At 69.4% G+C, this 57129-nt stretch carries 51 protein-coding genes and 1 riboswitch (2 of these 52 only partly in view); of the genes, 27 read left to right on the top strand and 24 right to left on the bottom strand.

Annotation, left to right across the window (positions count from 1 at the left end):
* From BKA15_RS09920 to BKA15_RS09905, 4 genes are all read left to right on the top strand, one after another.
* On the top strand, window positions 1-499 hold the final stretch of the coding sequence (locus BKA15_RS09920) for a DUF5605 domain-containing protein (protein WP_179750322.1). 767 nt of this gene lie to the left of the window's left edge; 499 of the gene's 1266 nt are visible here — the last part of the coding sequence; the start codon falls outside the window, past its left edge; it ends in the stop codon at window positions 497-499.
* The gene (locus BKA15_RS09915; protein WP_179750320.1) at window positions 493-2544 is read left to right on the top strand and encodes a hypothetical protein; all 2052 of its coding nucleotides are present in this window, start codon (window positions 493-495) and stop codon (window positions 2542-2544) included. The genes BKA15_RS09920 and BKA15_RS09915 overlap by 7 nt, the downstream gene beginning before the upstream one ends.
* A 99-nt stretch (window positions 2545-2643) precedes the next feature.
* Window positions 2644-3774 carry a winged helix-turn-helix domain-containing protein gene (locus tag BKA15_RS09910; protein ID WP_179750318.1) on the top strand — a complete coding sequence of 377 codons (1131 nt, stop codon included), beginning with the start codon at window positions 2644-2646 and terminating at the stop codon, window positions 3772-3774.
* Between the two features lie 66 nt (window positions 3775-3840).
* The gene (locus tag BKA15_RS09905; protein WP_179750316.1) at window positions 3841-4701 is read left to right on the top strand and encodes a hypothetical protein; all 861 of its coding nucleotides are present in this window, start codon (window positions 3841-3843) and stop codon (window positions 4699-4701) included.
* Window positions 4702-4716: 15 nt separating this feature from the next.
* Here BKA15_RS09905 and BKA15_RS09900 read toward each other — a convergent pair whose 3' ends face one another.
* The 10 genes from BKA15_RS09900 to BKA15_RS09855 form a co-directional block, all read right to left on the bottom strand.
* Entirely contained in the window at window positions 4717-6495 is a 1779-nt protein-coding gene (locus BKA15_RS09900; RefSeq protein WP_179750314.1) for an ABC transporter ATP-binding protein, read from the bottom strand.
* On the bottom strand, window positions 6488-8218 hold the full coding sequence (locus tag BKA15_RS09895) for an ABC transporter ATP-binding protein (protein ID WP_179750312.1): 1731 nt from the start codon (window positions 8216-8218) through the stop codon (window positions 6488-6490). The genes BKA15_RS09900 and BKA15_RS09895 overlap by 8 nt, the downstream gene beginning before the upstream one ends.
* Window positions 8219-8227: 9 nt before the next feature.
* Window positions 8228-10816 carry a hypothetical protein gene (locus tag BKA15_RS09890; RefSeq protein ID WP_246322304.1) on the bottom strand — a complete coding sequence of 863 codons (2589 nt, stop codon included), beginning with the start codon at window positions 10814-10816 and terminating at the stop codon, window positions 8228-8230.
* A 194-nt stretch (window positions 10817-11010) separates the two neighbouring features.
* Window positions 11011-12693 (bottom strand): acyltransferase, encoded by a 1683-nt coding sequence (locus BKA15_RS36330; RefSeq protein WP_179750310.1) that lies wholly within the window; start codon window positions 12691-12693, stop codon window positions 11011-11013.
* A 90-nt stretch (window positions 12694-12783) separates the two neighbouring features.
* On the bottom strand, window positions 12784-14088 hold the full coding sequence (locus BKA15_RS09880; RefSeq protein WP_179750308.1) for an ABC transporter substrate-binding protein: 1305 nt from the start codon (window positions 14086-14088) through the stop codon (window positions 12784-12786).
* Between the two features lie 16 nt (window positions 14089-14104).
* Window positions 14105-15025 carry a dihydrodipicolinate synthase family protein gene (locus BKA15_RS09875; protein ID WP_179750306.1) on the bottom strand — a complete coding sequence of 307 codons (921 nt, stop codon included), beginning with the start codon at window positions 15023-15025 and terminating at the stop codon, window positions 14105-14107.
* Window positions 15022-15795: an SDR family NAD(P)-dependent oxidoreductase gene (locus tag BKA15_RS09870; RefSeq protein ID WP_246322303.1), complete on the bottom strand. Its 774-nt coding sequence runs from the start codon at window positions 15793-15795 to the stop codon at window positions 15022-15024. Before BKA15_RS09870 ends, BKA15_RS09875 begins: the two co-directional genes overlap by 4 nt.
* A 2-nt stretch (window positions 15796-15797) precedes the next feature.
* Window positions 15798-16964 (bottom strand): mandelate racemase/muconate lactonizing enzyme family protein, encoded by a 1167-nt coding sequence (locus BKA15_RS09865; RefSeq protein ID WP_179750304.1) that lies wholly within the window; start codon window positions 16962-16964, stop codon window positions 15798-15800.
* Entirely contained in the window at window positions 16961-17653 is a 693-nt protein-coding gene (locus BKA15_RS09860) for a GntR family transcriptional regulator (protein ID WP_312878915.1), read from the bottom strand. The genes BKA15_RS09865 and BKA15_RS09860 overlap by 4 nt, the downstream gene beginning before the upstream one ends.
* A gap of 199 nt (window positions 17654-17852) precedes the next feature.
* Complete coding sequence (locus BKA15_RS09855; RefSeq protein WP_179750302.1) at window positions 17853-18938, bottom strand: hypothetical protein; 1086 nt, start codon at window positions 18936-18938, stop codon at window positions 17853-17855.
* A gap of 91 nt (window positions 18939-19029) precedes the next feature.
* On the opposite strand from BKA15_RS09855, the gene BKA15_RS09850 reads away from it, so the two are divergent.
* A complete protein-coding gene (locus tag BKA15_RS09850) occupies window positions 19030-20523 on the top strand; it encodes a mannitol dehydrogenase family protein (protein WP_246322302.1) in 1494 nt (497 codons plus the stop codon).
* 234 nt (window positions 20524-20757) lie between these two features.
* Window positions 20758-24012, top strand: a complete 3255-nt coding sequence (locus BKA15_RS09845) for a DEAD/DEAH box helicase (RefSeq protein ID WP_218871175.1) — start codon at window positions 20758-20760, stop codon at window positions 24010-24012.
* Window positions 24013-24139: 127 nt separating this feature from the next.
* Here the strand turns inward: BKA15_RS09845 and BKA15_RS09840 are convergent, their stop codons facing one another.
* A complete protein-coding gene (locus BKA15_RS09840; protein WP_179750300.1) occupies window positions 24140-25102 on the bottom strand; it encodes an FAD-dependent oxidoreductase in 963 nt (320 codons plus the stop codon).
* A complete protein-coding gene (locus BKA15_RS09835; RefSeq protein WP_179750298.1) occupies window positions 25099-26529 on the bottom strand; it encodes an NsdA family TPR-like regulatory protein in 1431 nt (476 codons plus the stop codon). Before BKA15_RS09835 ends, BKA15_RS09840 begins: the two co-directional genes overlap by 4 nt.
* A 313-nt stretch (window positions 26530-26842) precedes the next feature.
* Here BKA15_RS09835 and BKA15_RS09830 point away from each other — a divergent pair, with 313 nt between their 5' ends.
* The gene (locus BKA15_RS09830; RefSeq protein ID WP_246322301.1) at window positions 26843-27142 is read left to right on the top strand and encodes a BTB/POZ domain-containing protein; all 300 of its coding nucleotides are present in this window, start codon (window positions 26843-26845) and stop codon (window positions 27140-27142) included.
* A gap of 452 nt (window positions 27143-27594) precedes the next feature.
* Window positions 27595-29025, top strand: coding sequence for an amidase (locus BKA15_RS09825; RefSeq protein WP_179758354.1), 1431 nt, complete (start codon window positions 27595-27597; stop codon window positions 29023-29025).
* Here BKA15_RS09825 and BKA15_RS09820 read toward each other — a convergent pair.
* Both BKA15_RS09820 and BKA15_RS09815 read right to left on the bottom strand, forming a co-directional pair.
* The gene (locus BKA15_RS09820) at window positions 29011-30246 is read right to left on the bottom strand and encodes a serine hydrolase domain-containing protein (RefSeq protein ID WP_179750296.1); all 1236 of its coding nucleotides are present in this window, start codon (window positions 30244-30246) and stop codon (window positions 29011-29013) included. The two genes, BKA15_RS09825 and BKA15_RS09820, sit on opposite strands and share 15 nt — an antisense overlap.
* 55 nt (window positions 30247-30301) lie before the next feature.
* Complete coding sequence (locus BKA15_RS09815; protein ID WP_179750294.1) at window positions 30302-31309, bottom strand: TIGR03842 family LLM class F420-dependent oxidoreductase; 1008 nt, start codon at window positions 31307-31309, stop codon at window positions 30302-30304.
* 68 nt (window positions 31310-31377) lie between these two features.
* Here BKA15_RS09815 and BKA15_RS09810 point away from each other — a divergent pair, with 68 nt between their 5' ends.
* Complete coding sequence (locus BKA15_RS09810) at window positions 31378-31824, top strand: MarR family transcriptional regulator (protein ID WP_179750292.1); 447 nt, start codon at window positions 31378-31380, stop codon at window positions 31822-31824.
* Here the strand turns inward: BKA15_RS09810 and BKA15_RS09805 are convergent, their stop codons facing one another.
* The gene (locus BKA15_RS09805) at window positions 31825-32778 is read right to left on the bottom strand and encodes a hypothetical protein (RefSeq protein ID WP_179750290.1); all 954 of its coding nucleotides are present in this window, start codon (window positions 32776-32778) and stop codon (window positions 31825-31827) included.
* Window positions 32779-32858: 80 nt separating this feature from the next.
* Between BKA15_RS09805 and BKA15_RS09800 the strand changes: the two genes are divergently transcribed.
* Window positions 32859-33611, top strand: a complete 753-nt coding sequence (locus BKA15_RS09800; RefSeq protein ID WP_179750288.1) for a class I SAM-dependent methyltransferase — start codon at window positions 32859-32861, stop codon at window positions 33609-33611.
* A 7-nt stretch (window positions 33612-33618) separates the two neighbouring features.
* Here the strand turns inward: BKA15_RS09800 and BKA15_RS09795 are convergent, their stop codons facing one another.
* Window positions 33619-34122 (bottom strand): MarR family winged helix-turn-helix transcriptional regulator, encoded by a 504-nt coding sequence (locus BKA15_RS09795; protein ID WP_179750286.1) that lies wholly within the window; start codon window positions 34120-34122, stop codon window positions 33619-33621.
* 2 nt (window positions 34123-34124) lie between these two features.
* Window positions 34125-34649, bottom strand: a complete 525-nt coding sequence (locus BKA15_RS09790; RefSeq protein WP_179750284.1) for a gamma carbonic anhydrase family protein — start codon at window positions 34647-34649, stop codon at window positions 34125-34127.
* A gap of 56 nt (window positions 34650-34705) precedes the next feature.
* Between BKA15_RS09790 and BKA15_RS09785 the strand changes: the two genes are divergently transcribed.
* A complete protein-coding gene (locus tag BKA15_RS09785; RefSeq protein ID WP_179750283.1) occupies window positions 34706-35029 on the top strand; it encodes a hypothetical protein in 324 nt (107 codons plus the stop codon).
* A 66-nt stretch (window positions 35030-35095) separates the two neighbouring features.
* Here BKA15_RS09785 and BKA15_RS09780 read toward each other — a convergent pair whose 3' ends face one another.
* From BKA15_RS09780 to BKA15_RS09770, 3 genes are all read right to left on the bottom strand, one after another.
* Entirely contained in the window at window positions 35096-35920 is an 825-nt protein-coding gene (locus BKA15_RS09780; protein WP_179750281.1) for an LLM class flavin-dependent oxidoreductase, read from the bottom strand.
* A gap of 126 nt (window positions 35921-36046) precedes the next feature.
* Entirely contained in the window at window positions 36047-37045 is a 999-nt protein-coding gene (locus tag BKA15_RS09775; protein WP_179750279.1) for a Gfo/Idh/MocA family protein, read from the bottom strand.
* A gap of 22 nt (window positions 37046-37067) precedes the next feature.
* Window positions 37068-38051, bottom strand: coding sequence for a Gfo/Idh/MocA family protein (locus BKA15_RS09770; RefSeq protein WP_179750277.1), 984 nt, complete (start codon window positions 38049-38051; stop codon window positions 37068-37070).
* A 183-nt stretch (window positions 38052-38234) separates the two neighbouring features.
* Between BKA15_RS09770 and BKA15_RS09765 the strand changes: the two genes are divergently transcribed.
* The 6 genes from BKA15_RS09765 (at window position 38235) to BKA15_RS09740 (ending at window position 43137) form a co-directional block, all read left to right on the top strand.
* Window positions 38235-39200 (top strand): carbohydrate ABC transporter permease, encoded by a 966-nt coding sequence (locus BKA15_RS09765; RefSeq protein ID WP_179750275.1) that lies wholly within the window; start codon window positions 38235-38237, stop codon window positions 39198-39200.
* Window positions 39201-39211: 11 nt separating this feature from the next.
* A complete protein-coding gene (locus BKA15_RS09760; RefSeq protein WP_179750273.1) occupies window positions 39212-40132 on the top strand; it encodes a carbohydrate ABC transporter permease in 921 nt (306 codons plus the stop codon).
* Between the two features lie 14 nt (window positions 40133-40146).
* Window positions 40147-41502: an ABC transporter substrate-binding protein gene (locus BKA15_RS09755; RefSeq protein ID WP_179750271.1), complete on the top strand. Its 1356-nt coding sequence runs from the start codon at window positions 40147-40149 to the stop codon at window positions 41500-41502.
* 67 nt (window positions 41503-41569) lie between these two features.
* Window positions 41570-42490: an NADP-dependent oxidoreductase gene (locus BKA15_RS09750; protein WP_179750269.1), complete on the top strand. Its 921-nt coding sequence runs from the start codon at window positions 41570-41572 to the stop codon at window positions 42488-42490.
* A gap of 48 nt (window positions 42491-42538) precedes the next feature.
* Complete coding sequence (locus BKA15_RS09745; protein WP_179750268.1) at window positions 42539-42763, top strand: type II toxin-antitoxin system Phd/YefM family antitoxin; 225 nt, start codon at window positions 42539-42541, stop codon at window positions 42761-42763.
* A complete protein-coding gene (locus BKA15_RS09740; RefSeq protein ID WP_179750266.1) occupies window positions 42760-43137 on the top strand; it encodes a type II toxin-antitoxin system VapC family toxin in 378 nt (125 codons plus the stop codon). Before BKA15_RS09745 ends, BKA15_RS09740 begins: the two co-directional genes overlap by 4 nt.
* Before the next feature lie 16 nt (window positions 43138-43153).
* Here BKA15_RS09740 and BKA15_RS09735 read toward each other — a convergent pair whose 3' ends face one another.
* Window positions 43154-44395 (bottom strand): geranylgeranyl reductase family protein, encoded by a 1242-nt coding sequence (locus BKA15_RS09735; protein WP_179750264.1) that lies wholly within the window; start codon window positions 44393-44395, stop codon window positions 43154-43156.
* 74 nt (window positions 44396-44469) lie between these two features.
* Here BKA15_RS09735 and BKA15_RS09730 point away from each other — a divergent pair, with 74 nt between their 5' ends.
* Both BKA15_RS09730 and BKA15_RS09725 read left to right on the top strand, forming a co-directional pair.
* On the top strand, window positions 44470-45264 hold the full coding sequence (locus BKA15_RS09730; protein WP_179750261.1) for a sugar phosphate isomerase/epimerase family protein: 795 nt from the start codon (window positions 44470-44472) through the stop codon (window positions 45262-45264).
* On the top strand, window positions 45261-47309 hold the full coding sequence (locus tag BKA15_RS09725; protein ID WP_218871173.1) for a beta-galactosidase: 2049 nt from the start codon (window positions 45261-45263) through the stop codon (window positions 47307-47309). The genes BKA15_RS09730 and BKA15_RS09725 overlap by 4 nt, the downstream gene beginning before the upstream one ends.
* Window positions 47310-47399: 90 nt before the next feature.
* On the opposite strand, the gene BKA15_RS09720 is transcribed toward BKA15_RS09725, so the two are convergent.
* Window positions 47400-48203 carry an SDR family NAD(P)-dependent oxidoreductase gene (locus BKA15_RS09720; protein WP_179750257.1) on the bottom strand — a complete coding sequence of 268 codons (804 nt, stop codon included), beginning with the start codon at window positions 48201-48203 and terminating at the stop codon, window positions 47400-47402.
* A 129-nt stretch (window positions 48204-48332) separates the two neighbouring features.
* On the opposite strand from BKA15_RS09720, the gene BKA15_RS09715 reads away from it, so the two are divergent.
* Genes BKA15_RS09715 through BKA15_RS09695 form a run of 5 tightly spaced genes read left to right on the top strand, consistent with a single transcriptional unit; the run spans window position 48333 to window position 52494 of the window.
* Window positions 48333-49628: an ABC transporter substrate-binding protein gene (locus BKA15_RS09715; protein ID WP_312878911.1), complete on the top strand. Its 1296-nt coding sequence runs from the start codon at window positions 48333-48335 to the stop codon at window positions 49626-49628.
* Entirely contained in the window at window positions 49625-50503 is an 879-nt protein-coding gene (locus BKA15_RS09710) for a carbohydrate ABC transporter permease (RefSeq protein WP_179750253.1), read from the top strand. Before BKA15_RS09715 ends, BKA15_RS09710 begins: the two co-directional genes overlap by 4 nt.
* A complete protein-coding gene (locus BKA15_RS09705; RefSeq protein WP_179750251.1) occupies window positions 50500-51327 on the top strand; it encodes a carbohydrate ABC transporter permease in 828 nt (275 codons plus the stop codon). Before BKA15_RS09710 ends, BKA15_RS09705 begins: the two co-directional genes overlap by 4 nt.
* 4 nt (window positions 51328-51331) lie before the next feature.
* Window positions 51332-52030: a hypothetical protein gene (locus BKA15_RS09700; protein ID WP_179750249.1), complete on the top strand. Its 699-nt coding sequence runs from the start codon at window positions 51332-51334 to the stop codon at window positions 52028-52030.
* 35 nt (window positions 52031-52065) lie between these two features.
* Complete coding sequence (locus BKA15_RS09695) at window positions 52066-52494, top strand: CBS domain-containing protein (protein ID WP_179750247.1); 429 nt, start codon at window positions 52066-52068, stop codon at window positions 52492-52494.
* A gap of 18 nt (window positions 52495-52512) precedes the next feature.
* Here BKA15_RS09695 and BKA15_RS09690 read toward each other — a convergent pair whose 3' ends face one another.
* Together BKA15_RS09690 and ispF are read right to left on the bottom strand one after the other, a co-directional pair.
* Window positions 52513-52827: a DMT family transporter gene (locus BKA15_RS09690; RefSeq protein ID WP_179750245.1), complete on the bottom strand. Its 315-nt coding sequence runs from the start codon at window positions 52825-52827 to the stop codon at window positions 52513-52515.
* A gap of 10 nt (window positions 52828-52837) precedes the next feature.
* A riboswitch (guanidine-III (ykkC-III) riboswitch) is annotated at window positions 52838-52899 on the bottom strand.
* A 31-nt stretch (window positions 52900-52930) separates the two neighbouring features.
* Window positions 52931-53416 (bottom strand): 2-C-methyl-D-erythritol 2,4-cyclodiphosphate synthase, encoded by a 486-nt coding sequence (ispF, locus tag BKA15_RS09685; RefSeq protein WP_179750243.1) that lies wholly within the window; start codon window positions 53414-53416, stop codon window positions 52931-52933.
* A 37-nt stretch (window positions 53417-53453) separates the two neighbouring features.
* Between ispF and BKA15_RS09680 the strand changes: the two genes are divergently transcribed.
* The 3 genes from BKA15_RS09680 to BKA15_RS09670 form a co-directional block, all read left to right on the top strand.
* Window positions 53454-56180: an ATP-binding protein gene (locus BKA15_RS09680; protein ID WP_179750241.1), complete on the top strand. Its 2727-nt coding sequence runs from the start codon at window positions 53454-53456 to the stop codon at window positions 56178-56180.
* Between the two features lie 140 nt (window positions 56181-56320).
* The gene (locus BKA15_RS09675; protein ID WP_179750239.1) at window positions 56321-56686 is read left to right on the top strand and encodes a YciI family protein; all 366 of its coding nucleotides are present in this window, start codon (window positions 56321-56323) and stop codon (window positions 56684-56686) included.
* A gap of 106 nt (window positions 56687-56792) precedes the next feature.
* Window positions 56793-57129 carry the 5' end (the start) of a CPBP family intramembrane glutamic endopeptidase gene (locus tag BKA15_RS09670; protein ID WP_179750237.1) on the top strand. It continues 527 nt past the right edge of the window, so the window shows 337 of its 864 coding nt (coding positions 1-337); the start codon lies at window positions 56793-56795; its stop codon lies beyond the right edge, outside the window.

The raw sequence follows: 57129 nt of genomic DNA, 5'->3' as shown, positions 1-57129 counted from the left end.
TGCCCGGTCGAGCTCGACGCTGACCGACGACTTCGCGAAGCCCGCCGTGCTGGACGGTCTGGTGGAGGGCGACGCTCCGGACCTTGACGGGAGTCGGACCGCCGAGGCTGTGGTGCTGTACGCCTGGGAGACCGCGGTGCGCGGCGGGTTCCCGACCCACGCGGAACGATGGGTCGACGGCGGTGGGCCGCGCGGTGAAGCCCTGCCCCGGTTGAGCTTCCTGCACGAGATCCTGGCCGCGCTGCCGGGGTCGGCGAGCTATCTGCGGCTCCGTCCGGACGCGTCGACGCTCGGGGTGCCGGACGAGGTGTATCTGCAGTACCTGGGGGCGCACCGGTTCCGGAGCCGGTCGTTCGACCTGCCCGACGGACCGTACCGAGTCGAGGTGATCGACACCTGGTCGATGACCGTCGAGGAGGTGCTGCGGACCGACTCCGGTTCGTTCACGGTGCAACTGGAACCGCGGCTCTACTATGCGATCCGGGCGACGCGATGCTGAACGGCCTGATCGATGTCGATCGGGATCGTCCCGGGATCGGCCTTCGTCTGCTGAGTGGGAGCCGCCCGGTCTGGGACGGCGTGGTCGGCGACTTGTTGATCATGTCGACCGGCCGGCCGTGGCGCAGGAACCGTCCGGGGCTGGCGGCGGCCCAGGTCCGGGACGAGGGCGCGCGGGTCGTGATCACCGGGCGGCTGGACCGGCTCGCGGTCGAGGTCGTGCTTCGGCGGTCCGGCGACCGGCTGGCCATGGACCTGCGGTGGACCAACGACGATGCCGCTCCGGTGACCGATCTCGTGGTCGGGCTGCAGTGGACGGCCGGACCACCGGAGTCCAGAGTCACCATTCCGCAGGTGATCCAGCACGACAATCCGTCGGCGGACGCGGACCGCACGGTGCCCCATGTGAGCCGCGGCGGCTACGTCACCGGCGTGGACCGGCTGCCGATCCCGGCGGTCTGCGTCGAGCCGTCCGACGGCAGCTATCTGATGATCATCGACCGGCCGGAAGCGGACCGCGATGCCGGCGGACGGGTCGGCTACGGCACGCTGGGAGCGGTAGCGGGTACGGAGCCGGCGGCGATCATCGCCTTGTCCGGGGCGATCATGTTCGACGGCGTACCGGATCTGGACTACGTCCACAAGGCGACGACCGCGCCGAATCCGCGCGGCTACTTCACGCTCGCACCGGGCGGGATGATCACCAGGAACCTGCTCCTGGAATGGGGCGACCTGCCCCGCCCCGGTCGCGGCTTCGTGGCGCTGGCCCGGGCCGGCCGCTCGCTCGGTCCGGCGCCCGCAGCCGATCCGGAGGGCCGGCCGGCCATGATCGAACTGAAGGCTGCTGCGCTGGATGCCCGCAGCTTCTCCGACGGCCCGGTCGCGGGCTACCTGAAGTTCCCGGCCTGGGGCGAGCCGCGGAAGGAACGACCCGGCGGCAAACCGCGGCCGGCCCACGACTTCAGCTACGGCTGGACCGGACAGTGCCTCCGGCTCGCCTGGTGCGACGCCGCCCTCGGACTCCGCGACGGCCGCCCGGACCGGATCGACCGGGCCCGCCGCGTGATCGACTTCTACGTCGGGCATTCCGCGGCCGCGGCACCCGGACTCCGCTACACCGGCTACGTCCACGACGATCGGAGCTGGATCGGGGCCCGGCGCCACGGCACCGAGTTGATCTTCGCGCGCGCGTACGGCGAGAGCTTGGGTGACATCGCCGACACCGTACGGCTCTTCGACGATCATGGTCTGGACGTTCCCGCGTCGTGGCGGGACGCGGTGATCACCGGGGCCGAGTTCGTGGCCGGACACCTGGTCGGCGGTCTGGTGCCGCTGGGCTGGACAACGGACGGAGCGCCGGTGCCCGCGGAGCCTTGCGCGGCGGGGATTCCGGCGGCCTACGCGGTGGCCGCGGCCCAGCGGCTGAGCGGCCGAGCCGAGTTCCTGGAGCTTGCTCGTGAGCTCGGCGAGGCGTACCAGGCCTTGCCCGGGCAAGCCTTCGAGCGGCCGTACTCGCACTCGACCCTGGACGCCGCCTGCGAGGACAAGGAGGCCGGCCTCTATCTGCTCCGGTTCTGGCTGGAACTGTTCGACCTGACCGGCGACCCGGGCTACCTGGGCCGGGCCGAGGAGGTCGCGGAGTGGCTGCTCACCTGGGTCTATCACTGGTCGCCCCGGTACGACGCCGGCTCCGTGCTCGAAACGCGTGGGTTCACGGCGCTGGGCTGGCCCGGGGTGAGCGTGCAGAATCACCACCTGGACGTGTTCTTCCCGACCTACGAGCTGTGGCGGCTTGGCCGGCTCACCGGCCATGATCACTTCCGGAGCTGGGCCGAGGGGATCGACACGGCACTTCGGCAGGGCATCTGTGAACGGCCGGGTGACTGGGGCTTCGACGTGGTGGGGGAACAGGGCGAGGCGTTCTTCGTCACCGACTGGCAGCAGCGCGGTGCCAGCAACACCTGGAACCCGTCCTGGGTGATCGCGCTGCCGCTCTGGAACGCGCTGCGGCTCGAGCAGGAGCAGAGTGTCGGTGCCGACGGCTAGAGTGCGCGCATGGAGATCTCGAGCGTAGAGGCTCGTCGGATTGCCCTTGCCGCACAGGGATTCGGCCGCACTCGACCGGTCAGGCCGACGCTGGACGGCGTGCGCAAGATCGCCAACCGGGTGCTCGCGCTGCAGCTCGACTCCGTCAACGTGCTGGTGCGCTCCCACTATCTGCCGGTCTACTCCCGCCTCGGGCCGTATCCGGTCGAGTCGCTGGACCGACTCGCCTATCGGCGGCACGAGTTGTTCGAGTGCTGGAGCCACGCCGCCTGCCTGTTGCCGGTCGAGCTGTTCCCGCTGATGCGGCACCGGATGATCATCATGCAGACCGGCCGGACCTATGCGCTGGGTGCCCCGGTCGACGGTCAAGATCACGTACGGGCGGTCTACGACGAGATCGCGGAGCGAGGCCCGCTGACCGTCGGCGAGCTGACCGACGGCGGCGGCCGGACCGGGAAATGGTGGGGTTGGAGCAAGGGCAAGCAGGCCCTGGAGGCGTTGCTGGAGTGCGGACAGCTCGCCGTGGCGGGACGGCGCGGCTTCACTCGGGTGTACGACCTCGTCGAGCGGGTGATCCCGCGCGAGTTCGTCGATGCCCCGGCTCCGCCGGCCGACGAGGCCCAGAAGGAGCTGCTGTACCGGTCGGCGTTGGCCGTCGGGATCACCAACGGCCGCGGGTTGCGCGACTATCTCGGGCTGACCAGTTTCCGGATCCGGCAGCCGGACGGCAAGATCATCAAGGTGCCGCTGGCACGCCTGCTCGGCGAGCTCGTCGAGGAGGGCCGGCTCACCGAGGTGCGGGTCGAGGGCTGGCGAGATCCCGGCTACATCGTCACCAGTGTGCGAGTGCCGAAGGCGATCAACGCCCGCGCCCTGTTGTCCCCGTTCGACTCCTTCATGCGAGCGTCGTCGCAGCTGCTCTACGGCTTCACCAACCCGATCGCCAAACAGCTGTACGTTCCGGCCGAGCAACGGGTCTACGGCTACTACGTGCTCCCGTTCCTGCTCGGCGACAACCTGGTCGGCCGGTGCGACCTCAAGGCCGACCGGCAGAGCGGCACGCTGCTGGTGCAGAGCGCGTACGTCGAACCCGGCCAGGACGCGACGTGGGTCGCCGCGGAGCTTGCGGCTGAGCTGGACCTGCTCCGAACCTGGCTGAAACTGGACACGATCAAGATCGCCGCCCGCGGCAACCTCGCCGCCGGCCTCCGGAGCGCCAGCCGGAGGTGACCCGCGATGTCGCGATGTGACCGATATTCGATGGACCGGGTCCGCCGGCCGGGGGATGGTGGGCGGATGAATGACCCCGATGGTTCGGTGATCATCGCTGCGCTCCGGGACGACCCGGTGATCGGTTGCCTGGTCGGCGAGCTGAGAGCGGAGCCGCCGGGCCAGGGTCGGATCTTCCGCACCCGCCTGCGCTCCTCCGGAACCCCCTGCATTCTCAAGCTTGCCGACGAACTCGAGGCGGCATGGATGCCGGCGATCAGTGCACGCGCCACCGACATCGTGGCCGAGGTCCTGGCCCATGGCGTCCTTTCCGAGCCCGAGCGGCCCTGGCTGCTGCTGGCCGACCTGCCGCACCGGGCCCGCTCGGACAACGACGACATCGCCCGTGACGTCATGCGCGCGGCGGCCCGGTTCCAGCAGGAGGCGATCGACGTGGACCTGCCGACCTATCCGATCGACGTGGACTTCATGATCACGTACGCCCAGCAGGCGATCGACGCCGGCTGCCCCGGGCCGGCCGCCGACGTGCTGCCCCGCATCGGTGCCGACGACGCCTGGCTGCGATCACTCGGCGGCCACCTGAAGGGTCACGGCGACGTCCACTTCTGGAACGCTGTCGCGGCGGCGCGCGACGGACCCTGGCGCCTCATCGATCCGATCCCGCGGACCGCGCACTGGGCCTGGGACGCCGCCTATGCCCAACTGACCTCGGGCGTCGCGGAAACGCCGGACCTGATCATGCTGCTGGCCGAGGAACGGCGACGGCTCGGTCTCCCGATCCCGGGCGCACAGCAGTTCGACCGGCTTCGCACGATCCTTCTCGGCTGGTCGTCCCTGCTCTGGTGGGCGATCCTGCCGGCTCGGCGCGAAGAGGCCTGGTGGCGTGGCGAAGTGGAGCGGAACGTGGCCGCCCACGAGGCGCTCTGAGCGACGCCCGCCTGGTTACGGCGGCGGGTCCTCCGGTTCCGCGTGCCAGGTCCGCCAGAGCTTGCCGTACACCCCGCCGGCGCTGACGAGCTCGGCGTGGGTCCCGAGTTCGACAAGCTCGCCGGCCTCCATGACGGCGATGCGGTCGGAGTCGTGCGCCGTCTGCAGTCGGTGGGCGATCGCGATCACGGTGCGATCGTGGAGCACGGCGGCCAGTGATTGCTCGGTTCGCCTTGCTGTCTTGGGATCGAGGAGCGCGGTGGCCTCGTCCAGGATCACGGTGTGCGGGTCGGCGAGCACCACTCGGGCGAGTGACAATTGCTGGGCACCGGCGTCGTCGAGCTCGAGGTCGCGGCCGAGTTCAGTGTCCAGTCCGTTGGGCAGGTCCGTGTACCAGCCGGCTCCGACGGCCTCCAGTGCGGCGCGCAGGTCCTCGTCCGTGGCATCCGGGCTCACCATGCGCAGGTTGTCCCGGACGGTGTCGTGGAAGACATGATGATCTTGGGTGATCAACACGACATGCTCCCGCAGCTGCTCGGGCGACAGGTCGGCGACGGGCACGCCGTCGATGGTCACGGACCCGACGTGCGGACGGTCGAGGCCGGCGAGCAGGCGGGCCAGGGTGGACTTGCCGGCCCCGGACATTCCGACGATGGCCAGTCGTTCGCCGGGCCGTACGGTGAGGTCGACCCCGCGCAGCACCTCCCGTACGCCGGTGTAGCTGTAGTGGGCGTTCTCCACGCGAAGTCGATCACCGCGCGAGTCGCCGTCGATGATCTTGGCCGGCCCACCCGGCCGGGTCTCGACGCCGGTGACGCCGGTCAGTCCCTCGACCCGCGCGTACGAGGCGCCGGCACCCTGGAGCTGTTCGATCCAGAGCATCAGCGTGTCGAGCGGCCCGACGAGCTGGCGCAGGAACACCGTGGCGGTCACGACGGTGCCGAGGCTGACCAGGTCACCCAGATACAGTCCGCCGCCGACGACCAGGACGCCGACCACCGGCAGCGCCAGCGACACGTCCGACCACGGGAACAACACCGAGCGCAGCCGCAGCGCCCACAACCGGGCGGACCGGGCGCTCGTGATCGCGGCCTCGGCCGTCTCGGCCCGGCGCTGCTCCAGCCCGAGCAGTTCGACGGTACGGGAGCCCTTCGCCGTGCTGGCGACGACGTCGGCCAACTCCGCACCGGTCGCCGCGACGGCCAGATAGGCCGGCCTGGCTCGGCGCAGATACCAGCGCACGGCCGTCCCGACCCCGACCAGGCAGACCAGTCCGCACAGCCCGAGCAACGGGTTCAGGATGATCACCGCGATGATCAGGAACAGGGCGTGCACCACCGCCACGATCACCTCCGGTACTGCGAACCGCAGTGTCGAGGCGACCAGCGAGGCATCGGTGCTGCCCCGGGCGATCAGATCGCCGAGCGGCAACTGATCGGCGACGCGGGCCGGCAGCGCCAGGGCGCGCTTCAGGAAGCGCTCGCGGACCCGTGCGGCGGTCCGTTCGCCGAACCGGTAACCGACCTTGAGTGCCCACCAGGCCAGCACCGCCTGCACGATCGTGAACAGGACAGCCGCCAAGGCCAGCTGGTCGACGGTGCCGAGGACATCGCCGCCGCCGGTCTGGATCGTGTCGATGATCCGGCCGAGCAGCCACGGGCCGATCAGTCCCGCGGCCGCCGCCAGGCCGTTGACCACGATGATGATCACCACGGCCCGCCGGTCGGCCCTCAGATCGCCCAGCACGGCGGCACGAACCGCGGCCGGCGAGGCGACCGGGAGGTGTCTACTCATCGTCTCGTCCATGATCATTCTCGCCCTGAACGCGGGACACCAGGGCGCGGTAGTCGGGGTCGCTCCGCACCAGGTCCGGATGCCGGCCGATCGACGTCACCCGGCCGTCGACGAGCACGACGACTTCGTCAGACCGGTCCAGGACCAGGGGCGAGGTCGTGGTGATCATCGTGGTCGCCGTACCCCTGAATTCACGCAGCCGCTCGATCATCGCGGCTTCGGTGTTCGCGTCGACGGCCGAGGTCGGGTCGGCGGCGAGCAGGATCTCCGGCGCCGCGTAGATCGCCCGGGCCAGCCGGAGCCGCTGCCGCTGGCCGCCGGAGAGATCACTGCCGCCGGCCGCGACCACCGTGTCCAGCCCGTCCGGCAACGCCTCCACGACGTCCTCGGCGACGGCGGCCCGGAGCGCCGCCTGGATCCGCCGATCGTCAGGTTCGAGGCGGCCGGCGACAAGATCACGAACGGTGCCGGCGAACAGTTCGGCGTCGTTGTCGGCGACGGTCACCCGGCTCCGGAACTCCTCCCGGTCGACTTCGCCGATCGGTACGCCGGCCCAGAGCACCTCGCGGCCGGCATCGGTGCCCACCCGCCCGAGGCGCTCGATCACGCCGATCGCGTCGGAGGGCCTGGCCGTGACCAACGAGGTCAGCAGCCCGGGCCGAATGATCACTCCCGACGCGGCGTCGACCAGGGGACCACTGCCGGCCGGGCTCCTCCGCGCCGTACCGTCGGCGGAACGGGGCACCGGAAGGTTGAGCAGGTCGATGATGCGCCGACCGGCCACCCTGGCCCGAGCAAGATCACCGCCGCCCTCGATCAAGGACGACACCGGGATGACCAGCATGGCGACGTAGCCGTAGACGGCGACGACCTCGCCGATGCTGATCTCCCCGGCCGCGGCCATCCGCGCGGACAGCCAGACGACGGCGGCCAGGAACAGGGCCGGCAGACCGACCGACAACGCACCGACCCAGCTCGTCGGCCCGGCCACCCGGTAGCCGTGCCGGATCAGGTCCTGCGAGTGCTGTTCGTACCTGTTCGCCACGAACGGCTTACCGCCGAGGCCGTTGAGGACCCGGAGCCCGCCCAGGACGTCGACGAGGCGGGTGGTCAACCGCCCCTGGTACGTGCGGTAGTCGCCGCCGGTGCTCTCGATCCGCCGCAGCAGCGGGCCGACGGCGATCGCGAGCAGGGGCACCCCGCCGAGTACCACGGCGGCCAGCAGCGGTGAACTGCTGAACAGCACCACGGCGACCAGAGCGTACGCAACGACGGCACCGACGCCCGGCCCCGTGATCGTCAACGCCTGCGCGACGACCTGGACATCGGTGATGCCGACCGTCACGACTTCGCCGGCGCTCACCCGGCGGGCCAGGGAAGCGCCGAGCCGAGACGTGTGCCAGACCGTGGTCCGGACGCAACGGAACGACGCGTCCATCCTGATCTTGGTCATCGTGCGATGCCGGGCGATCGACAACAGGGCGATCAGCACGGTGGCGGCCAGCAGCGTCAGCGCCCACCCGATCAGCGCTGCGAGATCTCGGTCGACCAGTCCTTGATCAACCGCGCGGGACAGCACCCAGGGCGGCACCGCCAGCCCGACCATCCAGGTGATGCCGAACACCGCGGCCAGAGCGATCCGCCGTGCCTGCGAGCGGGCGAGCCAGAGGAGGAAACGGAACGGACCCGCCAGGTCGCCGGCGGCCGGCGGGACCCAGGTCATGCCAGGACCCTACGGGCCCTCGGGATCCTCGTACAACCAGTCCAGTGAGTCCGTGCTGGACTCGGCGTGCTCCACCTGCCGCGGAACGAGTTCTTGATCAGCAGCGACGATGCCGGCGACGACGTAGGCGCCGCGGCCGAGGGCCAGGGTGTGCCGGCCGGCCTGGTAGCGATAGGCGTGCACGTTGATCTTGGGCAGGAAGTCCACGCCGATTCCGTTGCGCAGCAGGGGTTCCAGCCCGCCGCGGGCGTCGGCATGGGTGTCGGTCTCCAGGTCCGGCACCTGCAGCCAGACCGGCTCCGGATCCAGGAAGTAGCCGATCAGGATCGTCGCCGGCTCCGGCAGGGTGAGTTCCACAGCGAACTCGCCGGTGTACGCTGCGCGCCGCGGGATCCTGATTCCGCTCAGCCCGTCGAGTTCCTCGGCGAGCTGCCGGACGTTGCCGTCGCTGTCCGCGAAGACCGACGTCCCCTTGGTGAGCGTGAAGACCTCGGCCGCCGGGGTGTGCAGCTCGAATTCCGCCGGCCGGTACGGATCCGGCCGCACCTCCACCGCGCGCAGGGCGGCCGGCAGCTCGCCGCGGTCCAGCAGCTCGACGTTGCGGCGCAGCTGATCAAGCTCGGTCTCGTACTCGGGCAGGCACTGCCGCCAATGCCCGTAGGTCTCCCCGTTCGGGAAGGGGATCTTCCGTTGCGGCGTCTGCATGCTGTTCGCGTAGTGGTAGGTCCGGTCGGTGAGCTGCACCAGTTCCCGGTACGCCAGCACACTGTCGGCCACCTTGTCCACGGCGATCTTGAGCCGGCCCACATCGGCATGATCACCACCGTGCGTCGCCCGGTAGCTCATGATGTCGATCGCCGCCGACACCCGCAGCGCGTAGAACCGGGCCAGCAGGGCCAACGCGGCGACGTCGCTGCCCAGCCGGCCGTATTCGTCGGCCTCCGTGATCACCGACGACGCACCACGCGCGATCGCGGCCTCGGCCTCGTCGGCCAGCCGCTGGACGTCCGCGATCACGCTCGGCGGCGTCTCGCCCACATGCGGCTCTCCGGCGACCTCCCGGGCGACGTAGAGATCGAGCCGTTCGCCCTGCGGGGCATGGGAATCCCAGAGGTCGGCCCAGGGCCGGAACCGCGCCGCGTTGGTCAGCTGGCTCATCGTCATGCCGAGGCTCAGGGTCTGCCGGTTGCCCTCGGTGATCCCGAACCGCCGCACCAGCTGGGGGGCGATCCGGCCGATCGCCTCGTACGCGTCCAGGGCGGCGGCGCCGGCCTGCCGGCTGCCGAACTGCGCGGCCAGCCGGCCGATCCAGTGGTCCCGTTCCGCCTCCGGGTCCCGATCGGCTCGCCAGGCGTAGCGGTGCCAGGCCTCGTACCAGAGCCAGTCTCGGTCCAGCTGCCGCAGCCGCGGTTCGACCCGGTCCGGCGAGTGCGGCCATTCCCAATAGAACAAGGGATACAGGTGCAGGCCGCCCGCGTCCAGCCGATGCTTCATGGCCTGCACGCAGCGCTGGATGAAGGACACGGCACCGTACCGGAACGGCTCCAGGTTGGCCAGGATGTGCACGTTGACGATGTGGATGCTGCCGAGCGAGGCCAGCTGGCGGTGCCGCTCCTGCCAGGCGCCGCGCGGGCTCCGGGTGGTCAGCGACTCCCCGTTGTACTTCGCCTCGGTGAACAGCCGCGGATAGCGCGGAAGAGCCTTCTCCAGCACGGGTTTCAGGTCGATCGCGTGGTTGCGGACGATCACCGGCGGCGGCTCGACCGTCGGTCCGTCCTCCGTTGCCTGAGCCTGTCGAAGGGCCACCGCGTCGTCGACCCCGGCCAAGATCACGTCGGTGAACCACTCGGCGCCGTAGATGTCGCCCTGCAACACCTCGCCCAGGCACACGTACAGGCCGATGCCGGCGTACTCGGAGGCGAACGCCGCGATCGCGGCCCGGGTGTAGCCGGCCACCAGCGGCGTCGGCTTCGGCTGCCGCAGCGGAATGCCGTGGTGCTCCGCGAACGGCAGCGGGATGTGGATGTTGTAGAACTTCAGCACCACCCAGATGCCGCGCCGGTCGGCCTCGGTGGTGAGCCAGTGCAGCAGCTCCCGGTTCTGGGCGAGTTCGTCGTCGGTGACCTCCTGCGCCTCCGGATAGTCCGGCAGCCGCACGAAGGACGAGAAGGGATGCCCACTCCACAGGTAGATCACGTTGGATCGCTGTCCACACAGGGTTTCCAGCACCTCGAGCCAGTGCTCGCGATCATAGAACCAGGGAAACCGGTCCGGCGTGATCGGATACTCGTAGGTTTGCCGCGGCGGCTCCAGCGTCGTCTTCTGCAACCCGATCGCCGGCCCGCGCAGCACCAGGTCCGGATTCTCGCCATGATCGAGATCATGCGGCAGCCGGCCGTCCCGCCGGATCAGCCGGGCCAGCTCCTGGCAGCCGTAGAGCACGCCGGTGTCGTTGCCGCCGGTGATCACCGTCAGGTCGTCGGGCAGCGAGGACAGGTAGAAGCCGTCGTCCCTCGGCTCCGGGGTCGTGTACAGCAGCACGTCGTCCCGCTCCAGCTCCGTGATCACGGAACTGGAGCGGTTGCCGACGAAGATCATCCGCTCGCCCCCTTGTGTCCTGAGCCTGTCGAAGGACCTCGGACCTTGCCCCCGTTCGACAGGCTCAGGACATGCTTCGACAACCTCAGGGGACGTTCCCGTCTCGCGGAGAGCCGCCACGAGCTGATCGAGCCCGAGGCGCAGTCGAGGTGACGGGTCGGGCTGGTGGGCGATGCGGATGATCACGGTGCTCCTCAGGGAATCCGGTCCAGCCGGAGGGCGGGTTCGGGGCGGTGCACGCCGCGCGGCCGGTAGCCGACCGCTTCGCTCATCCCGGACAGGTCGGCCAGCAACCAGATGATCGCCAGCCACATCTCGGTGCCCTGCAGGCCGGGCACGGCCTTGGGCAGACCCGCGTTCTCCGGGCGGGCGGCCAGGAAGGCGAAGCCTTGATCATCGACCCAGTTGCCGAGGGCGTCGCCGAGCAGGGTCCGGGCCACCGACGCCACCTCGTCGGAGCGGTGACTGGTCTGCCGGGCGGCGAGCCAGAGCGGGTGGGCGACATCGAGCACGTTGCAGGCGTTCTGCCGTACCGGGGCGAACAGGCTGCGGTCGCGAACGTGCTGCAGCACGGTGTCGATCACCCGTTCCGGGTACGGCACCGGCAGCCCGAACTGGGCGAACGTGCCGCGGGACGCGCGATAGAAGCCGTTCACCACCTGGAGCAGCCCGGCCGTCTCGGCGCGGCCCCACATCCCGGTGGCCGGGTCTGCGTTGTGCACCATCCAGCCGATCACCGTGTCCAGCAAGAGCTTCGCCTGATCATGATCGGCCCCGGGGTGTCGCAGATCCCAGAGCAGCGCGGTGCCGATCCCGTCGATCATGGATCCCGAACCCCACGCCCTTCCGGCCCAGTCCAGCCCGTCCAGCATGGCGGTCAGCCGGTCCGGCGCCAGTCCGGACACGGCCTTGATCGGATGCGGGAACGCCGCGCCGAGCACATCAAGGGCATAGCCGACGCAGAGGATCTCGTAGCTGCCGCCGGCCACCACGTCGGTCGGCGCCGGCTGCGGGGTGCCGTCGGCAGCAAGATCAGGAACCAGCCCGGAGCCGGCATCCTGCAGCCGGGACAGCCGCTCGACGGCCTGCTCGGCGTTCCACGGCAGGGGTGTGCTGCCGGTCAGGTACTGCGCGATCTCGATCGCGTCGCAGTCCGCCCGTACGGTGAGCCGGCCCGCCATCGGGTCGACATAGCGCTGCCGCTCCTCGTCCCAGTAGGACGCGAGCACGGCCGGCCCCTGCTCCTTCGCCCGCGCCACGAATGCGGTCAGGGCCGTACCAAGATCATCCCGTGGCGGCTGGGCGAGCGCCGGCACCCGCCATTTGATCACCTTGGCCGGGTTGCCGCCGACCACCGCACCGGCCGGGACGTCCCTGGTCACCACGGCGCCGGCGGCGATCATGGCCCGGTCGCCGATCGTCACGCCGTCGACGATCACGACGTGCGAGCCGATCCAGACGTCGGTGCCGATCGTGATCCCCTGGGACGTGGTCGGCTGCTTGAACACCCAGGTGTCCGGATCAGCCATCGTGTGGTTGAAGCCGAGGATCGAGGTGTGCGCGCCGATCCGTACCGCGTCGCCCATGGTGATCTTGCCGCGGACCACGGTGAACGCGTTCACGGTGCAGAAGTCGCCCAGCGTCACCTCCTGCGAGAGGTAGGCGTGGGCGGCGACGTAGCTCCGCTTGCCCATCCGCAGCGTCTCGCACTGCACGGCGGCGAGCGGGCTGAGGAACACCTCCTCGCCGAGCTGCCAGTCCGGATGCTGTTCCAGCAGCCGCTGCTGGTGCTCGAACTGGAGCTTCTTCTCCTCATCGGTCGCCCGGCGGTAGAAGCTCCAGGGCGAGTAGTCGTGGGTCAGGTCGGCCGTGGTCATGGTGATCCTCCGTCGGATGTGAGCCGGTTCATGTCAGGCCCGTCGCGATGCCTCGTACCAGATATCTTGGTCCGGCGATGAAGAAACCGGTCACCGGGGCCGCGAATCCAGGATCTCGGCGCCCTTGGTGGTGAACTCGGCGCCGGCGTCCCGGGGTGTGGTCTTGCCGAAGCTCACCTCGTCGGCCAGCGTGGACAGCAGGTCGCGCAGCTCCGTGGTGCCGAGTGGGTCCGGGACCGGGTCGACCAGTTCCTCCTGGGACAGTTCGACCACGTAGTCGTTCGCGAATTGATCATCGGGCTCCAGCACGCCGCTCACGGCGTCCGCGACGACCGTGCTGGCCGGGTTGCCGCGGGTGACGCCCATCGTCTTGTTCGCCTCGACGTCGTTGATCAGGAAATCGAGCAGCGCGACCGCCTGATCCGGAGCCTTCGACTGGGCCGTGACCGACCAGAACAGCCCCGGGATGATCGCCATGCCGCGCCGGGTCGCCTGGGATTCGCCCGGGAACCACACCATGTCCAGCGTCTGCTTCGCGGCCCGGTTGAAGGTGGCGAAGCTGTTGGACGGGATGGCCTGGGTGGCGACCAGCCCGCGCGCGATCGGTGACTGGTCCGCCGACGGGCCGAGCGATTCCGCCCAGCCGGGCGGCGGCATGGCACCGCTGGTCCGAAGATCAACGGCCTGCTGGAACCAGGCTGTCACCACGTCGGCCGACACGGCGAGTTTGCTGTCCGCCGTCCACAGGTCCTCGCCGTGCTGTCGGACGAAGATCCCGAACGTGAGCAGATCGTCCAGCGGATAGTCGGCGCCGTAGGCCTCCTTGTTGCTGGCCTTGGCGAACTCGGCGCTGAGGGCGGCGAAGTCGTTCCAGCTCCAGGACTTCCCGTCCGGCAGGTCGATGCCGTACTGGTCGAAGACGGCCTTGTTGAGCGCCCAACCCATCGAGGTCACGCCGCCCGGGACTCCGTAGAGCGCCTCGCCGACCTTGCCGGCGTTCAAGACGCCCGAGGGGATGTCGGCGGTCTTGATCAAATCCTGCTGGGTGGCGAGATCGAGCAGCGAGCCGCGGTCCGCGAAGTCACGCAGGGATTCGCGGCGGACGGCCAGCAGGTCGGGCGGGTTGCCGCCGCCGAACCGTACCGCCAGCTTGTCGTCGTAGGCGCTGCCGGACTGGAACTCGGTGGTGATCTTGAGCCCCGGATTCGCCTTGCGGTAGAGCTCGAGCGCGGCCTCGGTGACTTCGGCGCGCTGCGCGTCGCCCCACCAGACCATGTTCACCGTCGAGCCGTCGGCGGTGGCGGAGCCGCCGCCGAACCGGTTGCAGCCGGCGGCCGCGGTCAGGGTGCCGGCGCCGAGCAGCAGGGCGGTGCGCCGGGACATGGGTGCTGTCATCGTCGACCTCGTCCTTCTAGGGGGTGGGTACGGCGACGCCGAGGGCCCGGAGCCGGTCCGGGGTCCAGGCGCGCCAGGCGTCCTGCAGTCGGGTCCGGGCCGGGTCGTCCAGCGGCGCGTGCGGCGGCCGGACGCCGCCGGCCGGCAGGCCGTCGAGCCGGAGCAGTTCCTTGAGTACGGAGACGTTGCACCGGTTGTTGCCGGCGGCGCGCAGCACCTCGACCGAGCGGACCAGGTCGAGCAGCGCGTACAGCCGCGGGAGGTCGTTGTTGATCACCGCGTCGCGGACGGCGACGCAGAGCTCGGGCCGGACGTTGCCGATGCCGGTGGTGAAGCCGGTGATCCCGAGCGCGGCGAATGCCGGCACCCGCGACTCGGCCAGCCCGTTGACCCAGACGCAGTCGGCGCTGGTGGGTCCGTTCAGCAGCGTGGACAGGCCGAGCAGGTCGTCCCGGGCGTACTTCACCGCGGCGATCCCGGGATGCCCGGCCAGCCTGCCGAGATCGCCGAGGGCGAGCCGGGGCGACCGGAGATAGAGCACCGCCGGCAGCGGCGACCGGTCGGCGATCCGTTCGTAGTAGCCGGCCACGTCGGCACTGTCGCCGAACGGGTCGGCCGGCTCGTGCACCATGATCGCGTGATAGCCGAGGTCGGCCGCCTCGGCCGCGGTCATGATCACGTCGCCGACGCTGCCGCTCACGCCGGCCAGCAACTGTGCGCGCTGGCGCCCTGCCGCGACGGCCCGGAGCATGATCGTCCGTTCGGCGGCGTCCAGCTGCTGCATCTCGGCCGTGTTGCCGAGGGCGGCGATCACGTCGATGCCGGCCGCGTCGACTCGCCGGGCGAGTTCGGTCGCGATCTCGGGTGCCACCGTCCCGTCGTCGGCGTACGGGGTGATGATCATGGTCGTGATGCCGGCGAACGCTTGCGGGTTCACGGATTCGCCTCCTCGGACGGCTGTCTGGCCTGGATGCCGAGCCCGCCGTCCACGGCGAGGACGTGGCCGGTGATGTAATCGGCGTCCGGCGACGCCAGGAAACTCACGGCCGCGGCGATGTCGGCTCCGGTCGCCGCCCGGCCGAGCGGAATCTGGGCCCGGTGCCGGTCCTGCAGGTCGTCGGTCCGGTCCCGATTCCGATCGGTGATCACCGCGCCCGGCGCGACCGCGTTGACCCGGATCCCCTGCGGGGCCAGCTCCAGCGCGGCGGCCCGGGTGAACGCCTCGATGGCGCCCTTCGTGCTGTCGTACGCCAGCGCCCGCCGGTGCGCCTTGGTGGCGCCGATCGAGGACACGTTGATCACCGACGATCCGGGCCGCATGATCTTGGCGGCGGCTGCCGTGCAGAGGAACGTGCCGCGGGCGTTGACGGTGAAGGTCGCGTCCCAGTCGGCCAGACTGAGCTCGGCGAACGGGACCCGGCCCTGGTATTGCACGGCGGCGTTGTTGATCAACACGTCCAGACCGCCCAGACCGACGACCATCGAGGCGATCATGGACTCGATCGCGGCCGGGTCGGCGAGGTCGGCCGGTGCGGCGAGCACGGTGCCGCCGTCCCCGGCCAGGTTCTCGACGGCTGCCCGTACGTCGTCGGGATCGAGATCGTTGACCGCGACCGCCGCGCCCTCGGCGAGGAACCGCCGGGCGATGTCCAGGCCGATGTTGCGGGCGGCTCCGGTGATCAGGACCCGGCGTCCGGCGAATCTCATGATCAGCTTCGCTTTCCGGTGCGGTCCACCACATCGGAGACCGCCGTGTCGGTCCAGCGCAGCGGTCCGCGGGCGGCGGCGAGCAGGTCGGGGTCGAGCGCCACGCCGAGACCGGGGCCGGCCGGCGGGTGCAGTTCACCGTCGCGGTACTCGGGCCCGGCGGCGACGACGTCACGGGTGTAGAGCAGCGGACCGACCGGGTCGGCCGGCTCGTCGGCGATCTTGGTCGCGACGCCGAACTGGGCCGCGGCCGCCGTACCGATGGCGAGTTCCTGGGTGGTCCCGATCAGGGCGCGCAGCCCGGCCGCCTCGGCGATCGCGGCCATCGACCGCGCCGGTGTGATGCCGCCGAGCGTGAACAGGCCGAGATTGAACACGTCGACGGCACGGGCCGCGGCGAGCTCGATCGCCCACCGGCGATCATGGACGTGCTCGCTGACCGGCACCAGGGTGCGGCTGCGGACGAAGGCCAGCCCTTCGGTGTCGCGTTCGTACGTGGGCGCCTCGACCAACGGGTAACCGACCTCCCGGGTGCGCTCGACGAAGCGGGCGGCCGTTCGGGCGTCCAGCAGGTTGGAGAAGTCCAGCGACTTCACCGCCACCCGGTCACCGAACCGGTCCCGCAGCCGGCGCAGGAACGCCTCGTCCAGGTCCAGCCGTCGGCCCACGTACACCCGGAACAGCGTGAAACCCTGGTCCAGCTGGTCGGCCACAAGATCAAGATTGGTGTCGACGTCGTCCGGCGACTGCTGCCGGAAGATCGGGTACGCCACCGGCAGCGACTTCCGGACCGCGCCGCCGAGCAGGTCGCTGACGGACAGGCCGGCCAGCTTGCCGCGGACGTCCCAGAGCGCAAGATCGACTCCGCACCGGATCACCGACGTCTTGTCGTACAGCGAACCCGCCAAGGGGAAGGACTCGGCCAGCCTGCGCTCTGCCTCGTTCGCGCCTTCGACGCCGACCGGCAGCCCGGCCAGCAACTCGGTCAGCGTGCACTCCAGCTCGGGAACGTCGACGTGGAAGCGCGGCAGGTGCTGGAAATCCGACATCTCGCCGAGCCCGGTGATCCCGTCGGTCGTGTCCAGTTCGACGATCACGTGGCCGCAGACCAGTCCGGTCGAGCGGGCGATCGCGACCGGGGTCAGCCGGACACCCGTGATCTTGGTCATGAGGGCTCGGTCGGCTCGAGCGAGCGGAGGACGCCGGCGGCGGACCGTTCGATGTGGTCACGGAGCAGTCCGGCGGCCTGGTCGGCGTCGCCCGCCTCGAAGGCGTCCAGGATCGCCGTGTGCTCGTCCCACTCCGAGTCGGAGGGAGTGGCGTCGGCCCGCCAGCCCGCCGTCGCGATGAACGCGTTGAGCCCCTGCAGCTTGTCCAGGAAGTCGATCATGAGCTCGTTGCCGCAGGCCGCGTAGAGATCACGATGGAACCTGCGGTTGATCAAGCCGAGCTGGGCCGGCCGATCATCCGCCAGCAGGGCGCGGGCTTCGGCCAGGGCCCGCCGGGCTGCGGGATGCGGGCCGGGTTCGCGCCGTTCGACGGCCATCCGGACCGCCGCCGGCTCGACCGCCGCCCGGGCTCCCGAGACATCCCGCACGGTGGCGGCGTCGAGCGTCCGCACGCTCATTCCCTGGTACGAGTTCGCGACCACCAGGCCGCTCGACCGGAGCTGCTTGAGCGCCTCCCGGATCGGGGTCTTGGACACCCCGAGCCGGGCCGAGAGGTCGCGCTCGATCAGCGGCGAGCCCTGCTTGAGGGTGCCGTTCAGGATCGCCTCCTGCAGCGCGTCCCGGACCCGGTCCCCGCGGGAGATCGGCTGCTCCAACGACAACCGCACTCCGTCATCGGTGACTGACACAAGAGCGATCGTAGTATCGTGCGATACCAACGGGCAAGCCCTTTCCCAAATGGGGTGGTGGGCAAGGCGAATGTGCGGGCGAGCGGGGTGGTGGCGGCGCGAGCAGGGTGAGTGGCGGGCCGAGCAGGCGGGCGAGCTGTGTGGGTGGGTGAGCGGTTGTCGGGGAGGCGGTGAAGCGGCGGCGACGGCCTCAGGCCGGTCAGGAGAGTTCGTGGAGGCGGCGAGAGCCTTCCGGGCCCTCGACCAGCAGCCGGGCCCGATCGCCGCCGGCGGCGTCGATCAAGCGCCCGGCCGGGCCCTTGATCGGGTCGGTGGCCGGGCCGATCACGGTGGTCGTGGCGCCGTCGCCGACCGCGATCCGCCAGCCCTCCGCGACCCGGAACACGCGCAGTGCTGCCGTACGCGGGTCACCGGAGAGGTCGGGTAGCTCGATCCGGCTCCAGGTCGCGCCGTCGCCGAGCCAGCCGGCCACCTTGCCGTCGATGATCCCGGCGATCAGGCACTCGTCCAGGCAGGCGAGGTCGAGCGCGGTGCTGGCCGTACCGGCTGACGGAAGGTCGACCCGCCGCCAGTCCGCGCCGGGCGAGTCCTGGACCCAGGTGACGGCGCGGCTGAGCAGGCTCTCGTCGAGCCGCAGCGCGTTGCCGGCGATGATCACCCGATCGCCGAGGACGGCCGCGCCGCGCTCGGACAGCAGCTCCTTCGTCGTACTGGCCAGTGCCGAGCCGCGTGAATCGACCCTGGTCCAGGTGTTCCGGCGGGCGGTCCAGACCGTGATGTCCAGGCCCCGCGGCGATCCCCAGTTGCCGATGATCATGGGCCCGGCGGGCCGGGCCACCATGGTGGTCAGCGAGCCGGCGTCCTGGCCGCCGAAGACCCAGAAGATCTGCTCGCGTTCGCGAACCCCATCCGGAGTGCCGGACCAAACGCTCCACCGGACGTTGGCGTGCGCGCCGCCGCGGTCGCCGCCGAAGGCGTACACCTGGTCGCCGGCGACGGCTATCGACGACAGTGCCGCCGTTCGGCCGTAGGCGGATTCGGGAGTCAGCGGCACCTCGCGGACGCCGTCGGCCTGCTCGATCAGCAGCATCGGGCGGGCCGGGTCTGCGGCGCGACCGCCGATGATCAGACCGGCCGGGCTCGGCGCCAGGGTCTCCGCCGTGAATCCGGCCGGCAACGTGTCGACGGTCGTCCAGACCGGAGCCGGCGCGGTCGCCGTACAGGCTGCCGGAAGGAGCAGCAGCAGGCCGGCCAACAGGGAGCCGAGTCGTCGCCGCAGAGCCATGGCGTCCAGTCTGGCCCATGAGACGACGGCGGCGGCGGATGCAGCAAGATGGTGGGCGGCTCAGGACACCAACGGCTGAGGAGGCAGGTAGATGATGATCGAGGAACCGGCGGCCAGTTCGCTGCTGGCCGAGGCGACCGAGGCCGTGGCCCGGCCCGAGTACGACCGCTCGGGGCTGGTGGCGGGCATCGTGCACATCGGCGTCGGCGGGTTCCACCGGGCACACCAGGCGCTGGTGATCGATCGGCTGCTGCGGCAGGGCCTGGCCAGGGAGTACGCGATCTGCGGTGTCGGCCTGCTGCCGCGAGACCAGCGGATGCGTGATGTGCTGGCCGAGCAGGGCGGGCTCTACACCCTGGTGGAGAAGCATCCGGACGGTTGGCGCGATGCCCGGGTGATCGGTTCGATCATCGACTACCTGTATGCGCCGGACGATCCGGAGGCGGTGATCGAGCGGCTGGCCCATCCGGACACCAAGATCATCTCGCTGACCGTGACCGAGGGCGGCTACAACATCTCGCCGGTCACCGGCGACTTCGACCTTGCCGCGCCCGCGGTCGTTGCTGATCTTGCTCCGGAGAGCGTGCCGCAGACGACATTCGGCTTGATCACCGAGGCGTTGCGCCGGCGCCGGGACCGCGGCACGGGTGCGCTGACGATCATGTCCTGCGACAACATCCAGGGCAACGGTCACGTGGCCCGGGACGCGTACACGACTTTCGCCCGGGCCAAGGACCCGGAGCTGGCCGAGTGGATCGCCGCCGAGGTCCGGTTCCCGAACTCGATGGTGGACCGGATCACTCCGGTCACCACCGACGCCGACCGGGCCGAGATCGCCGAGCAGTTCGGGGTTCGGGACGGCTGGCCGGTGGTCGCGGAGCCCTTCTTCCAATGGGTTCTGGAAGATCATTTCGCCGCCGGCCGGCCCGAGTACGACCGCGCCGGGGTGCAGTTGGTCGAGGACGTGGAGCCGTACGAGCTGATGAAGCTGCGGCTGCTCAACGCGAGCCACCAGGGCATCGCCTACTTCGGCCACCTGGCCGGCTACACCTATGCGCACGAAGCTGCGCAGGACCCGGTGTTCGCCACGTTCCTGCTCAATTACATGAACACCGAGGCGATCCCGACCCTGCGGCCGGTGCCCGGAATCGATCTTGACGACTACACGCAGACCTTGATCGAACGGTTCTCCAACGCCGAGGTCAAGGACACCATCGCGCGGCTCGCCGCCGAGTCCTCCGACCGGATCCCGAAGTGGCTGGTCCCGGTGATCAAGGCCAACCTGGAGTCCGGCGGCGCGATCCGGCTGTCCGCCGCGATCGTGGCGAGCTGGGCCCGCTACGCCGAGGGGACCGACGAGAAGGGTGAGCCGATCACCGTCGTCGACCGCCTGGCCGACCAGCTGACCGCCACGGCCCGGACCCAGCGCGAGGACAAGACCGCGTTCATCGCCGACCGGGAACTCTTCGGGGATCTGATCGACGACGAGCGGTTCGTCGCCGCCTACACCGAGGCCCTCGACTCCTTGATCGACCACGGCGCCCACGCGACCCTGGAACGCCTGATCACTACCGGTCGCGGTTGACCGGACTCGTTCCGTACTACGGGCGGGATGTATGCCGCTGATCTTGCCGGTGTCCCCGTCTCGGTCCTGGTCCGAGGGTGGGTTCTGCAAGGGTTGGCCGCGCAACGCAACGATGATCCCGCCGCAATCGCCGAGCAGTTGGCGCACGACGTCGCTCGCCTCCGTCGCAGTCTTCCCGCCAGCGCCTGATCCGGCGGTGCCACGCCGTCAGCGGGAGGAACTACGCTCGGTGCGGTGAGCGGCTCGAACGGTTGGCAGGGGGCGTTGTCGAACGACGCCGTCATCGCCATGGCCGGCCACGAGACGTACGCACGGGGGATGGTGTACGCCCGCCGCGGCAATGTGTCCGGGGTGGAGTTCGATTCGGCGACCAAGACGCTGACGGCGTCGGTCCGGGGAAGCGGTGGGCATACGTACCGGACCGTGGTCGGCCTGAACGACGCAGACCCGCGCCGCGGCACGATCCCGTTCGGCCGCTGCTCCTGCCCGGTCGCCCGGGACTGCAAGCATGCGGTCGCCGTGTTGATCACCGCCCGCGGGCTGGACGGGCTGGTCCGCAGCCTGGACCGGCCCGAGTGGGAGCAGGTGCTGACCCGGCTGAGCACGGCACCGGATCCGACCCCGTCCGACGTCGGCACCGCACTCGGCATCGAGTTCGAGGTGCACCAGCGGACCACCTACCGCGGCCAGGGCAACATCACCGGCACCGAGACCCCCAGTCTGCGCGCCAGGCCGGTCCGGCGCACGGCCACCGGGGGCTGGGTCCGCGGCGGCATCTCCTGGGACGACCTCGACGCCCGGCACCTCGGCTATCCGCAGCAGCAACAGGATCTGCTGCTGCAGTTCAGGTTCGCCTGTGGGCCGATGGCGCGGTACGTGTACGGGCGCTCGCCGTGGATCTCGTTCGACACGGTGGCGCCACGGGTCTGGTCATTGCTGGAGGCGGCGCCCGAGCTCGGGCTCGGCCTGATCGAGGGGCGCGACCCGATCGAGGTCGGAGTTGATCATGCCGCGGTGCGGCTGGACGCGCGGCGGCTGTTGGACGGTTCGATCCTGCTCGGACCGGTGATCATGATCGGCGACCGGGCGCTGCCGCCGGAGCGGATCGGCCTGCTCGGCGAGCCCGCCCACGGACTGTTCAGTCATGACGGCGGGATCAGGCTGCATCGGCTGGCCGAACCGCTCCCGCGCGAGCTGCGCCAGTTGATCATCGAACGGCGCAGCGTCGACATCCCGGCCGCGGACGAGGCGCGGTTCACCGGGGAGTTCTATCCGCAGGTGCGGCGCAAGGCCCCGATCGTCTCCAGCGACGGCTCGGTCGAGTTGCCCGAGGTGGCGCCGCCGACGCCGGAGCTTACCGTCCGCTACGAGCCGGGTCACCGGCTCCGGTTGCAGTGGCGCTGGGTCTACCAGGTGGCCGGGGCGGCGCAGCGGTTCGACTTCGACGAGCCGGTGCGGCAGCCCACGGTCCGCGATCCCGCCGCCGAGGCGCGGGCCGTGGGTGAGCTGCCGCTGCCGTACGACCGGATCCCGGAACTCGCGCTGCGCAAGGGAAAACTCATGCCTGCTTCCACCGTGGAGCTGGCCGGGATGGCGGCGGCGATCTTCTCGGCCGAGGTGATCGACGAACTGGAGCAGGCCGGCGTCACGGTGATCATCGAGGGTGACCGGCTGGACTACCGCCCCTCCGAGTCGGATCCGTTGGTCAGCCTGGAGACGACGTCGGAGACCTCGGACTGGTTCGACCTGAGGATCGATGTGTCGATCGACGGCGAGCAGGTCCCGTTCGAGGAACTGTTCGCCGGCCTGGCCCGTGGCGACGAGTATCTGATCTTGGAGACCGGCGTCTACGTGGAGCTGAACCGGCCCGAGTTCACCCGGTTGGCCGAACTGATCGACGAGGCTCGGGCGATCATCGACACCGATGACGAGCCGGGCACGATCCGGGTCAGCCGGCTCGCGGTGAGCGTCTGGGAGGAACTGGTCGGCCTCGGTGTCGTGCTCGACCAGTCCGACCGGTGGGCGACGGCGGTGCGTGAACTGACCACCGTGGCGGAAGGGGACAGCGAGCCGCCGGCGGGACTCGAGGCCACCATGAGGCCGTACCAGTTGGAGGGTTATCGCTGGCTGACCACCTTGTGGCGCAACGGCCTCGGCGGGATCCTGGCCGACGACATGGGCCTCGGCAAGACCATGCAGGCGCTGGCCCTGATCTGCCGGGCGCGGCAGCAGGACGATGATCGTGATCATGGGCCCTGGCTGGTGATCGCGCCGACCAGCGTGGTCGGCAACTGGGCCCGCGAGGCGGCCACGTTCGCGCCTGGACTGCGGGTGGTCGCGGTGGAGAAGACCGAGGGCAAGAGCCGGACGCCGCTGACCGAGACGATCGCCGGCGCCGACCTGGTGATCACCAGCTACACCCTGCTGCGGATCGACGCCGAGGCGTATGCCGAGGCCGGCTGGTCCGGAATGATCTTGGACGAGGCGCAGTTCGTGAAGAACCATCGGGCCCGGACCTATGCGGCGGCACGGCGGGTCCGCTGCTCGGTGAAGTTGGCGATTACGGGCACTCCGCTGGAGAACAGCCTGATGGACCTGTGGTCCCTGCTGTCGATCGTCGCGCCGGGCATGTTCCCGCACCCGGACCGGTTCGCCGAGTACTACCGGCGGCCGATCGAGCGGGGCGAGGACCCGGAACGGCTGAGCCGGCTGCGCCGCCGGATCCGTCCACTGATGCTGCGCCGGACCAAGGAGTCGGTGGCGCTCGACCTGCCGCCGAAGATCGAACAGGTGCTCGACGTGGTGCTGCAGCCGAAGCAGCTGCGGATCTATCAGACCCATCTGCAGCGGGAACGGCAGAAGGTGCTCGGCCTGGTCGACGACCTCGACTCGAACCGGTTCACGATCCTGAGCTCGATCACCAAGCTGCGCCAGCTCAGCCTCGATCCGGGCCTGGTCGACCCCGAGTACGCCGACGTCGGCTCGAGCAAGATCGATCTGCTGACCGAGCAGCTGTCCGAGGTGATCGCCGAGGGACACCGGGCGCTGGTGTTCAGCCAGTTCACCGGCTTTCTGAAGTTGATCAAGGAACGGCTGGACGGCGACGGCATCGGGTACGGCTATCTGGACGGCAGCACCCGGAAGCGCGACGCCGAGATCGAGCGCTTCACCTCCGGTGAGGTGCCGGTCTTCCTGATCAGTCTGAAGGCCGGCGGCTTCGGCCTCAACCTGACCCAGGCCGACTACTGCTTCGTGCTCGACCCGTGGTGGAACCCGGCCGCCGAGGCCCAGGCCGTCGACCGCGCCCACCGGATCGGCCAGACCCGGAGCGTCATGGTCTACCGGATGGTCGCCCGGGACACCATCGAGGAGAAGGTGATGGCCCTCAAGGAGCGCAAGGCCGAGCTCTTCGACGCCGTGCTGGGCGGCGACACCATGTCCGCCGCCGGCCTGACCGCCGACGACATCCGGGATCTGTTCGCGGGATGATCGGCACGCCTTCGGCTGACTCAACCTGCCGCGACCTCATACCAGTGACCTCGCCTTCGGCACCCGTGTGACCGGGCCCGATTCCTCGGCGTATGCCTGAGGAGGCCTCGTTGTGCCCGGAACTGCGTCACAGGTTCTGGGTGAGTTCCAGAACGCGCTCGCTGCATCCCCAGGAGAGCGTCACGCCGCTCCCACCGTGGCCGTAGTTGTGGATGATCTTGGAACGGTAGTCGGCGTCGGTATCGACTTCGAGCCGCAATTTCGGTCTGGTCGGCCGCAGCCCGACACGATGTTCTCGGATGGCGGCATCCTTGAGTCTCGGCTCAACCGCTGCACAGCGGTCGAGGATGGCGTTGGCGATCGCATCATCCGGCTCTCGTGTGTCGACATCCGGGACCGCGGTACCCCCAAGGATCACGTGGGATCGCTGCGGGTAGATGTGCACAAGGTCGGGGGAGAGCCCAGTCTCCTCGCTGAAGAACTCATGGATTCGGATCGGTGGCTGGTCAACGACGATCAGGTCGCCTCGGACCGCTGTCACAGCTGGATCGGGCACTGCGGCGCCGGCTCCGTAGCCCGTGCAGTTGATCACTAGGGCGCTGGATTCCGTCGCTTCGGCCAAGGTGTTGATCTTGTGGATCTCGATCGATCCGTCGGACTGTTCGAGGCGAGTTCGGAGGTAGCTGAGGTACACCAGCATGTCGATGATGGGTGCGGTGAATCGCCAACCGGAGACGAAACCGGCAGGAAGTTCTGGTCGCGTGCACAGCTTGAAGTCTGGGAGGAGATCGGCCCAGTCGGGCGGATCCACCGGCGTCCTTCCCGCTTCGATTCCACGGACCAGGGCTACTCCGGTTGCGGGGTCTGCGGCGAGGTCGGTGAGCACGTCGAGAGAACGGAGGCTGAGTTGCTGGATGAGGCCCCTCGGCTCGGTCAGGTACGGTCCCCACATCGCCCCGGCGGCGGCGGAGGTTGTCAGCTCTGGTGGCTCGGCGGTCCACACGGTGACTTTGTATCCGGCCTCTGCCATGGTGACCGCGGTAGTCAGGCCAGATACGCCGGCGCCGACGACCAACGCCGTGTCGTTCATGCGGGAACCGCACGACGACGGCGGAGAGCAGGTTCAAGTTCGGTGAGAACTGACCGGGCGTATTCGCTGCGTCGACGGCGAGAGAGTTCCCGGCGGAGCTCCGTCAGGACGGCGACGCTTCGCGGTGAGTTGACCTGGTGGAGCCGTGGGATTGTTGTGCGCAGGACGGAGCTCGCCTGTTCGATGTCCCCGCCGTGCAAATGACCTGTCGCGAGCCAGGCACCTTCGAACAACGCTCGACGGCGCTGCCCTTTTATGTCCAGCGGGAGGTTCCAAGCGCCGACGTTGCTGAGGAGGCTGATGCCTTCCGTCATCGCCGAGCGGCCGGCCTTGGCTGATCCCTGGGCGAGGAGATCACGTCCGCCGTGGATCAAGGCATAGCCCGCCTGGGATTCGACGTGTGCCGGGGTGAAGAAGTACAGCCATTTCGGTTCGTCGCCACGCGGCCGGGAGAACCGTTCGATGCCGTTGTCACGGGCCCTGCGTGCATCGTCCAGTCGGCCGGCTCGCGCGTACGCATACGCGAGTCGGCTCTGGACAGCTGCCTGGACGAGGGGAGCGGAGCCGCCTGTGAGCGAGAGGGCTGCTTCGCCCCAGTCGACCGCGTCCTGTGGGCTGCCGAAGGTACTTGATTGGAAGGACAGATCGCCGAGGATATGGGCCACCATGTCGCGATAGCCCGCTTCCTTGGCTGCACGCACCCCGAGGAACATGAAGCGTTGCCCCCAACCGGGGTCCCCCGCATCAAACGCCATCCACCCGGCAAGCTGAGCAATGTCCGCCAGGGCGATCTGGAGTCGATGGTCTGTCGCGCTGTCATGCCCGCCCTCAAGCAGGACTGCCGCAGTGGCCATGACCTGAGCGCGGACGTAGGTGAGGTTGGCGGCACCGCCGTAGTCATCGTCGAGATATTGAAGGGATTCGACGGCCTGTTCTACCTGTGTCACAAGGGGATGCTCACCGACGAGCCGGTGCGCTTCTTGTGGCGTTTGGTCGTGGCCAGCTATGTACGCCGTGACGACGGCAGTTATAGCTGCTCCCGACATTTGCATGAAGCGCCGGCGGTTCAAGATCCCTCCCTGTAGGAACTGCTCCAGGACCTGCCGGGTGGACGACCCTCCCCACAGTCCGTCGATCCCGTCCGTAGCAGCGATGACGGGTGCAGGTCCCGCCGTACGCCCTGTCCAGATCTGGTCCGCCGAAACCCGTCGTCCGAGGCGCTTCGACAGAACGAATGCGGCCAATGACCGCACCTCTGCGCGCTGGGGGACGCGACCGGCGTTCATCCATGCATAGGGGGCCGTCCTCGAGATAGGTGTGCCGGTCGTTCCGATCAGTCGGTTCACCTCGGTCGCGAACTCGCGAGCGCCGAGGTTTGCCTCCTGCATGAGAGCGACCAGGTCGTGGTTTGGTGCTGACTCCGCCATCGTCACCCCTCCTTCCGCTGACGTTACCGTCCTCGCCTGAAAGTTGACGATCTTGACGGTTGCATCTACTCGTCGGAGGCCGGGACCTACCGCCACCATCTGATCTCATGGAGCGATCGCAGATGCCTGCGTTCTTGACAGCCGGCGCTCGTCGTACGGCGGGACATCCTTTCGCGGTCACCGGGTCAGGTGCCGACTGTGTCTGGCCCACACCCGACGCTCACCATGCGTCCGGATTCGAACCAAGATCAACGACGCCGATCTCGACTCCGGGGGATCGAGGTCTGGCGACCCCAAGTCCGGTGAAGTCAGGGTGCCGGCCGGTGACCCGCCCCTGCACCTTGACCTCACCTCCAACGATCGAACGAACTGGACATTGCGCATGACGAACGAGAATGTCAGCAATCCGGACGGCTCGGCGCCGCTTTGTGATCAACATCGCGTGACACTGTGGTTCGGCAATCGCGCGCTCGCGACCTACCGTGCCGATGAAGACGCTGCACGACGCTACGCCGAGTCGATCGGGCGGCGATTCTCAGGCCTTCGCGTCACGGTCGATCAGGATGTCTCCGAAGCGTGTCCGCAGATGCCAGCACAACGCCTGTGGACCTGAGGTCCCCGGCGGCGGGGTCGCCATCACTCGTCGTACGGGTTGAGGACGCGCAGGCCACAGTCCTCGAAGTCGCGGCTGTTGCGGGTTGCCAGGGCCGCTCCTCGGCTGAGCGTGATCGCGGCGATCTGACAGTCGTCATGGCTGATTGGGCCTCTCGCTCCGAGCTCGGTGCGCGAGCAGAGCGCCGTACTCGTCGGCGGCCCGGTCCTCGGAGGGGAACCCCTTCCCGACCGTGCCGAGAACGCCTCATAGGCACGTTCGAGCAGCCTGACCTCCCACCTGTGCGACAGCCACCGGATCACGGCGCATCAGGTACCAGACCAGGTTGGCGTCGAGGACGATCACAGGCTGATGCCTCTTGGGTCTGCGGTCCCTCCGGATCCGATGATCGTTCGCATGCAGTGCATGCACACTGGGCGGATCTCCGCCCGGGCTACGGTGTGCGGGTGATCATGACCGCCCGCGAGGTCGCCCGTGCTGTCCGTACCGGAGCACAATCGCCGACCGAACTCGTCGAGGACACCTTGGACCGCGCCGCCCGGCTGGGGCCGGAGGTCGGCGCGTTCGTGACGCTGACCCCCGAGCTCGCGCTCCGGCAGGCGGCCGAGGTCGAGCGGCAGCTCAAGGCAGGCGAGGAGTTGCCGGCGCTGGCCGGCGTTCCCTGTCCGATCAAGGACCTGACCCAGGTGGCGGGAGTGCCGATCCGGCGGGGCAGCGCCGCGCTCGCCGGCGATCCCGCGCCGGTGGACGACGGTGTCGTGACCCTGCTCCGGCAGGCGGGAACGATCATGGTCGGCAAGACCAGCACGCCGGAGTTCGGGTTGCCGCCCTATACGGAGCCGGACGTCGCGCCGCCGGCCCGTACTCCTTGGGATCTGAGCCGTTCGGCCGGCGGGTCCAGTGGCGGAGCCGCGGCCGCGGTCGCCGCTGGCATCGTGCCGATCGCGCACGCCAGCGACGGCGGCGGGTCGATCCGGATCCCCGCGAGTTGCTGTGGGCTGGTCGGGCTGAAGCCGTCCCGGGGCCGGATCAGTCCGGGACCGTACGGGGCCGAGTCGGCGGGACTGAGCACGCACGGCGTGGTGACCCGGGACGTCCGCGATACCGCCCTGGCACTCGACCTGCTGGCCCATGACTGGCCGGGCGACGCCTTCATCGCTCCGCCGGGCGGCCCGTTCCTCGACGCCTGCGCGGCCGACCCGGGGTCGTTGCGGATCGGTCTGATCCTGGAACCGTTCTACGGAACGCCGGGCGGGGTCGACCCGGTCTGTCGCGCCGCGGCCGAACAGACCGCGGAGTTGTTGACCGAACTCGGTCACCGGGTGGACGTCGGGCCCGCGCCGATGACGGCCGAGGCTCAGCAACGCGGGCTGCAGGCGTTCGAGGCGCTGTGGGCGATCAGCGCGCTCGGGGCTCCGGTGCCGGCCGATGCTGAGGACCGGGTGACGCCGCTGACCCGGCACCTGCGCGAGGTCGGCCGCGGCGTCACCGGGCTGCAGTTCGCGCAGGCGGTGCAGACGGCTCAGTTGATCACTCGCGCGGTGGCCGATCGCTGGCAGGCGTACGACCTCATCCTGACCCCGACCCTGGCGCAGCCGCCGATGCCGATCGGGGGCTTGAGGAATGATCTTGATCCGGTCGCGGAATTCGTTGCGCAGTACGCGTACACGCCGTGGACCAACCTGGCCAACGTCACCGGCCGGCCGTCGATCAGCCTGCCGCTGCACCGCGCCGAGGTCGGCGGCACCACGCTGCCGATCGGCGTCATGCTGACCGGCCGGTACGGTGCCGACGCCATGATCATCTCCGTCGCCGCCCAACTGGAGCAGGCCCGGCCGTGGCCGACGGAGCCACGGCCGGTGCACCGGTCAGAGGCTGGCTAGCACCGCCTCGGCCAGGCTCGACGCCCGCGGCTCGCCGATCCGGAATGACCACAGGTTGGGGATGTAGCAGAACCCGATCCCGGCGTCCGGGTCGGCGAACCCGACCGACCCGCCCGAACCCGGATGCCCGAACGCCTTCGGCCCGGTCAGCGGCATCGGCGGGCAGGACCGCCAGAACCCGAGCGACATGTAGAAGGACCGGTTCGCCGGAAGGTCAAGATCATCCGGCAGCCCGTGCATCCGGGTCTTGTCGGTCTGGACCTCGATGGCCCGCTCGACCGTGGACGGCTCGAGCAGCCGGAGACCGTCGACGTCGCTCACCGTCGCCGCATACATCCGGGCCACCGACCGTGCGTCGGTGTGCAGGTTCGCCGCCGGGAACTCCGCCGCACGGTAGGCCCGCGTGGTGAAGTGGGACTGATCCGCGAGCGCACCGCCGAGCACACCGGCCTTGGCCTGCACCGAGTCCTCGCCCCAGACGGCCTGGATCCACCTGTTGACCGTCTCGGCGTCGAGGCCCATGGTCGCGATCATCCCCTCGGTCATCTCCTCCAGGGTGAACGGCTTTGCGTACTCGATCGTGGCGACCTGCGGCTCCTGCGCCTCCGGCAGCCCGATCCAGGAGTTCAGCTCGAGCGGACCGGCCACCTCGTCGGCGAAGAACGTGCCGAGCGACCTGCCGGTGATCCGCCGCACCACCTCGCCGACCAGGTAGCCGAACGTGATGCTGTGGTAGACGTGCTCGGTGCCCGGCCGCCACAGCGGCCGCTGCGCCTCCAGCGCCTTGATCACCGGATCCAAGGCGCAGGCGTCCTCGAACGTCAGCGGACCGTCGATGACCGGCAGCCCGGCCTGGTGGGAGAGCAGCCAGCGCACCGGGATCTCGTCCTTGCCCGCGGCGCCGAACTCCGGCCAGTAGTTGATCACCGGGGCGTCCAGGTCCAGTTCTCCGCGCTGGGCCAGCAGGTGGGCGCAGATCGCCGTCGCGCCCTTGGTCGTCGACGCGACCAGCGCGATGGTGTCCCGCTGCCACGGCTGCTGGGTCGCGCTGTCGCGGAGCCCGCCCCACAGATCGACCACCGGGCGGCCGTCATGGTAGACGGCGCAGGCCGCGCCCACCTCGCCGGGATCGCTGCTGAAGTTGGCCCGGAACGCGTCGGCGACCTTCCCCCAGCCGTCCTCGACGTGTCCGTGCACCGTGATCTCGTTCGTTGTATTCATGGGACCACCATCCGCGGCACACCTGTCACGGCCCTGACACGCACCTGACAGCGCGTCAGCTGAGCCGGGGAATGATCTCCTCGCCGTAGCGGCGCAGCGTCTCGTCGTTGTCGTCGTGCTGCAGATAGATCGCGAACTGATCCACGCCGAGCTCGGCCAGCCCCTGCAGCCGGCGGACATGATCATCGACCGGGCCGATCAGGCAGAACCGGTCCAGCACCTCGTCGGAGACGAAGCCGACATGATCGTTCTCGGCCCGGCCGTGGGTGCTGTAGTCGTAACCCACCCGGCCGGCGATGAACTCGGTCAGCTCCCGCGGCACCGGCGCCGACTCGCCGTAGCGCTCGACGATGTCGGCCGCGTGGTTGCCTACCATGCCGCCGAACCAGCGAAGTTGATCACGGGCATGGGCCCGGGCGGCCGGGTCGTCCTCGGTGACGTACGCGGGCGCCGCGACGCAGATCGCGATCGACTCCGGATCGCGGCCGGCCGCCGCCGCTGCGGCGCGGACCTCGGCGACCGTCCAGGCGGCGATGCTGGGGTCCGCGAGCTGCAGGATGAAACCGTCCGCGACCTCGCCGGTCAGGGCCAGCGCCCGCGGGCCGTACGCGGCAATCCAGACGTCGACGCGGCTGTCACCGGCCCAGGGGAAGTGGATCCTCGACCCGCGGTAGTCGATCTCCTCGCCGGCGGCCAGGCTGCGGATCACCTCGACCGAGTCGCGCAGGGTGGCCAGCGTGCTGGGCCGACCGTTGGTGACCCGGACCGCGGAATCACCGCGGCCGATGCCGCAGATCGTCCGATTGCCGTACATCTCGTTGAGGGTGGCGAACAGGCTGGCCGTCACCGTCCAGTCCCGGGTCTCCGGGTTCGTCACCATCGGACCGACGACGACCCGCTCGGTGCGGTCCAGGATCTGGCTCAGGATCGGGTACGGTTCCGGCCACAGGATGTGGCTGTCGAAGGTCCAGACGTGGCTGAACCCGTAGCCGTCCGCCCGCACGGCAAGATCAACAACGCGGGACGACGGGGGAGTGGTCTGCAGGACGATGCCCAGGTCCATCGTGTACTCCTTCCGGAGCCACCGGACTCTAGCAGTCCATCGCGGGTCTGGACACTAGGATCGCAAGCATGGTTGACGATCCGGGCGACGAGGTGGCGATCGGGATCCTGTTCGACGTACTGGTCGCGCACGAGCGGGTCGGGGCACTGCTCCGGGTGATCCTGCAACCGCTCGGGCTGACGCCGAGCGAGTATGCCGTGACCAGCCTGTTGATCACCGCCGGTCCCCGGACCCACGGCGCCATCGGTCAGCGACTCGGGATCACCCGCTCGACCCTGTCCGGACTGCTGACCTCCCTGGAGCGCAAGGAACTGATCGAGCGGCGTCCGGTCGAGGACGGACGGAGCGCGTTGATCATGATGACCATGAGCGGCCGGCGGCTGCACCGGCGGGCCGAGCGGGCCGTGTCGCGGCACTGGACCGAGCGACAGGATCCGAAGTCGATCAAGGAAACCCAGCGCCGGTTGACCTGGTTGATCTCCCGGTTGGAGCAGGCCGCGGACGACGTCCGCTGATCAACGCGGATCCGGGAAAGCCGTCACCGTGTACGGCGGCGTGCCCGGAGCATGATCGAGCTGACTGTTGACGACCAGGATCCGGTCCCGGTCCAGTTCGAGCGTCGTCGGCGAGTCCAGGCCGGCGTCCAGGACCTGCGGGAGCTGCCGGCCGGCGGTCAGCTCCCGGTTCAGGTCGACGAAGTAGACCCCCTGCCGGCCGGCTGGGGCCCGGTAGTTGAGCACCGCGGCGAGCCGGCGGCCGGACAGCCGCATCCCGTCCGGCCCGAAGAACCCGTCCGCCGCGCCCTCGACGTCGACGAACGCCGCGGAGCCGGTGGCCGGATCGAGCCTGATCAAGCTGCCCAGTCCCTGGCTGGACACCAGCAGCAGTTCGGGATCGCGGGTCGACACGATTCCGTTCAGGAACCACCAGCCGGTCTGGAACTCCGGATGCCAGTCGGTCGCGACGAACCACGGCCGGAGTTCGCCGCAACCGGCGGCGCGCAGCGGGGCGCGGTGGACGACGGCGTTGGCGTCGTCGGTGACGTAGACCGCCTCGCGGGTGAATGCCAGGTCGTTGAGCGAGGGCGTGCCGTCCGGCACCTGCACCTGCTGGACCAGGCGACCGCGGAGGTCGTACAGGTCGAGACCGTCGGGGCGGGTCACCCAGAGCCGGCCGCGATGCCAGGACAGCCCGAGCGCTCGGTCGCGGCCGGCCGCGGCGCCGGCGGCGAACGGCCGCATCGTCCGCAGCCGGCGGTCGCCGACGACGACGTCGCCGGTGGTCAGGCTGCCCACCCAGAACCTGCCGCCGGGCCCACCGGTGATCCCCTCGGGTTGGAAGGCGGGCGCCCCGCTGATCACGTACTCGTCCGGCAGCCGTGGCGACCGGGCCTGGGCCGGCTCCGCGCCGAGCGCCACCGCTGTTGCGGCACCGAGGCCGCCGGTGATCAAGGTCCGTCGTGTCAGCATGATCAACTCCCCGAGATCGTACGGATCCGAACTATCTCCGGATCCTACGGGAAAAGGGAGCGGCCGGGTAGGTTGGCGCCATGACGACCGAGAGCGCCCGCTACTTCGACTCCTGGTACGCCAACATGGCGGAATCGCCGCTGGTGGACCAGATCCAGCGCCGGCACCTGGGGCTGCCGCCGGAGCTGCCGTCGACCAGCCTGCTCACCTGGGACGGACTGGCGGAGGTGACCGAGGAGTTGCGGCTGGCGCCCGGCCGGACCCTGCTCGACCTGGCCTGCGGTCGCGGCGGGTACGGACTGGAGATCGCGTCACGCACCGGCGCGAAGCACATCGGTGTCGATCACTCGGCAGTCGCGATCGATCAGGCCCGCCGGCTCGCCGATGATCTTGGGCGGGAGGCCGAATTCCGGGTCGGCGAGTTCACCGCGACCGGGCTGGGCGACGGCTCGGTGGACCGCATCCTCTGCATCGACTCGATCCAGTTCGCGGATCCGCCGGCGGACGCCTTCGCCGAACTGCGGCGGATCCTTGTCCCCGGCGGCCGAGTCGTGCTGACCTGCTGGGAGCCACGCAACGAACCGTCGACGGAGCGGCATGCGCGCCTCGCGCGGGTGAATCTCGCCGCGGAGCTGGACCAGGCCGGCTTCGCCGAGGTCAGCGTGCTCGAACGGACCGAGTGGCAGGCCGCCGAGCGGGCCATGTGGGAGGAGGCCGCCGCGCTGGACCCGGGCGACGACCCGGCCCTGCGGTCCTTCCACGACGAGGGCATGGAGGCCATCCAGCGCTGGGGCAGCCTGCGCCGCGTCCTGGCCACCGCCACCGCGCCCTGAGTGCCGCTCAGGCCGGCTCGGCCGCCTGGGAGTCCGCCACCGAACGGCGGGCCAGGGGCGGCGTGACCCGCTCGGCGATCTTGGACAACCCGGCGGTCAGCGGCTCCAGGTCCTCCGGGGCGAGCGCGTCGAAGACCAGCCGGCGGACGTGCCGGACATGATCGGGCGCCGCCGCCTTGATCGTCTCCAGACCGCTGTCGGTGAGGCTGGCCAGGGTGCCGCGGCCGTCCACCTCGGACGGCGACCGGCGCACCCAGCCGCGCGCCTCCAGCCGCTTCACCACGTGCGACATCCGGGACGGCGAGGAGTTGCTGCGGGCGGCGAGCTCGCCCATCGTCAGCGTCAGGTCGCGGCTCTCGGAGAGCATGGCGAGCACGTAGTAGTCGACCATCCGCAGGCCGGAATCCTTGCTGAGCTGGGTATCCAGCGTGCTCTCCAGCCGCATCGCGATGTTGACCAGGGCCACCCAGCAGTCCCGTTCGCGCTGGTCGAGCCAGGGTACGTCGTCCATGATCACGATCCCGACGCGCGGTGGCCGGCGGACAGGTCGAGGTAGTGCTTGGCGTTCTCGATCACCTTGCTCACCTCGGCATCGGTCAGTTCGCGGCGCACCTTGCCCGGCACGCCGGCGACCAACGACCGGGGCGGGACGACCGTGCCCTCCAGGATCACCGTGCCCGCCGCCACCAGCGAGTTCCGGCCGACCACGGCACCGTTGAGCACGGTGGCGTGCATCCCGATCAAGGTCTCGTCCTCGATCGTGCAGCCGTGCACGACCGCGGCATGGCCGACGCTGACGCCGGCCCCGATGATCGACGGATAGCCCGTGTCCGTGTGCACCACCACGTTGTCCTGCAGGTTGCTCCCCGCGCCGAGCCGGATCTCGGCCATGTCACCACGCACCACGGCACCGTAGAAGACGCTGGCCATGGCCGCGATCGTCACCTCGCCGACGATCGTCGCGTTCGGCGCGATCCAGCCTTGCGGATCGATGACCGGCGCCGTGTCGCCGTACGGAAGAATGAGCGGATTCGCCATGGAGGTCACCCTACTTCGACCGCTGGGTTTCGGTTCGGGCCCTGGTCAACCTCGTCATGACTGTCGAAACATTGGCACAACTGCTCCGCGGGACGTGGACCTTCAGCGGGGAGGCCTCGGGCACGGTCAGCATCGACTGGCTGCGGCCGGGCCATCCGTTCCTGGTTCAGGAGGGCACGCTGACGGTGATGGGCCAGACCCACAGTTCGTACGAGGTGATCGGCCACAGCAAACCCTTCGGCGCAACGGAAGCCGACGAACTGATCACCTCGCCGGCCTACGCCGAGGGCCGGATCTCACCCGACCGGAACCGGATCCACGGCGCCTGGACCTGGCCCGGCGGCGGCTACACCTACGAGATGACCCGCACCACAGGCTGAACCAGGAGCCAAGATCGCCGAGTGTGACGGTTCCTACCGTGAAAACGAAGATCGCGGTCGGAACCGTCACACTCGGCGAGGACCCGCCGTGATCACCTGCCGCAAGGTGGCCGAGTCGGTGGGGTCGACCCAGACGCCGGCCCAGGTGGCGCCCGCTCGCTCGAACTCGGCCAGGAGCTCCGCGTCGTCGACGGCGGTGATCTTGATGTCGAACCGCGCTGCGGCACCTCGGCTCCTCGCGACGCACGCCCTCAGGTCGGCCACGTCCTCGGGAGTGACGGGGCCGAGCCCGGAACCGATCGGTCCCTTGTACGCGCAGGAACCGTCCCAGCGTGCGATGCGCCGCCGCACCGCCGGAGCGAGCAGATTGCCGCCGATCCAGAGCGGGACGCGACGGCGCCGTCCGGCTGCGGCCTCGAGGCGCAAACCGGTGACCTGGAAATGACGACCTGCGTGGTGCACACGGCGGCCCGCGAGCAGCCCGCCGATGATCTCCAGTCCTTCGTCCAGTCGTTCGGCAAGCTCTCGTTGCTCGCTCGGCTCGCCCGTGGTCGCGAAGTCGACGTCGCCGGCATTGCCGCTTCCGACGCCGAGGACGAATCGGCCGCCGCTGAGGCTATCTAAGGTGATCGCCTGCGCCGCGACCTGCCACGGTCGGCGCCGCGAGACCGGCGTCACCGTCGTGCCCAGGGTCAGTCGCGTCGTGGCACAGGCCATGGCGGCCAGCGCGATCCACGGATCGTAAGTCGGGACATCCTCGCGCCCCTGGTAGACGAGGTAATCCTCGAGAAAGAAGCCGTCCCAGCCGGACCGCTCGGCCTGGGCGGCCAGTTCGGCCAAGGCCGCGGGATCACAGCCGCCCGCTGCGGCACTGGTGATGGAGTGGCGCATCCCGGCAAGGTATCCGCGATCACTGACAGACCGCAGCGTTGTCGCGAAACCACTTGAGGTGAAGCACTGGAGCCCGAAATCGGCCTCCAGCGCTCCACCTCAAGAGCTATGACGACAGCACGTTGCTCAGACTTGGATCACCGGGGCGATCGTCTTGGTCTTGGCGCCCTCGTAGGCGGCCAGGATGATGCCGAGCGCCTCGATGCCCTCCTTCTCGGTGTGCAGCGGGCGGGTCTTGTTGATCAAGGAGTCGGCGAAGTGGCCGATCTCCGCGGTGAAGGTGTCGACCTCCTCGAACTCCTCGGTCTTCGACTCACCCGAACGCAGCGTGTACGACAGCTCCGACTTGGTCCCGTACAGGGAGCCGAGCTCGCCGACGACGGAGAACCGCTCGGTGCAGGCGGCCGGGGTGTAGGCCCAGCTGGTCACCAGCTGGCCGACCACGCCGTTGTCGAACCTGATCAACACCTGGGCCGAGTCCTCGCCCTCGGCGAAGGTGAGCCGGTGCGTGGACAGCATCGCGGTCGCCTCGACCGGTACGCCGCCGGCCAGGTGCAGCATCAGGTAGGTCGGGTGGTAGCCGGTGTCGATCAGCTCGCCGCCGCCGCTGGTCTTGCTGCTGGCCCGCCAGCCCATGTTGGCCGGGTCGAAGTTGTTGTAGAAGCTGTCGGTGGTCCGGACCTCGTACACCTTGCCGAGGGCGCCGGACTCGATCAGTTCCTTTGCCTTCGCTACGGCCGGCATGAAGAGCTGGTTGTGGCCGCTCATCAGGGTCACCCCGGCCGACGAGACGGCGTCCAGGACCTGGCGCGCTTCCTCCGCGTTCAGGCAGAGCGGCTTCTCGCACAGGATGTGCTTGCCGGCCTTCGCCGCGGTGAGGATCGCGTCGGCGTGCAGGTGGTGCGGCAGGCAGATGTCCACCGCGTCGATGTCGGCAGAGTTGATCATGTCGTGGTAGTCGGCGTACGACTCCGCGGACAGCTCCTCGGCCCGCTTGGCCAACGTCTCCGGTACGGCGTCGGCGACCGCCGTGATTGTGATCTTGTCGCTGTGCGTCGCGTAACCGCGGATGTGGGCGGAGGCGATGCCGCCGGCCCCGATCAGGCCGACCTTGATCTTGCTCATGCTGGAAGGCTCCTCAGTGAGATCAATGAGAGTAGGAAACGGACGTGCCGGTGCCGGCCGCCTCGTTGGCCGCGACGACCAGGCGGGTCAACTCGACGGCGCGGGCCAGGTTGTCGTCCGCGCGAGTGTCGTTGCGGATGTGGTCGACCCATTGCCCGTAGGCGTCCTGGCCGTGTTCGGGCACTTCGTGGCTGGTCCAGTCCCGGCCGGCGCCGGAGACCCGGACCACGTTCTCGACGTCGTTGTAGAACAGGGCTCCCTCGGTGCCGAACAGCTCGATGCTGAACGGGTTCCGGCTGGCGAAGCCGGCCTCGATCACGCCGATCCGCTGGTTCGGGTAGCCGATGGTGACCACGGCATGATCATCGACGGGCCGCTTGGTGATCGACCGGTAGGTGGCGCTGACCGTGTCCGGATCGTCGCCGAGGAACAGCTGGGTCAGGTAGACCGGGTGGCAGCCGAGGTCGGTCAGCGCACCGCCGATCGCGGTCTCCGGATCGTAGAACCGCTCCGGCAGCCAGTTCTTGACCGCGCCGTCGTGGGACAGCCGGACCCGGCCGTAGGTGAGTTCGCCGAGCGCGCCGGAGGCCAGGATCTCGTTGATCTTGGCCGTGTAGCCGTGGTAGAGCCGGGGCAGCGAGACGATCAACTTCACGCCGTTCTCGTCGGCGGCGGCGATGATCTCCTCGGCCTCGGCGACGGTCGGCGCCAGCAACTTCTCGGTGAAGATGTGCTTGCCGGCGCGCGCCGCGGCGACCATCACGTCACGGTGCCGGCTGGTCTCGGTGGTGACGGTCACGGCGTCGATGTCGTCCCGGGCCAGCAGGGAGTCCAGGTCTTCGGTGAATTCGACACCGAAGTCCTTCGCGCCGGCCGCGCCGCGCTCGGCGTCGTCGTCGTAGACCGCGACGAGCTCGGTGTCGGGGTGAGCCTGGGTGGATCGGGAGTAGTCGCCGGCGTGCACGTGCCAGAAGCTCAGCACCGCGACTCTGAGGGGGTTGGACACGATCGGTTGACCTCGTCTCTGTCGGTCTTGTCAGGACACTGTGTCGACAAACTCCAAGCGATGGAGTAATTTCACGCTATCGGTCGTTGCTGCGGAACGCACGCCCGTGATCAGGAAGTGGACTCTCTTCGGCCACACCCGCCCCAGGAGAGGAATTCGATGTCGAATCCGACAGATGTTGTCATGCCCACGGCCTCGCCCGAGGCCGGGGGTGAAGCGCCACGGGCCCGCCCGGCGGCGCGGTCTCGAAGACCGTGGAGCGCGCGGGACAAGCGCAACCTGCGGCTGGGCCTGCTGTTCATCTCGCCTTGGCTGATCGGGGTGACCGTCTTCGTCGCGTACCCACTCGTCTATTCGATCATCATCAGCCTGACCCGCTACTCGGGGATGCTGGCGCCGATCTTCGTCGGGTTCGGCAACTATGTGACCCTGTTCACCGATCCCTTGATCAAGACGTCGTCGTTCAACACGCTCTTCTACGCCGGGCTGGCGGTGCCGATCGGCCTCGTCGTGGCGATCTTGCTCGCGTTGGCGATGAACCGGAACGTCCGCGAGGTGGCCGTCTACCGGACCGCGCTCTACATTCCGTCGCTGGTGCCGGCGTTCGCACTGAGCTTCATCTTCGTGGTCTTCGTCAATCCGCAGTTCGGCCTGTTCAGCCTGCTGAACAACGCTTTGGGCCGGGAGAGCGTGAACCTCCTCGGCGAGCCGATCTCGGCCAAGATCGTGATCGTGCTGATGTTGCAGCTCGGTGCGGGCAACGCGGCGTTGATCTTCCTGGCCGGGTTGAACAACATCCCGAAGACCTTGTACGAGGCGGCCCGGGTGGACGGCGCCGGACCGCTGCGGCAGTTCTGGTCGATCACGCTGCCGCTGCTCAGCCCGGCGATCTTGTTCAACTTGATCACCGGGATCTCCGGAGCGCTGCAGGTGTTCACCGAGGCGTACGTGCTCACCAACGGCACCGGAGCGCCGGACAACGGGACCCTGTTCTACATGATGTACCTGTACCAGAACGCTTTCCGGTACGCCTCGCTCGGCTATGCGTCGGCGATGGCCGTGGTGCTCTTCATCGTCGGGATGCTGCTGGCCGGCCTGGTCTACTGGCTGTCCCGGCGTTTCGTGAACTACGACACGGCCTCGGGCTGAGGAGGGCGATCATGACTCTGACGACTCAGACCGGCCCGGGTTACGACGAGGGCCGCGAGATCACGAAGGACCGCCGGCAGACCGGACTGGCCAAGGACGGCAGCCGGCAACGCTGGTACAGCTCGCTGATCGCGCGGGTTCTGATGATCGCGTTGAGCTGCCTGTTCCTGCTGCCGCTCTACTGGATGATCATCTCGGCGCTGAAGGGCGAGGCCGAGTTGGCCCAGTATCCGCCGACGTTCTTCCCGGCCGAGCTGCGCCGGCAGAACTTCGTGGACGCGGTGAACGCGATGCCGTTCGCGCGGTTCTTCGTCAACACGGCGGCGATCACGATCATGTCGGTCGTCTTCTCGGTGGTGTCCAGCTTCGTCGTCGCGTACGGTTTCGGCTGCCTGGAGTGGCGTGGCCGGGACAAGGTTTTCTACATCGTGATCGCGACGATGTTCCTGCCGTTCCCGGTGACGCTGATCCCGATGTTCGACCTGTACGCCAACCTCGGCTGGGTCAACACCTGGGCGCCGCTGGTCGTACCGCATCTTTTCGCGGGCGCCTTCTACACGTTCCTGCTGCGGCAGTTCCTGCTGCAGATCCCGCGGGACATGCTCAACGCGGCCCGGGTGGACGGGGCGGGGGAGTGGAAGATCGCCTGGCGGCTGGTCTTCCCGAACGCACTGCCGGCGCTGACCGCGGTCGCAATCTTCGCCGCCGTCGGTGCCTGGAACGACTTCATGGGCCCGCTGATCTACCTGCAGGACGAGAACGTACAGACGCTGTCGATCGGCATGCAGAGCTTCCGGCAGACCGAGTCCGAGGACATCCAGTTCAACCAGCTGATGGCCGCCTCGGTCCTGGTGATCTTGCCGTTGGTGATCTTGTTCTTCGTGTTCCAGCGGTACTTCATCCGCGGGATCTCCCTCGGTGGCTTCAAATGATCGAGAGGCTTCACATGATGAATCGGCGAGGATTTCTGACCAGTGCCGGTGCGGCCGGGCTCGCGGTAGCCGGCGGAAGTGTCCTGTCCGGCTGCACTCGGCCGGAGCGCGGAGAGAACGAGATCCTGGTCTGGGGCGTCGGCGGCAGCACCCGGCAGTACGAGACACAGGTCGTCGACGCGTTCCGGCAGGAGCGCCCGGACGTCAAGATCACGGTGAACAATGTGCCGTCGTCCGGGACCGGCGACGCGACCCAGGTGATCACCGCGGTCCGGGCCGGCACTGCGCCCGACCTGTGGTGGATGGACCGCTTCAGTGGTGCGCAGTACGCGGCGCTCGGCCTGCTGGAGCCGATCGACGACCTGATCGAGAAGTACGAGGACGACGATCTTCGCGACCAGTATCTGCCGTTCGCGATGAACGAGCTGAAGCTGAACGGGAAGACGTACGGGCTGCCGACCTCCACCGACACCCGCGTCCTCTACTTCAACAAGAAGGTCCTCCGCGAGTCCGGCATCGACCTGGACGAACTGGACCCAGCCAACGGTGCGCCCACGGTCGCCCGGCTGGACGAGCTGAGTGATCAGTTGATCAAGACCGACGGTCGGGGCAACTACGCCCAGCTGGGCCTCATCCCATGGGCCGACCAGGGTTCCGGCTATCTCTTCGCGCTGGGCAACGGAGCAAGCTTCTTCGACGACGAGACCTGCGGCATCGACCTGACCGCGCAGCCGATCCTGGACGCGTACGTCTATCTTGATCAATGGACCCGGGAGAAGGACTACAACCGGGTGGACGCGTTCAAGGCGACCTACGAGCCGCCGAACCATCCGCCGGCGCAGACCTCGTTCCTCGGTCAGCAGCAGGGTTTCGTGATCCAGACCAACAACTACCGCACCTCGGTGAAGAAGTATGCGCCTGATCTTGAACTCGGCTACACCAACCTGCCCGTGTTCGACCCGAACGACCCGATCTACACCTGGTCGGGCGGCTTCTCGCTGGTGATGCCCAAGGGATCCTCGAAGTCGAAGGCGGCCTGGGACTTCATGAAATTCTACGCCGGCCGGCAAGGTCAGTCGATCATGATCCCCCAGACCGGCGAGCTGCCGACCTATCGGGACCTGCTCGGTGATCAAGCGTTCGCCGACGCGAAGTTCTTCATCGATCAGCTGTCCTACTCGACGTCGCGGCCGCCGTTCCCGGTCAGCCAGGTCTGGTGGGAGGCGATGTTCGCCGCGCAGGAGAGCATCAAGCTCGGTTCGGCGTCCCCGATCGAGGCGCTCCGGGTGGCGCAGGCCCGGGTGGCGCCGCAGATGCAGCTCTACTGTCCGTTCCGGATGCCGGAGGGGTACGGCAAGACCGGAATCTGAATCTCCGGGAATACCGGCGGGCCTGCCGGTGTCTCTTCCTGAGTCACGTCGATCAGGAAGGAAACCCATGCGAGCCGTCACGTACTCGGCCTACAGTCTGGACAACTCGACCCTCGAGGTCCGCGAGGTGGATCCGCCGAAGGTTGCGCCGAGTTCGGTGTTGATCAAGGTGCGCGCCGCGAGCGTGAACCCGGTCGACTGGAAGTTGCTCGCCGGCTGGCTGGATCCCATGCTGGACACGGTCTTCCCGGTCATCCCCGGCTGGGACGTGGCCGGTACGGTGCTCGCGGTCGGGCCCGACACACCGGAGTTCGCGCCGGGTGACGAGGTGCTGGCGTACGCGCGGAAGGACACCGTGCAGGCCGGGACGTTCGCCGAGCAGGTCGCCGTGCCGGCCGCGTACGTGGCTCGGAAGCCGGCCTCCGTGTCCTGGGAGCAGGCCGCCGGGCTGCCCCTCGCGGGCGGTACGGCGCTGCGGTCGCTGGACCGGCTCGAACTCGCCGGCGGCGAGACCGTACTGATCCACGGTGCGGCCGGCGGCGTCGGCAGCCTCGGGGTGCAGATCGCTGTCGCGCGCGGGGCCCGGGTGATCGGCACCGCCTCGAGCCGCAATCACGACTTCCTGAAGGCCCTCGGCGCGGAACCGGTGGAGTACGGCGACGGGCTGGCCGATCGGGTGCGCGCGCTGGCACCGGATGGCGTTGATGCCGTGGCCGACTTCGTCGGCGGTCAACTCGAGACGACCCTCGCTGTGCTGCGGAAGGGTGGCCGGCACGCCTCGATCGCGGACGCTTCGGTGGCGGAGCACGGCGGTTCGGTGGTCTGGGTCCGGCCCGACGGTGCCGAGACCGCCCGGCTGGCCGCGCTGGCTGAGGCCGGTCAGCTGACCGTGGAGATCGCCGGGACGTTCGGCCTCGATCAGGTCGGCGAGGCGTTCGACCTGAGCCGGTCCGGCCACACCCGCGGGAAGTTGATCATCGTCCCCTGAGGCCGCACGTACGTGTTATCCTAGCGGTACGTACGTGAGGAGGTCATCATGGCCGTCAGTGCATCGGAACTCCGGCAGAACGTCTACCGGCTGCTCGATGAGGTCCTGGACACCGGAATGCCGCTCGAGATCGAGCGAGGTGGCCGGCGACTGCGGATCGTCGTCGCCGATGATGTGAGCAAGCTGTCGCGACTCGTGCCCCATCCTGGCACCATCAACGGCGATCCCGAGGAGCTGGTGCATGTCGACTGGTCGGCGGAGTGGCGACCGTGACGCTGCTCGACACGCATGTCGTGGTGTGGCTCTACGAAGATCCCGAACGGCTGCTTCCGGCCAAGGTCCGGCGCCGGCTCGAATCCGACGTGCTCGTCCTCTCGCCGTTTGTCGGGCTGGAACTCCAGTATCTCCACGAGGTCGGGAGGATCGAGGTCCCGGGGAAGACCGTGATCGGTCAGCTCGTGCCCAAGCTGGAGATGATCGTCAGCGATCCGCCGGCCGCCCTCATCTGTGATGTCGCGGCGACGCTTAACTGGACCCGGGATCCGTTCGATCGGCTGATCTCCGCGCACGCTGCCGCAACGGCTATGCCGTTGATCACTAAGGACCGAACGATCAGGAAGCAACTCCCTCAGGCCTGGTGGCCCTGAGTTGACGAGCGCCGGCTCAGGCCGGCGCGAAGGGAGGCCGCGGGTCGAGCCGGGAGGACAGCCGGCCGGCCTGCCGCCAGAGCCGGGCGACCAGGTCGTGATCTTCGTCGGTGATCAGATTCCCCATCACCCGGAGTGCAATCGTCATCAGGAATCGGGACCGCATCCCGATCGGGCCGAGCCGGGCCAGCAGGCCGGGTACGGTGATCAGGCCGGCCAGCCGGCGGGCGATCGAGAACGGCTTCCCGTAATGATCACGGAGCAACGCCGGCCAGGCCTCGGCAAGATCAGTTTCGGCGGCCAGCAGGTCGGCGACCAGGCGTCCGGTCTCGAGCCCGTAGTCGATGCCCTCACCGTTCAGCGGGTTGACGCAGGCGGCGGCGTCGCCGATCAGGGCCCAGTTCGCGCCCGCGACGCCGGACACCGCGCCGCCCATCGGGAGCATCGCCGACCTCGGCTCGGCCAGCCGGTTGCCCAGCTGCCACTCGTCGCGCCGCTGCCGCGCGTAGAACTCCATCAGCGGCCGGAGCTGGAGGTTGGCCGGGTGCTTCGCGGTGGCCAGGGTGCCGACGCCGAGGTTCACCCGGCCGCCGCCGAGCGGGAAGATCCAGCCGTAGCCGGAGAGCAGTTCGCCGCGTTCGCCGCGGAGCTCGAGGTGCGAGGAGATCCAGTCGTCGTCGCGGCCGCTGTCCACGTAGCTGCGACCGGCGACACCGTACGCGGTCTCGCGGTGCCAGGTCCGGCCGAGCACCCGGCCCAACGGCGACCGGACGCCGTCCGCGACGACCAGCCGGCGGCAGCGGATCGTCCAGGTCGTCTGGTCGGCCCTGGTGAAGATCACGTCCGATACCCGGTCGCCGTTCCGGCTGACGTCGACCGCGCGGGCACCGTCGACGGGGACCGCGCCGGCCTCCAGGGCGGTCTGCCGGATCCGTGCGTCCAGCTCGGTCCGGGCCACCGCCGACCCGAAGCCGGGCAGCGAACCGCCGGGCCACGGCAGCTCCAGCACCTGTCCGAAACCGTGTGCCCGCAGCCCCCGGTTGGTCACGTGGCCGCGGGCCCAGTCGCCCAGGCCCAGCTTGTCCAGTTCGGCCATCGCGCGCGGCGTCAGACCGTCGCCGCAGGCCTTGTCACGTGGGAAAACCGCCGCATCGGCGAGCACCACCTCGAGCCCCTGACGGGCCGCCCAGGCGGCTGCCGCCGAGCCGGCCGGACCGGCGCCGACGACGAGGACGTCGGTTTCGCTCGGCTCGGTCACGTACCGATTGTGCCAGCCGTGGCGAACCGGCCCGAATCCAGACCGGAACACTCGGCAGTTTAGGATCACCGATCATGGCGATGCGTGCGTTCTCGACGCTTGGGTGTTCCGGAGCGACCCTGCCGGAGGTGATCACGCTGGCGACGGAGTCGGGGTGTACCGGGGTCGAGTTGCGGTCCGCGATCGACGAAGTCGTCCATACCGGGCTCGACGATGATCACCGTGCAGCGATGCGGAGCGAGCTGGCGGCGGCCGGGCTGCACGTGCTGTGCGTGGCCTCCTACGTCCGGATCTGCGGGCAGGAGGACGTCGAGGATGATCTTGCGGCGCACCTCCGGCTGGCCGCCGATCTCGGTGCCGACGGGGTACGGGTGTTCCCCGGCGACCCGGACCGGGAGGGCGGTGCGGATCTGACCGAGGGAGAGCTGGCCGCGCTGGACCGGCTCGAGCCGGCGGCCGCGCTGGCCCGGGAGCTCGGTGTGTCGATCTTCGTCGAACTGCACGACTCGCACTCGGCGGGCGCCCGGCTGGCCCGGCTGTTGCGGGCGGTCGACGACCGGCTCGGTGATCATCCGGTACGGGTGATCTGGGACGCCGCACACTCCTGGCGGGCCGGCGAGACCCCGGCCGAGACGATCGAGCTGCTGCGGCCCTGGATCGCTTACGTACAAGTGAAGGACACGGATTCGCGGCAGGAGTTCCGGCCCGTGTTCCCGGGCACCGGGGACTACCCGATGGCCGACCTGATGGCCGTGATCGACCCGGCCTGGGCGCAGTCGCTGGAATGGGAACGGAAGTGGCATCCGGACCTGGCTCCGCTGGCCGAGGCGCTGCCCGCCACCTGGCAGTGGATCGACGGGGCCCGGTGACCGTCCCGCCGGAGTTCAGCAGCCGGGCGGCGGACCTGGCCGCGCCGCGGACGTTCCGCTGGCTGGCTGACGGGATCGGCTACGGCGGCGACTACAACCCGGAACAGTGGCCCGAGGACGTGTGGGCCGAGGACCTGCGGCTGATGGCCGAGGCCGGCGTCTCCGTGGTCAGCGTCGGCATCTTCGCCTGGAGCCTGATCGAGGTCGACCAGGACAGCTTCGAGTTCGGCTGGCTGGACCGGGTGCTGGACGGCCTGGCCGGAGCCGGCATCGGCGCGGCGCTGGCGACGCCCACTGCCGGACCGCCGCCGTGGCTGCTGCGCCGGCACCCGGAGATCCTCACGGTGGACGCGAACGGGCGCCGCAACGGACCCGGCGCGCGCCTCGGCTGGTGCCCGAGTTCGGTGATCTTCCGGGAGCGGGCCGGCAAGATCGTCGAGGCGCTGGCGCACCGGTACGGTGATCATCCGGCGCTGCGGTTGTGGCACGTCAGCAACGAGATCGGCAACGAGAACGGTCGCTGCTACTGCGATGCCTGCGCGGCCGCGTTCGGACACTGGCTGGAGCAGCGCTACGGCAACATCGACGCTCTCAACCAGGCCTGGGGCACGGCGTTCTGGGGCCACCACTACCTGCAGTTCGCCGACGTACCGCCGCCGCGGGCGATCAGCGGCAACCACAACCCCGCTCTCGTGCTGGACTACCACCGCTTCTCCTCGGACGTCCTCCTTGATCATTTCCGATTCGAGCGCGGACTGTTGCGCCGGCTGACGCCGGACGTCCCGATCACGACGAACTTCATGGTGAAGCCGACGTTGGCGCCGGTCGACTACGCGGCGTGGGCGGACGAGGTGGACCTGGTCGCGAACGACCACTACACGACGGCCGACGATCCGCACCGGCACTGGTCGCTGGCGCTGTCGGCCGACCAGGCCCGCGGGGTCAGCCGGGGCCGGCCGTGGCTGCTGATGGAGCATTCCACCAGCGCGGTGAACTGGCAGCCGCGGAACCGGGCCAAGGCGCCGGGCGAGCTGATCCGGGACAGCCTGACCCATGTCGCCCGCGGCGCGGACGGCGCGATGTTCTTCCAGTGGCGGCAGTCGACGGCCGGCGCCGAGCAATACCACTCGGCGATGCTGCCGCACGCCGGCACGGACACCAAGGTGTGGCGCGAGGTGGTCCGGCTCGGTGATCACCTGCGATCGCTGGGCGAGCTGCGCGGCAGCACGGTGGAACCGGCCGGGATCGCGATGATCATGGACTACGCATCGCAGTGGGCGCTGAAGTCCTGGGGCAAGCCGACCGTCGAGCTCGATCCGCTCGACCTGCCGTCGGTGCTGCACCGGGCCTGCACCCGCCGGCACCGGGTGGTCGACGTGCTCCGGCCGGACGCCTCGCTGGACGGCTACCGCTTGATCATCCTGCCGATGCTGCACCTCGCCTACGACGGCCTGGCGGAGCGGCTCACCGCCGCCGTCGAGTCCGGCGCGGAGGTCCTGATCACGTACTTCTCCGGCGTCGCGGATCAGACCGGCCGGGTGATCACCGGTGGCTACCCGGGCGCCTACCGGGACCTGCTCGGCATCCGCGGCGAGGAGTTCTTTCCCTTGCTGGAAGGCGAAACGCACGTCCTGGACAACGGCTGGACGGCCGGATCGTGGACCGAGCTGCTGCAGCCGACCACGGCGACCGGGGTCGCGCACTACACCGACGGCCCGTTGTCCGGTACGGCCGCGTACACCCGACGGGAGCTCGGCGCCGGCGCCGCGAACTATCTGGCCGCCCGCCCGACCGACGATGATCTTCAGGCCCTCGTCGACGACCTGCTCGCCCGGGCCGACGTTCCGGTGGTCGCCCGCGCCGACGACGGACTCCAACTGGTCCGCCGCCGGCAGGGCGAGCAGGGCTACCTGTTCGGGATCAACCACGACGACGCGCCGCGCACCCTCACCGCGACCGGCACCGACCTGCTCACCGGCCAGGCGCACACCGGCACCGTCAACGTCCCGGCCGGCGGTGTCGTGGTGATCAGGGAAAGCGCCTGACTTCACCACATTTCCTGGCGCTTTACCAGAGAAGTTTCTGTGGCAAAGCGCCAGTTTTTCACGGGACGTGAAAAACCGACGGGCCCCGGGTCAGACGGTCTTCACCAGGCCGCCGTCGATCACCAGTTCGGCACCGATCGTGCTGCCGGAGCGGGGCGAGGCGAGCAGGGCGATCGCGTCGGCGATCTCCTCGGGGTGAGCCAGCCGGCCGGTGGTGAGCGACATCAGTTCCGGCGCCAGCTCGGTGATCACGGCATCGCGGGTTTTCCCGGTCTGCTCCGCCAGGACGTCGGCGGCGCCACCCGGATCGGTCCACCACGGGGTCAGCACCGGACCCGGCGTCACCGTGTTGACCCGGATGCCCTGCGGCCCGAACTCCTCGGCCAAGGCCTGGGTCAGGTTGCGCAGCGCGGCCTTGGCGGCGCCGTAGTCGACGTTGACCGCCGACGGAACGACGGCGTGCGTCGAGCTCACGTTGACGATCGCGCCGCCGCCGTTGTCGATCATGACCGGGATCGCGGCGCGGCAGAGCCGGACCACGGACAGCAGGTTGAAGTCGATCATGGACTGCCAGTCCCGGTCGGTCCGGCCCAGGAAGCCGAACACCGGCATCCGGGTGCCGGGCGGCGGCCCACCGGCGTTGTTGATCACCGCGTCGATCCGGCCGTGCTCCCGGACGACGGCCTCGACCAGCTCGGCGGGCCCGTCCGCCGACGCCAGGTCGACGGCCACGTGCTGGACCCGCGGGCCCAGCTCCGCCAGTTCGGAGTTCGGGTTCCGGGAGACGGCCACCACCCGGGCGCCCTCGGCGGCGAAGCGGCGTGCGGTGGCCAGACCGATGCCCTTCGAGGCGCCGGTGACGATGATGATCTTGTCGTTCAGTTGGAGATCCATACCCGGTAGACGCCGGCGTACCCCGAAATGTGAGCCGAGCCGGAAGGAACCTTGACGAAATCGATTTCAGCTGCTTCGATGGCTGAAGTTGATCAAGGACCAGCGAGTGTTCCGAAGGGGTGGTCTGCGGTGTCCTCGCCGGGCGCGAGTCGCACGACCCTGACTCGCCGTCGGGCCCTGGGCCTGCTCGGGGGCACGGCGGCCGGTGCCGGACTGGCCGGCTGCTCGCCCGGCGGCCCGGGCGGCGACGAGGTCAAGTTCATGTATTACGGCGACGCGCAGTCGCTGCCGCGCTACCAGAAGCTGTTCGCGGACTTCAATCAGCTGCATCCGGAGATCAAGCTCAAGGCGTCCAACGTGCCGGCCGACAACTGGGCCGGATTCGCCAACGCAATCACCACCCGGATCGCGGGCGGCCTGTCGCCGGACATCGTCGACATCGCCACCGAGGGCCAGCGGATCTTCTCCAGCAAGGGCCTGCTCGAGCCGCTCGATCCCTACCTCCAACGGGACAAGGCGGAACTGGACGACTTCTTCGCCGACCTCAACCCGACCTTGCGCGACTACAACCTGCGGTACGGCTCCGCGGCCGGTACGACGACGTACTTCCTGCCGGGCGGGTTCAACACGATGGCCCTGTACGTCAACGTCGACACGTTCCGCAAGGCCGGCGTCGAACCGCCGGAGGAGGACTGGACCTGGGCCGAGTTCCGGGCGGCCGGGCAGGCGCTGCGGGACAAGGCCGGTGCGTTCCTGGTGCCGGTCGACGAGGCCTACTTCGTCTGCGTGATGCCCTGGCTGACCACCAACGGCGGCTCGACCTTCAACGCGGACTGGACCGAGCCGACGTTCGACAGCGAGCCCGCGATCGAGGCGGCCCGGTTCGCCAAGAGCCTGGTCGACGAGGGCCTGAGTCCCAAGCCAGGTGGGGAATTCGACGCGCCGACGCAGCTGGCCCGGGGCAAGCTGGGCTGCCTGCCGGCGGGTCGGTGGGTGCTCGGGCAGCTGCAGGACCTGAAGTTGATCGACCGGCTCCGGGTGGTGCCCTGGCCGATCAAGGTCGGCCGCGGGACGCCGGTCGGCTGGAACGCCTTTCCGATCTTGAAGGAGTCGCGGAAGAAGGAGGAGGCCTGGACGTTCCTCAAGTTCCTCGTCTCCCGGCAGAACAACTCGTTCTTCGCCACCGGTACCAGCGTGCCGCCGCGCCGGTCCGGAGCCACCAGCGCCGAGTTCCTGGACAACGCCCCGGAGGGGAGCCGGCTGTTCTTCGACTCGATGGAGTACGCGACGCCGATCCCGTCGCCGGACCGCGGGCCGGAGGCGCAGACGATCATCGAGGAGGCCTGGCTCAGCGTGATCACCGGCAATCGCGAGGTCGTCGACGGCCTGCGCAACGCCAACGAGCGGTTGCGAGGCCTGCTGTGACCGGGCATCGCCAGCGCTGGCTCGGCTGGGTCTTCGTCAGCCCGGCGCTGCTCTGGTTCCTGATCTTCGTCGCCGGTCCGTTCCTGGTCGCGATCGGCTACAGCTTCCTGCACTGGGATCTGATCACCCCGGCCCGGTTCGCCGGCGTCGACAACTACGCCCAGCTGGTCGCGGATCCCATGATCGGCAAGGTGTTCGGGACCACGTTCGCGTTCGCGTTCGCGTCGGTCGTGACCCATGTGGTCGGCGGTTTGCTGCTGGCCCTGCTGGCGAACCGGCAGATGAACCGGATCGTCTCCGGCTTCTTCCGGACCGCGATCTTCTTCCCGTTCCTGATCTCCTGGGCCGCGGTCTCCCTGCTCTGGCGGTACGTGCTCGACCCGGAGTTCGGCTTCGTCTCGTACTACCTGAAGCAGGTGGGCATCACGCCGCCCCTGTGGTTCGTCGATCCGGCCTGGGCGCTGCCGGGGATCATCGGGATCGACTTCTGGCACACCATCGGCTACACGTTCGTGATCATGCTGGCCGGCCTGCAGACCGTACCGCCGCAGTTGACCGAGGCGGCCCGGGTGGACGGCGCCACCCGCTGGCAGGTGTTCTGGAACGTCACCGTACCGATGATGTCACCGACCCTGTTCTTCGCGACCGTGATCACGTTCATCGGCGCGTTCCAGATCTTCGACCCGATGAAGATCATCACCAACGGCGGCCCGGACAACTCGACCAAGTCGATCGTGATGTACCTCTACGAGCAGGGCTTCCAGGCGTTCCAGGTCGGCTACGCCTCGGCGATCGCCCTGGTCGTCTTCGTGGTGATCATGGTGGTCACCGCGCTCCAGTTCTGGCTCTCCCGGCGATGGGTGTATGAATCATGAGCCGCCGCAAGTTCGCCCGGGCCGTCGGCAGCGCGGTCCTGGTCGTGATCGGGCTGATCATGATCGCACCGCTGATCTGGCTCGTCGTGACCAGTCTGACCGAACCGTCGTACGCGTTCACGGTGCCGCCGAACTGGCTGCCGGTCCCGTTCTCCACCGCCAACTACGCGGCGATCGACGACCTGGTGCCGCTCGGCCGGATGGCGCTGAACTCGATCCTGGTCGCGGCGGCCAGCATTTCCCTGTCCCTGCTGTTCTCGGTGCTCGCCGCGTACGGCTTCTCCCGGCTCCCGTTCCGCGGCAGCCGGGGGCTGATGATCGTCCTGCTCAGTGCCCTGATGGTGCCGGTTCAGCTGACGATCATCCCGGTGTTCGTGCTGATGCGCGGGCTGGCGCTGGTGGACGACATCGCCGCTCTCTGGCTGCCGACCTTGATCAACGTGTTCCAGATCTTCTTCCTGCGGCAGTACTTCAACTCGATCCCGCGGGAACTGGACGAGGCGGCCCGGGTGGACGGCGCCGGGCACCTGTGGATCCTGTTCCGGATGATCGTCCCGCTGTCCGCGCCGGCGATCGCGGCACTCGCGATCCTGGCGTTCGAGGCGTCCTGGAACAACTTCTTCGGCGCGCTGATCTTCCTCTCCTCGCCCGAGAACATGACGCTGCCGGTCGGCCTGGTGCTGCTCTCCGACGTCCGCGGCGGCGTCTCGGCGGCGGTGGTCTTCGCCGCGATCACACTGGTCACACTGCCGGTGCTGATCTTCTTCGTGATCTTCCAGAACAAGTTCGTCTCCTCGATCGCCACGGTCGGGCTGCGCGGCTGAGTTCATGATCGACCGGGACGCGCGGGCGCTCGTGCTGCTGCGGCGAGCCGTGTTCCAGGGCTGGCGGAACCTGCCCGCGCTCGCGGTCGGCACGGCCCTGGTCGGGACCGGGTTGGCGCTGCTGGCGGTCCTGACGCCGGGGCTGACACCGCTCACCCTGGCCGGGATCCTGCTGCTGGTCGCGCCGCCGGCGAGCCTGCTGACCCATACGGCGGTCCGGACCGTCGCCGGCCGCGACGTCACGATCGTCGGTTCGTTCCGGCCGACGCTGGCCACGGCCCGCCGCGGGGTCGCCGTGACCGCCGTCCCGGTCGGCTTCCTGGGCCTGTTGATGGCGGCCGGGGAGGTCTGGCGGGTGACCGAGCAGCCGCTGGTCGTCATCCCGTACGGACTCTGCGGCGCGGCTGTCCTGATCAGTGCGCTGACCCTGATCACCGCACTGCCGTTGAGCCTCCGCCACCCGGAGGCGCGGTTGCGGCGGATCTGGCCGGCGGCGCTCGCCGCCACGGCCCGGCAGCCGCTGCCGCCGCTCGGCACCCTGGCCGTCGCTGTGGTGGGGCAATGGCTCTCGGCCACCCTCTACGGCCCGCTGCTGTGGCTGGTCCCGCTGCCGTTGTGCCTGGTCGCGGCCGTCTCGGCGGCTCTGCTCGGGGAGGCCGAGGAGTCGCCGGAAGGGGTTTCGCCGGCGGGCCGGACGCCGTAACCTGTGTGTGACACGGCTCACATCGAGGAGTTGACATGCGCGTATCCGACATCCTGCGCGGCAAGGGATCCGCGGTCGCCACGATCGGTCCGTCCGCGACCGTGGCCGAACTGCTCGCTCGGCTGGCCGAGCACAACATCGGGGCCATGGTGGTGCTGGCACCGGACGGCATCGCCGGCATCGTGTCCGAGCGGGATGTGGTCCGGCGGTTGCACGACGTCGGCGGCGGGCTGCTGGAGCGCCCGGTCGCCGAGATCATGTCGACCGATGTCGCCACCTGCGCGCCGGACGACGCGGTGGACCGGCTGAACGCCGTGATGACCGACCGCCGGATCCGCCACCTGCCGGTGGTCCAGGACGGCCGGCTGGTGGGGATCGTCAGCATCGGCGACGTGGTGAAGGTACGGATGCGGGAGCTGCAGGACAGCACCGAGCAACTGGAGGCCTACATCACCCACGGCTGACGCCGCGCGTTCCGAGGCTCAGTGCAGCAGCTTGAGCCCGATCACGCAGCCCACGATGCCCAGGATGAAGATCAACTTCAGCACCGAGAACGGCTCGGCACCGGTGATCATGGCGTAGGCGACGGTGAGCGAGGCGCCGATGCCGACCCAGACCGCGTAGGCGGTGCCGGTCGGCAGGTCCCGCATCGCATAGGCGAGGCCGGCCATCGACAGCAGCAGGCCGATCACGAACGTGATCGTCGGGCCGGGCTTGGTGAAGCCCTCCGACTTACCGAGGGCGGTCGCCCAGACGGCTTCGAGAACTCCCGATATGATCAAGATGATCCATGACATGACAGGCTTTCTTGCGTCGTCTTGTCGCTGGCCGGGTACGACGCACCTCGTCCGGTGCCAGTCAGGCAATCCCAGATTTTCACATCCCTTGCAGGTGGGCAAATCAGCCGGGATCGGCCGGTTCCCGGAGCAGCACCACGGCTGACGCGCCGACTGCCGTACCCTCGCCTTCCGGACCGATCCCGTCGTTGGACCGCGCCTTCACCGAGACCCGGTCCGGGTCCAGCCTCAGCGCGCCGGCGATGTTGATCTTCATCCGATCCAGGTACGGTCGGAGCCGGATCGTACCCAGCACAACGAAACTGTCCACCGACTCGACACGGTAGCCGGCGGCGGCCACCCGCTCGGCGAACTCGATCACGAAGTCCAGACTGCGCGCGTCGTCGGCGGCCGGATCGTCCTCCGGGTAGTGGGTGCCGAGGTCGCCGTCGGCGAGCGCCCCGGCCAGCGCGTCCACCAGGGCATGGCACAGCACATCGCCGTCGGAATGGGTGTCGAAGCCCACCTCCGCCTCGATCGGTACGCCGCCGAGCACCAGCGGGCGGCCCGGGACGAGCCGGTGGATGTCGTGACCGAGACCGATTCTCACCGGCCCGACCTTAGACCGGGTCGTCTACTGTGACCGCATGTCGCTGGTGGGACGGGGGCCGGAGCAGTCGCGGGTGGAGCGCCTGCTGACGGACGCACGCGAGGGACGCAGCGGTGCGCTCGCCCTGCGTGGTACGGCCGGGATGGGGAAATCGGCCCTGCTCGACCACGCGGTGTCGCTCGCCGGAGCCGGTGGCCTGCGGGTGGTCCGGGCGACCGGTGTCGAGTCCGACACCGAGCTGGCGTACGGCGGTCTGCACCAGCTCCTGTTCCCTCACTTCGACCGGCTGGATGCTCTACCCGCGCCCCAGGCGGCGGCGCTGCGCTGCGCCTTCGGGCTGGCCGACGGCGAAGACGCCAACCGCTTCCTGATCGCCGCCGGGACCTTGTCGTTGCTCGCCGAGGTGGCCGAGGACGCCCCGCTGCTGTGCGTGATCGACGACCTGCAATGGCTCGACCAGGGTTCGGCGGAGGCGCTGCTGTTCGCGGCCCGCCGCTTCGTGGCCGACCCGATCGCGCTGCTGTTCGCGCTGCGCGAGACGCCGATGCCGTGGGAAACCGCCGGTGTCGAGGTCGTGGAGCTGTCCGGTCTCACCGCGCCCGACGCCGCCCGCTTGCTCGATGATCATGCGCCGGGCCTCGTCGAACCGGTGCGGAGCCGGGTGCTCGCCGAGGCGGGCGGCAATCCGCTGGCGATCATCGAGTTCGGGTCGTCGCGCCTGGCCGCGGATGCCGTCGACGCCTCCGACCCGGTCGAGCAGGTCGGTCCGCTGCCGGTGCCCCGCCGGGTCCAGGACGCGTTCCGTCGCCAGATCGTCGAACTGCCCGAACCCACCCAACGCGCCCTGCTGGTGGCCGCAACGGACACCGCCGCGCCGCTCGCAACGATCTTGTACGTGATCGAGGCACTCGGCGGTGCCGCCGACGACCTGGCGCCCGCCGAACGCAACCGGATGATCAAGATCAACGGCAGGATCACGTTCCGGCACCCGCTGCTCCGGGCGGCCGCGTACCAGGATGCACCGCTGCACCGGCGGCTCGAGGTGCACCGCGCCTATGCCGAGGGGTTGCGCGCCGACGCCGATGCCGACCGCCGCGCCTGGCATCTGGCTGCTGCCACGACCTCCCCTGACGAGGCGGTGGCGGTCGAACTCGAACGGGTGGCGGAACGGGCCCTGCACCGGGGCGGCGCGATCGCGGTCTCCGCCGCGTACGACCGGGCCGGGCGGCTCAGTGCCGACCGGGAACTCAAGGCCAGCCGGCTCGCTCGGGCCAGCCAGGCCGCGTTCGATGCCGGCCGAGCCGACCTCGCCGCCCGGCTGGCGGCCGAGGCCCTGGCCCTCACCACCGATCCCGGCGTGCGAGCGGCGGCCAGCTACACCCGCGGCGCCGTGGAGTACGAGCGCACCGATCCCCGGGTCGACGCGGAGCTGACGCTCGAGGCCGCGGCGCTGGTGCGCGACACCGATCCGGAACGGGCCGCACTCAATCTCTACGAGGCCGCGCACGCCGCCCGGCACGGGGCGGCCCACGATCTGCTGCAGCGGGCGGCGGAGTTGATGCGCGAGTTCGCCGCTCCGCCGGGTTGGGCTCCGGTTGTTGCGGCCCTGCTCGGCTGGGTGGAGCTGTACGACGGCCGGCCGCGGTTGGCCGCCGACCGGATCCGAGAGCTCTATCCGGCGGCTCACGGTGGCACGCACGACCTGATGTGGCGGATCACCGCCGGCATCGGCGGGCTCATGATCGCCGACGACGAGCTGGTCGTCGGTCAGGTCGAGGACCTGCTCGCCGAGGTGCGTGCGACCGGCGCGGCCGCCTGGATTCCGTACACCTTGAATCTGCTCGCCGTGGCCCGGCTGTTCCGCGGCGAGTTCACCGACGCCCGCGCCTGCGTTGCCGAGGGGGCGTCGGTGAGCGACGAGCTCGGCAACGTGACCGAGCGCCTGGCGCATCGGTCGCTCGAGGTGTGGCTGTACGCCGTGGCCGGTGACGAGGAGGAGTGCCGTGGGCTCGCGGAGCAGGTCCGGCCGGCCGCCCGCAGCCGGCACCGGGTCAATGCCGCGATCGCCGAGTGGGGTCTCGGCCTGCTCGATCTCTCCGCGCGGCGGTTCTCGGAGGCTCTCGAACGGCTCGAGCGCGTCTCGCGCAGCCCCGGCGGCCAGGACCCGTTCCTGGTCAGGGCGCTGCCGGACCTGGTGGAGGCTGCCGTACGCAGCGGTCGGCCCGATCATGCCGAGGAAGCCATGGCGCGGCTGCGCCTCTGGGCGGAACACGTCGACCGGCCCGTCGCCACGGCCCTGCTCCTGCGCTGCCGGGCTCTACTGGCCGACGACGAGCACGCCTGGCCCCTGTATGCCGAGGCGTCGCGGATCCATGAGCGAAGCGGCGGTCCGTACGACCGCGCCCGGACCCAGTTGGTCTACGGCGAGTGGCTGCGCCGCCGTCGTCGCCGTACCGAAGCGAAGGCCCAACTGGCGGCGGCCGCGTCGGCGTTCGACCGGCTCGGCGCGAAGCTGTGGGCCGGGCGGACACGCGGTGAGCTGGCCGCCTTCGGTCAGCGGGACGGCGAGACGGTGAGCAACGGACCGCTCGACCTGCTGACCGCGCAGGAGCTGCAGGTCGTCCGGCTGGCCGCGGCCGGTCGGACCAACAAGGAGATCGCCGCGCAGCTGTTCCTGAGCCCACGGACGGTCGGCCACCACCTCTACAAGGCGTACCCGAAGCTCGGCGTCACCGGCCGCGCCGAACTGACCGGTCTGATGTGAGTCGAGGTCGGTCATCGGCCGTCGGACACCAGTAACGATGACCGATGCGACACCGATCCTTCCCCGCCTAACGTTTCCGGCATCGGAGGTCGCGTCGAACGGACGCGAAGCTCACAGCCGTTGGAAACAAGGAGACGATCATGACGAAGTACTTCCTGAGCCTGCCGCACGACTCCGCCGAGGAGCCGACGATGGCCGAGATGGACCCCGCGGAGCTGCAGGAGGTGTTCGCGGCGGTCGGTGCGTTCAACACCGCGCTGGAGGAGGCGGGGGCGTTCGTCACCGCCGGCGGCCTGCAGCCGCCGTCGACCGCGACCACGGTGGACTATTCCGGGGACAGCCCGGTCGTCACACCGGGCCCGTTCGTCGAGGCCAAGGAATACCTCGGCGGCTTCTGGATCATCGAAGCCGAGAATGACGACGTGGCGCTCGAATGGACCAAGCAGGCCTCGAAGGCGCTGCGCAGCCGGGTCGAGGTCCGTGCCCTCCAGGAAGCACCCGCCTGAACCTGAGCGGCCATGACAGCGTGCCGGTGAGCCGGTCCCGGGACGCGCTGCATGCGGTGTCGGAGATCACTCGCGGCGGATCCGGTGCGGGCTCTACGGTTGCGTCATGGCAGAGGCCGATGCGGGCGAGGTGGCGAGTACGGCGAGTGACGGCTTGACGCGGTCGGGAGGCCGGGCACGGTGGACCGAGGTCGCGGCGTACCTCGGGCTGACCGTCGTCCTGACGAACGTCCTCGGGATCCCGATGATCATCGGGCTGATCCCGGCCGACCTGCTCAACCTCGTGGTGCCGGTGCTGCAGTACACGCCGCTCGTCGTCGCGTTGATCATGTTCCGGATTCTCCGACCCGGCAGGTTCCGGGACGTGTTCGCCGTCCGGCGGGCCGGAGTCCTGCGCTGGGGCTCGATCGGGGTCGGGATCATCACCGCGGCCGCGGCTGCCC

It is taken from the genome of Microlunatus parietis, assembly GCF_013407955.1.
In the GTDB taxonomy this organism is placed as follows: Bacteria; Actinomycetota; Actinomycetes; order Propionibacteriales; family Propionibacteriaceae; genus Microlunatus; species Microlunatus parietis.
The sequence above is the reverse complement of the archived record's forward strand: the minus strand, read 5'-3'. Positions and strand labels throughout refer to the sequence as shown.

Excerpts from the sequence above, each read along its gene's own strand:
- BKA15_RS09915 (WP_179750320.1), top strand. The coding sequence starts at position 493 with ATGCTGAACGGCCTGATCGATGTCGATCGGGATCGTCCCGGGATCGGC.
- BKA15_RS09905 (WP_179750316.1), top strand. The coding sequence starts at position 3,841 with ATGAATGACCCCGATGGTTCGGTGATCATCGCTGCGCTCCGGGACGAC.
- BKA15_RS09900 (WP_179750314.1), bottom strand. The coding sequence starts at position 6,495 with ATGAGTAGACACCTCCCGGTCGCCTCGCCGGCCGCGGTTCGTGCCGCC.
- BKA15_RS09895 (WP_179750312.1), bottom strand. The coding sequence starts at position 8,218 with ATGACCTGGGTCCCGCCGGCCGCCGGCGACCTGGCGGGTCCGTTCCGT.
- BKA15_RS09890 (WP_246322304.1), bottom strand. The coding sequence starts at position 10,816 with ATGATCTTCGTCGGCAACCGCTCCAGTTCCGTGATCACGGAGCTGGAG.
- BKA15_RS36330 (WP_179750310.1), bottom strand. The coding sequence starts at position 12,693 with ATGACCACGGCCGACCTGACCCACGACTACTCGCCCTGGAGCTTCTAC.
- BKA15_RS09880 (WP_179750308.1), bottom strand. The coding sequence starts at position 14,088 with ATGACAGCACCCATGTCCCGGCGCACCGCCCTGCTGCTCGGCGCCGGC.
- BKA15_RS09870 (WP_246322303.1), bottom strand. The coding sequence starts at position 15,795 with ATGAGATTCGCCGGACGCCGGGTCCTGATCACCGGAGCCGCCCGCAAC.
- BKA15_RS09865 (WP_179750304.1), bottom strand. The coding sequence starts at position 16,964 with ATGACCAAGATCACGGGTGTCCGGCTGACCCCGGTCGCGATCGCCCGC.
- BKA15_RS09855 (WP_179750302.1), bottom strand. The coding sequence starts at position 18,938 with ATGGCTCTGCGGCGACGACTCGGCTCCCTGTTGGCCGGCCTGCTGCTG.
- BKA15_RS09850 (WP_246322302.1), top strand. The coding sequence starts at position 19,030 with ATGATGATCGAGGAACCGGCGGCCAGTTCGCTGCTGGCCGAGGCGACC.
- BKA15_RS09840 (WP_179750300.1), bottom strand. The coding sequence starts at position 25,102 with ATGAACGACACGGCGTTGGTCGTCGGCGCCGGCGTATCTGGCCTGACT.
- BKA15_RS09835 (WP_179750298.1), bottom strand. The coding sequence starts at position 26,529 with ATGGCGGAGTCAGCACCAAACCACGACCTGGTCGCTCTCATGCAGGAG.
- BKA15_RS09825 (WP_179758354.1), top strand. The coding sequence starts at position 27,595 with ATGACCGCCCGCGAGGTCGCCCGTGCTGTCCGTACCGGAGCACAATCG.
- BKA15_RS09820 (WP_179750296.1), bottom strand. The coding sequence starts at position 30,246 with ATGAATACAACGAACGAGATCACGGTGCACGGACACGTCGAGGACGGC.
- BKA15_RS09815 (WP_179750294.1), bottom strand. The coding sequence starts at position 31,309 with ATGGACCTGGGCATCGTCCTGCAGACCACTCCCCCGTCGTCCCGCGTT.
- BKA15_RS09810 (WP_179750292.1), top strand. The coding sequence starts at position 31,378 with ATGGTTGACGATCCGGGCGACGAGGTGGCGATCGGGATCCTGTTCGAC.
- BKA15_RS09805 (WP_179750290.1), bottom strand. The coding sequence starts at position 32,778 with ATGCTGACACGACGGACCTTGATCACCGGCGGCCTCGGTGCCGCAACA.
- BKA15_RS09800 (WP_179750288.1), top strand. The coding sequence starts at position 32,859 with ATGACGACCGAGAGCGCCCGCTACTTCGACTCCTGGTACGCCAACATG.
- BKA15_RS09795 (WP_179750286.1), bottom strand. The coding sequence starts at position 34,122 with ATGGACGACGTACCCTGGCTCGACCAGCGCGAACGGGACTGCTGGGTG.
- BKA15_RS09790 (WP_179750284.1), bottom strand. The coding sequence starts at position 34,649 with ATGGCGAATCCGCTCATTCTTCCGTACGGCGACACGGCGCCGGTCATC.
- BKA15_RS09785 (WP_179750283.1), top strand. The coding sequence starts at position 34,706 with ATGACTGTCGAAACATTGGCACAACTGCTCCGCGGGACGTGGACCTTC.
- BKA15_RS09780 (WP_179750281.1), bottom strand. The coding sequence starts at position 35,920 with ATGCGCCACTCCATCACCAGTGCCGCAGCGGGCGGCTGTGATCCCGCG.
- BKA15_RS09775 (WP_179750279.1), bottom strand. The coding sequence starts at position 37,045 with ATGAGCAAGATCAAGGTCGGCCTGATCGGGGCCGGCGGCATCGCCTCC.
- BKA15_RS09765 (WP_179750275.1), top strand. The coding sequence starts at position 38,235 with ATGCCCACGGCCTCGCCCGAGGCCGGGGGTGAAGCGCCACGGGCCCGC.
- BKA15_RS09760 (WP_179750273.1), top strand. The coding sequence starts at position 39,212 with ATGACTCTGACGACTCAGACCGGCCCGGGTTACGACGAGGGCCGCGAG.
- BKA15_RS09755 (WP_179750271.1), top strand. The coding sequence starts at position 40,147 with ATGATGAATCGGCGAGGATTTCTGACCAGTGCCGGTGCGGCCGGGCTC.
- BKA15_RS09750 (WP_179750269.1), top strand. The coding sequence starts at position 41,570 with ATGCGAGCCGTCACGTACTCGGCCTACAGTCTGGACAACTCGACCCTC.
- BKA15_RS09745 (WP_179750268.1), top strand. The coding sequence starts at position 42,539 with ATGGCCGTCAGTGCATCGGAACTCCGGCAGAACGTCTACCGGCTGCTC.
- BKA15_RS09730 (WP_179750261.1), top strand. The coding sequence starts at position 44,470 with ATGGCGATGCGTGCGTTCTCGACGCTTGGGTGTTCCGGAGCGACCCTG.
- BKA15_RS09720 (WP_179750257.1), bottom strand. The coding sequence starts at position 48,203 with ATGGATCTCCAACTGAACGACAAGATCATCATCGTCACCGGCGCCTCG.
- BKA15_RS09705 (WP_179750251.1), top strand. The coding sequence starts at position 50,500 with ATGAGCCGCCGCAAGTTCGCCCGGGCCGTCGGCAGCGCGGTCCTGGTC.
- BKA15_RS09700 (WP_179750249.1), top strand. The coding sequence starts at position 51,332 with ATGATCGACCGGGACGCGCGGGCGCTCGTGCTGCTGCGGCGAGCCGTG.
- BKA15_RS09695 (WP_179750247.1), top strand. The coding sequence starts at position 52,066 with ATGCGCGTATCCGACATCCTGCGCGGCAAGGGATCCGCGGTCGCCACG.
- BKA15_RS09690 (WP_179750245.1), bottom strand. The coding sequence starts at position 52,827 with ATGTCATGGATCATCTTGATCATATCGGGAGTTCTCGAAGCCGTCTGG.
- BKA15_RS09680 (WP_179750241.1), top strand. The coding sequence starts at position 53,454 with ATGTCGCTGGTGGGACGGGGGCCGGAGCAGTCGCGGGTGGAGCGCCTG.
- BKA15_RS09675 (WP_179750239.1), top strand. The coding sequence starts at position 56,321 with ATGACGAAGTACTTCCTGAGCCTGCCGCACGACTCCGCCGAGGAGCCG.